At 46.7% G+C, this 57,671-nt stretch carries 36 protein-coding genes and 1 rRNA gene (2 of these 37 cut by a window edge); 27 read left to right on the top strand and 10 right to left on the bottom strand.

Annotation, left to right across the window (positions count from 1 at the left end; translation table 11 throughout):
* The 6 genes from EHV08_RS05365 to EHV08_RS05340 all read left to right on the top strand — a co-directional run.
* Window positions 1-574: the 3' portion of an IspD/TarI family cytidylyltransferase gene (locus EHV08_RS05365; RefSeq protein ID WP_126679427.1), read on the top strand. Its footprint begins 146 nt before the window's first position; 574 of the gene's 720 nt are visible here — the last part of the coding sequence; its start codon lies beyond the left edge, outside the window; the stop codon is at window positions 572-574.
* A 29-nt stretch (window positions 575-603) separates the two neighbouring features.
* Window positions 604-1,590 (top strand): NAD-dependent epimerase/dehydratase family protein, encoded by a 987-nt coding sequence (locus EHV08_RS05360; protein ID WP_238988015.1) that lies wholly within the window; start codon window positions 604-606, stop codon window positions 1,588-1,590.
* 27 nt (window positions 1,591-1,617) lie between these two features.
* Entirely contained in the window at window positions 1,618-2,544 is a 927-nt protein-coding gene (locus EHV08_RS05355) for a hypothetical protein (protein WP_126678399.1), read from the top strand.
* Window positions 2,545-2,883: 339 nt separating this feature from the next.
* Window positions 2,884-5,268: a TonB-dependent receptor gene (locus EHV08_RS05350; protein ID WP_126678398.1), complete on the top strand. Its 2,385-nt coding sequence runs from the start codon at window positions 2,884-2,886 to the stop codon at window positions 5,266-5,268.
* Window positions 5,269-5,314: 46 nt separating this feature from the next.
* On the top strand, window positions 5,315-6,547 hold the full coding sequence (locus tag EHV08_RS05345) for a hypothetical protein (RefSeq protein ID WP_126678397.1): 1,233 nt from the start codon (window positions 5,315-5,317) through the stop codon (window positions 6,545-6,547).
* Window positions 6,548-6,577: 30 nt separating this feature from the next.
* Window positions 6,578-7,192 carry a TetR/AcrR family transcriptional regulator gene (locus tag EHV08_RS05340; protein WP_126678396.1) on the top strand — a complete coding sequence of 205 codons (615 nt, stop codon included), beginning with the start codon at window positions 6,578-6,580 and terminating at the stop codon, window positions 7,190-7,192.
* A 123-nt stretch (window positions 7,193-7,315) separates the two neighbouring features.
* Here EHV08_RS05340 and EHV08_RS05335 read toward each other — a convergent pair whose 3' ends face one another.
* The 3 genes from EHV08_RS05335 to EHV08_RS05325 form a co-directional block, all read right to left on the bottom strand.
* On the bottom strand, window positions 7,316-8,284 hold the full coding sequence (locus EHV08_RS05335) for a M23 family metallopeptidase (RefSeq protein ID WP_126678395.1): 969 nt from the start codon (window positions 8,282-8,284) through the stop codon (window positions 7,316-7,318).
* A gap of 240 nt (window positions 8,285-8,524) precedes the next feature.
* Entirely contained in the window at window positions 8,525-10,624 is a 2,100-nt protein-coding gene (recG, locus tag EHV08_RS05330) for an ATP-dependent DNA helicase RecG (RefSeq protein WP_126678394.1), read from the bottom strand.
* Window positions 10,625-10,683: 59 nt separating this feature from the next.
* On the bottom strand, window positions 10,684-11,394 hold the full coding sequence (locus tag EHV08_RS05325) for a 2-C-methyl-D-erythritol 4-phosphate cytidylyltransferase (protein WP_203227055.1): 711 nt from the start codon (window positions 11,392-11,394) through the stop codon (window positions 10,684-10,686).
* A gap of 11 nt (window positions 11,395-11,405) precedes the next feature.
* Between EHV08_RS05325 and EHV08_RS05320 the strand changes: the two genes are divergently transcribed.
* Window positions 11,406-11,546: a hypothetical protein gene (locus EHV08_RS05320; protein ID WP_158676051.1), complete on the top strand. Its 141-nt coding sequence runs from the start codon at window positions 11,406-11,408 to the stop codon at window positions 11,544-11,546.
* Here the strand turns inward: EHV08_RS05320 and EHV08_RS05315 are convergent.
* Together EHV08_RS05315 and EHV08_RS05310 are read right to left on the bottom strand one after the other, a co-directional pair.
* Window positions 11,527-12,825, bottom strand: coding sequence for an MFS transporter (locus tag EHV08_RS05315; protein WP_394366038.1), 1,299 nt, complete (start codon window positions 12,823-12,825; stop codon window positions 11,527-11,529). The genes EHV08_RS05320 and EHV08_RS05315 overlap by 20 nt on opposite strands.
* A 31-nt stretch (window positions 12,826-12,856) precedes the next feature.
* Window positions 12,857-13,888: a LacI family DNA-binding transcriptional regulator gene (locus EHV08_RS05310; RefSeq protein ID WP_238988014.1), complete on the bottom strand. Its 1,032-nt coding sequence runs from the start codon at window positions 13,886-13,888 to the stop codon at window positions 12,857-12,859.
* Window positions 13,889-14,223: 335 nt separating this feature from the next.
* Here EHV08_RS05310 and EHV08_RS05305 point away from each other — a divergent pair, with 335 nt between their 5' ends.
* The 13 genes from EHV08_RS05305 to EHV08_RS05245 all read left to right on the top strand — a co-directional run bounded on the left by EHV08_RS05305 (window position 14,224) and on the right by EHV08_RS05245 (window position 41,219).
* Window positions 14,224-17,301, top strand: a complete 3,078-nt coding sequence (locus tag EHV08_RS05305; protein WP_126679424.1) for a SusC/RagA family TonB-linked outer membrane protein — start codon at window positions 14,224-14,226, stop codon at window positions 17,299-17,301.
* Between the two features lie 24 nt (window positions 17,302-17,325).
* Window positions 17,326-18,942: a RagB/SusD family nutrient uptake outer membrane protein gene (locus tag EHV08_RS05300; protein ID WP_126678391.1), complete on the top strand. Its 1,617-nt coding sequence runs from the start codon at window positions 17,326-17,328 to the stop codon at window positions 18,940-18,942.
* A gap of 69 nt (window positions 18,943-19,011) precedes the next feature.
* The gene (locus tag EHV08_RS05295; RefSeq protein WP_126678390.1) at window positions 19,012-20,160 is read left to right on the top strand and encodes a SusF/SusE family outer membrane protein; all 1,149 of its coding nucleotides are present in this window, start codon (window positions 19,012-19,014) and stop codon (window positions 20,158-20,160) included.
* A 26-nt stretch (window positions 20,161-20,186) separates the two neighbouring features.
* Window positions 20,187-21,278 carry a DUF5115 domain-containing protein gene (locus EHV08_RS05290; RefSeq protein ID WP_126678389.1) on the top strand — a complete coding sequence of 364 codons (1,092 nt, stop codon included), beginning with the start codon at window positions 20,187-20,189 and terminating at the stop codon, window positions 21,276-21,278.
* 400 nt (window positions 21,279-21,678) lie between these two features.
* The gene (locus EHV08_RS05285) at window positions 21,679-23,736 is read left to right on the top strand and encodes an alpha-amylase family glycosyl hydrolase (protein WP_126678388.1); all 2,058 of its coding nucleotides are present in this window, start codon (window positions 21,679-21,681) and stop codon (window positions 23,734-23,736) included.
* 525 nt (window positions 23,737-24,261) lie between these two features.
* Entirely contained in the window at window positions 24,262-25,479 is a 1,218-nt protein-coding gene (locus EHV08_RS05280; protein WP_126678387.1) for a T9SS type A sorting domain-containing protein, read from the top strand.
* 472 nt (window positions 25,480-25,951) lie between these two features.
* The gene (locus tag EHV08_RS05275) at window positions 25,952-27,367 is read left to right on the top strand and encodes a L7/L12-related protein (protein ID WP_126678386.1); all 1,416 of its coding nucleotides are present in this window, start codon (window positions 25,952-25,954) and stop codon (window positions 27,365-27,367) included.
* Between the two features lie 470 nt (window positions 27,368-27,837).
* The gene (locus EHV08_RS05270) at window positions 27,838-29,265 is read left to right on the top strand and encodes a L7/L12-related protein (protein ID WP_126678385.1); all 1,428 of its coding nucleotides are present in this window, start codon (window positions 27,838-27,840) and stop codon (window positions 29,263-29,265) included.
* Window positions 29,266-29,792: 527 nt separating this feature from the next.
* On the top strand, window positions 29,793-32,507 hold the full coding sequence (locus EHV08_RS05265) for a 4-alpha-glucanotransferase (protein WP_126678384.1): 2,715 nt from the start codon (window positions 29,793-29,795) through the stop codon (window positions 32,505-32,507).
* 24 nt (window positions 32,508-32,531) lie between these two features.
* Window positions 32,532-34,751 (top strand): glycoside hydrolase family 97 protein, encoded by a 2,220-nt coding sequence (locus tag EHV08_RS05260; RefSeq protein ID WP_203227053.1) that lies wholly within the window; start codon window positions 32,532-32,534, stop codon window positions 34,749-34,751.
* A 23-nt stretch (window positions 34,752-34,774) separates the two neighbouring features.
* Window positions 34,775-36,733 carry a type I pullulanase gene (gene pulA / locus EHV08_RS05255; RefSeq protein ID WP_126678383.1) on the top strand — a complete coding sequence of 653 codons (1,959 nt, stop codon included), beginning with the start codon at window positions 34,775-34,777 and terminating at the stop codon, window positions 36,731-36,733.
* A gap of 40 nt (window positions 36,734-36,773) precedes the next feature.
* Window positions 36,774-38,768, top strand: a complete 1,995-nt coding sequence (locus tag EHV08_RS05250) for a glycoside hydrolase family 13 protein (protein WP_126678382.1) — start codon at window positions 36,774-36,776, stop codon at window positions 38,766-38,768.
* A 303-nt stretch (window positions 38,769-39,071) separates the two neighbouring features.
* A complete protein-coding gene (locus tag EHV08_RS05245; protein WP_126678381.1) occupies window positions 39,072-41,219 on the top strand; it encodes a M3 family metallopeptidase in 2,148 nt (715 codons plus the stop codon).
* A 95-nt stretch (window positions 41,220-41,314) separates the two neighbouring features.
* Here EHV08_RS05245 and EHV08_RS05240 read toward each other — a convergent pair whose 3' ends face one another.
* Window positions 41,315-41,890 (bottom strand): chromate transporter, encoded by a 576-nt coding sequence (locus EHV08_RS05240; protein WP_126678380.1) that lies wholly within the window; start codon window positions 41,888-41,890, stop codon window positions 41,315-41,317.
* Window positions 41,891-41,924: 34 nt separating this feature from the next.
* Here EHV08_RS05240 and EHV08_RS05235 point away from each other — a divergent pair, with 34 nt between their 5' ends.
* A complete protein-coding gene (locus EHV08_RS05235; protein WP_126678379.1) occupies window positions 41,925-42,134 on the top strand; it encodes a hypothetical protein in 210 nt (69 codons plus the stop codon).
* Here EHV08_RS05235 and EHV08_RS05230 read toward each other — a convergent pair.
* Both EHV08_RS05230 and purL read right to left on the bottom strand, forming a co-directional pair.
* A complete protein-coding gene (locus EHV08_RS05230) occupies window positions 42,104-42,640 on the bottom strand; it encodes a chromate transporter (protein ID WP_126679422.1) in 537 nt (178 codons plus the stop codon). The two genes, EHV08_RS05235 and EHV08_RS05230, sit on opposite strands and share 31 nt — an antisense overlap.
* Before the next feature lie 45 nt (window positions 42,641-42,685).
* Window positions 42,686-46,675, bottom strand: a complete 3,990-nt coding sequence (gene purL / locus EHV08_RS05225; protein ID WP_126678378.1) for a phosphoribosylformylglycinamidine synthase — start codon at window positions 46,673-46,675, stop codon at window positions 42,686-42,688.
* 555 nt (window positions 46,676-47,230) lie between these two features.
* On the opposite strand from purL, the gene EHV08_RS05220 reads away from it, so the two are divergent.
* A complete protein-coding gene (locus EHV08_RS05220) occupies window positions 47,231-48,070 on the top strand; it encodes an OmpA family protein (protein WP_126678377.1) in 840 nt (279 codons plus the stop codon).
* A gap of 336 nt (window positions 48,071-48,406) precedes the next feature.
* Here the strand turns inward: EHV08_RS05220 and EHV08_RS05215 are convergent, their stop codons facing one another.
* Window positions 48,407-50,101, bottom strand: a complete 1,695-nt coding sequence (locus tag EHV08_RS05215) for a GH25 family lysozyme (RefSeq protein WP_126678376.1) — start codon at window positions 50,099-50,101, stop codon at window positions 48,407-48,409.
* Between the two features lie 6 nt (window positions 50,102-50,107).
* Window positions 50,108-51,415: an inositol-3-phosphate synthase gene (locus EHV08_RS05210; protein ID WP_126678375.1), complete on the bottom strand. Its 1,308-nt coding sequence runs from the start codon at window positions 51,413-51,415 to the stop codon at window positions 50,108-50,110.
* A 406-nt stretch (window positions 51,416-51,821) separates the two neighbouring features.
* Between EHV08_RS05210 and EHV08_RS05205 the strand changes: the two genes are divergently transcribed.
* The 5 genes from EHV08_RS05205 to EHV08_RS05185 all read left to right on the top strand — a co-directional run.
* Window positions 51,822-53,108 (top strand): AAA family ATPase, encoded by a 1,287-nt coding sequence (locus tag EHV08_RS05205; RefSeq protein ID WP_126678374.1) that lies wholly within the window; start codon window positions 51,822-51,824, stop codon window positions 53,106-53,108.
* 1 nt (window position 53,109) lies between these two features.
* Entirely contained in the window at window positions 53,110-53,721 is a 612-nt protein-coding gene (locus tag EHV08_RS05200; protein ID WP_126678373.1) for an RloB family protein, read from the top strand.
* A 138-nt stretch (window positions 53,722-53,859) separates the two neighbouring features.
* Entirely contained in the window at window positions 53,860-54,711 is an 852-nt protein-coding gene (locus tag EHV08_RS05195) for a DUF3737 family protein (RefSeq protein ID WP_126679421.1), read from the top strand.
* A gap of 56 nt (window positions 54,712-54,767) precedes the next feature.
* A complete protein-coding gene (locus tag EHV08_RS05190) occupies window positions 54,768-55,955 on the top strand; it encodes a MalY/PatB family protein (RefSeq protein ID WP_126678372.1) in 1,188 nt (395 codons plus the stop codon).
* A 586-nt stretch (window positions 55,956-56,541) separates the two neighbouring features.
* A 16S ribosomal RNA gene (locus EHV08_RS05185) occupies window positions 56,542-57,671 on the top strand (it continues 401 nt past the right edge of the window).

The following is a 57,671-nucleotide window of genomic DNA, read 5'->3' as shown; positions in this document are numbered from 1 at the left end:
CGTGGTGGCATGTATCGAGGCGTGGATTCCGTTCCTGAAGAAGATGATACGCAAGTTCGAGATAAACAAGGTGGTGGGCATAGTGCCCGGCGGCACTACCGGACAGGACTCTATTTTCAATGCTCTGGTAGAGGCGGAGCGCGTGGCCGGTGGCAAGGAAGCAACGGTGATGATACATGACGGGGTGAGGCCGCTTATAACCGAGCAGACCATATCGGACAATATAAAGACCGTGAAAGAGTTCGGCTCGTGCATAACATGCGTGCCGGCAACCGAAACTTTCGTGGTGGAGCAGGGCGACGGCTCTCTCGAAATTCCCGAACGAGCCAATTCGCTCATAGCCCGCGCACCGCAGAGTTTCGCACTCCGCGACATCATTTCTGCCCATAGGCGTGCTATAGACGAGGGAAGGCACGACTTTATCGATTCTTGTACGATGATGAGCCATTACGGTTACCAACTGAAGACGATAATCGGGCCGATGGAGAACATCAAGATAACCACTCCCACTGACTTCTTCGTGCTCCGCGCAATGGTTGAGGTGCATGAGAATCAGCAGATATTCGGACTGTGATAAATTACATGAAAACGGAACATTGCGTTATGGACAGAATTCTCATTGAACGATTGCGCGAAAGCAGATGGATTGTGACCGGGGCGACAGGGCTGATCGGTTCGTGTCTTGTGGATTTTCTTCAAGAACAGAACAAACTCCACTCGGCGGGTATCAGTGTGACGTGTGCTGTGAGGAATATCGCTAAGACTGAGGCAATGTTCGGCAAGGCCGGTGACGGTATCAGTTATTATGAATACGATTTCTCATCGGGCGAGCCGTTCTGTCCGCCATACGAGGCCGACTATCTGGTGCATCTCGCTTCACCAACGGCATCGAAAGACTTCGCCGAACATCCGGTTGAGACGTTGAGCACTGTTTTTCTCGGCACGCGACAGGTGCTGGAGTATGCCAAAAGAGCGGGTGCGGGAATGAAAGGAGTGCTCTATGTTTCTTCGCTCGAAGTGTATGGCACGGTGCTCGATGACACCGAACCGCTTACTGAAGACCGTCAAGGACATCTCGACCTAATGCAGGCACGCAGCAGTTACCCTATGGCTAAACAGTCGGCAGAATGTCTTTGCCATGCTTATAGCGCAGAATATGGAGTTCGGGTGATGACCGCCAGACTTGCACAGACATTCGGAATGAAAGTTGCCGAAGACGATAACCGCGTCTTTGCGCAGTTCGCACGCTGTGCTGCGGCCGACAATGACATAGTGCTTTTCACCGAAGGAAAACTGCGTCGCTGCTATTGTCACACCGCAGATGCCATAGAGGCCATGATGTATATTCTGCTGCGAGGGGAGACCGGAATGGCTTACAATGTGGCAAATGAGAATACATATATCTCGGTTCGCGACATGGCGGAGATGGTTTGCCGTGAGTTTGGTAAGAAGATGAGGGTGAGGATAGAGTTGAGAGAGAGCATGGGCTACTCGCCCACGACATACCTGCGACTTGACACGAGTCGAATCAAGGCATTGGGATGGCAACCTAAGTACGACTTGAAGCAGATGTTCGCATCTATTATATAATGTATATAGAGCCTTGTTGATGAGAAAATGAAAAAGGATCGTGAACAAACAAACAGCAGAAAGAGAACGGGAGGAATACATATATTCGACTCGCTGTTTCGTGTTTACGACCGTCGCGACATCAGCAAGTGGGAGCATGAGCCGCAATCTGCGAAACCAATATTCGGCATCTATCACGTATATTGTGTCGAGGGGTGGCAACGGCTCGTGAAGAGGCAGGTGGAAAACCTGAAGAATGACGGGTTGCTCGATGCCACACAGAGGCTGTTCGTTAGTTGTATATCAAAAAACGATAGTGACATAGACGAACTGCGGCGTATCATAGGCAGTGAGAAGATGGAGATGGTATCATTCACCAACGATGCCCGCAGGTATGAATATCCCGCCCTTGAGAAGGTTCTTGACTTGTGCAGAGAGAACGATTGCCTTGTGTATTATTTCCATACCAAAGGCATCAGTTATCAGTGTGTGAACACCTCCGACCGACTTTTTCACGGTTTTCAAGCCAAGATAGAGGCGTGGAGGGAAATGCTTGAGTATTTCGTGTTTGCTAAATGGCGCGTGGCGGTGAATACATTGAATGACGGCTATGACCTTTATGGCTGCTATCGCTGGCCTCCGCGCGACTATAAGATGTTTTCCGGAAACTTCTGGTGGATTAATTCAGACTATGGTAAGCGTTTGTCCGACTTCGATGAGGCTGTCATTGAGACCAACCGTTTCTATTCCGAGGTGTGGCCGATGAGCCATGACGGACGCGTTTTCTCACCTTTCGAGACCATTGCCGACCTATATTTCGTGCGTATGCGCCGTTCCATCTATGCCTCACAAACTCCTAAACTGTGCGATGCGATTGCTTTTATCGCCTCGTATAATTGGCGTAAGTTCCTGAAGCATGCGTTTGGTTATAGTTACAAGAAACGTTGTCAGGCCAGATTTCAGAAGTTGAAATGACAATTGTATCGCACAATGGGGTACACTAACAACTTTAACTACAAACGGTCATAAGCCCACAAAGTCGATAATTTCTTATTTAGTCGTTCATCAAAAAGAAAATCATCATTTTTTAGTATTGTGTAATATGTGATTTTTTAATACTTTTGCCGACAGATTAATAGAAGGATTTTTTATGATAGTAAACACGGGTTTTTACCTGAAAGATGATAACATGTATTCGTTTGAAGCGCACTCCAATGCAGAATTGGGGTGCGCTTTTTTAATGAATATCTTTGAATAATATTCGTTATTGTGTCTTTCTATTAATGATATGTATGAATAATAAACATATAAGAAATGTGGAATATAAATAAAAAAGTCAGAAAAAGAAGCATCGGAAGACTATTGCGTGTAGTGTTGTCATCGCTGGTATGCCTGTTGCCTGTTCAGGTTTTGCAGGCGCAGAGTGTGGTTTATGGAAAAATAACCGATGCCAATACCGGCGAACCTTTGTACGGAGCGTCTGTAGATTTGGAGAATACGAAAGTAGGAACTGTTTCCGGTACTGACGGCAAATATGTGCTAAGGGTGCCCGGTGGTATGAAAAAGAGACTTAGGATAAAATATGTCGGCTATCAGACAAAGTTCGTCGGCAAAAATATTGTTAACGGCAATGACAGTATTCTGTGTGATGTTGAATTGACATCCTCGGCACATCAACTATCTGATGTTGTGGTGATAGGTCATAACGAGGCACGAAAACTGAGGGAGTCAACCATGCCGGTATCTGTGATTTCTGCAAACCAACTGCAAGGTACGGCATCTTCAATCAATGATGTTCTTGCCCGAACCACCGGTGTGACGGTGCGAAACACAGGTGGTGTGGGGAGTGCATCGCGCGTGTCGGTGCGTGGTTTGGAAGGCAAGCGCATGGGAATGTTCATCGATGAGAGTCCTATAGGGCAGATGAACAACTATATCACACTGAACGATATTCCTACGGATATGATAGAACGCATAGAGGTTTATAAAGGCATTGTCCCTTATAAGTTCGGAGGTGCATCGCTTGGTGGTGCGGTGAATGTGGTTACAAAGGAATATCCTCCGGTGTATATGGATTTCGGATATGAGGTGTCGTCGTTCAATACTCATAAGTTTGATGCTGTTGTAAAGTGCACTGACAGTAGAAGCGGATTGCAATTCGGCATTGGAGGAGGTTACACCCACTCCGACAACAACTACAAAATGCGCCTTATGAATCTTGACGACCGCATAGTGAAACGAGACCATGACCGATATAATAAACTACTATTCGGTGGCTCTGTAAAGGCAACAAAATGGTGGTTTGACGAAATGAAACTGGAACTTGTCTATTCTAAGACGAAGCAGGAGATGCAAGGACTTGAGTTCGATATACGTGAAGCATACAATCATTCATCATCTTTATTGGCCGGACTGACGCTGAAGCGTGACAATTTCTTTCTGCCCGGGCTTGATTTTGATTTCAATTTATTCTACAATGCCGGACGTTTCGGGCTTATTGATAAGGCCATGCACCGCTATGACTGGAATGGGAATGAATATCCACCGGTGTCTTCTTATGGTGGAGAGCAGGGTAATTTTCCCTCTGATGGGGATAATCGTTCGCACGACTTTGCCTCGAAACTCAATTTGAATTATATATTTGATGAGCATCACTCGTTCAATATCAATCTGTTTGGGAGTCATACCAAGCAGTTGCCAAAGGACGACCTGATGGACAAGGCATTGGGATTCCGTGCCAATTTCCCAAGCAGAATGTCGAATCTTACGGTCGGTTTCTCATACGACTTGTCGCTCTTCGGCGGAAAGTTCCAAAGTGCAACCACGGTGAAAAATTTCTTCTTCACTTCCAAATCGAAGATGCTGGAGAATTATTTCATCAACAATCCGGTGGCGGTAATAACCACAAAGAACTATTGGGGCTGGAGTGAGGCAATGAGATATAAGTTCACGAGCAATCTGCTTGTTAAGGCCTCGTTCAGTTCGGAGGTGCGCATTCCCACAAGCGAGGAACTTATAGGCAACGGCTACTCGATACTTCCATCAACCACACTATTGCCGGAAAGATGCAACGGTGTGAACTTGGGTCTGCTGTATCATAAAAACAACGCGTATGGCTTCGTGGAAGCCGAGGTGAACACGTTCTTCAATGACTTGAAGGACATGATACGTTTCACGGCAGACATAATTCCTACTATGGCGAGATACAGGAATTTCGGCAATGTGAGAACGCGCGGTATCGAGGCCGAAGTGAAAGGAGATGTGCTGCCTTTCCTCTACTTCTACGTGAACGGAACTTTCCAAGACCTGCGCGACATACGTTCCACATTGCCCGGAACATCGGTGGAAAACCCAACAAAGGATAAGCGCATACCCAATATTCCATATCTTATGGCAAACGGAGGACTTGATATACACCGTGAAAATCTGTTCGGAGGAAAGGGGCAAAACACACGTTTCTTGCTCGATGTATCTTACATACATAAATATTTCTACGATTTCGAGATGAGCGATAGTCAAGACCGTAGGATTCCTACATCGCTCACTATGGATGCAAGCATTGAACATAGTTTCATGAACAACAGGTGGACGGTGACGCTGAAAGCGAGAAATCTGACCAATAGAGAGGTGTATTCGGAACTCAACCGCCCGCTACCCGGTCGCTCGATAGGTCTAAAGGTAAGGTATTTGCTGAAATAATGAATTACCATAAACATAAATGTATAACCATAAAAAATAAATTATTATGAAAATTAAGAATCTTTTGCCGGCCATGTTGCTGGCTGTGTCAGTAATCTCGTGTGACGACAATGATGCTCAGAAACCGATAACACCTCCCACAACGGAGCCGGGTTCTATCCTGTTTGCAACCTCTGTGACCAATGCTGAGGGAAATTCCGGTAGCGTATATTTGCAGGCCATATCCAATCTTGACCCTGCAACGTATGACAATAAGAACAGTGTGCCTACCGGTTTCGGTGCATTACCGATTGCTTTAGACAACGGACACATCTATTCTTTTCCCGACTATATGGGAAGTTCTAAGGCAGAATTGAAGTTATACAAGATGGGGCCGAATAACAAGTTGGTGTTGCAGGGAACGATGGGCATACCGGGAGGGGCCGCAGCATGCAATGTTGTGGAACTGAACAGTGAGAAAGCATATCTCAGTTGTCAGGGGATTGGTGTGGTAATCGTTTTCAATCCCTCTACAATGAAAGAGATAAAGAAAATCGACTTGTCTATGCTGGCGCATGAAGGAACAACCGTTTCGCCCGCTGCCATGATTATACGCGACAACTATCTGTATGTAGGTTTGTCACAATTTAACAGTCAATACATGCCTAAAGAGAGTTCTGTGGAACTGGCGCTCATCAATACAAACAACGACCAGTATGAGAAGACTATAAGAAACGAGTCTCATGGTGTTAGCGTGCCTACTCGTCCAATTGATTCTAATTCTATTTTCATGGACGAAAAGGGTGATATTTACATCAGTTGTATGGCTTCATTTGGTTTGATGCCGGGATTTAATGCAGGTATAATACGAATAAAGAAAGGTGAGACAGAGATAGACCCAGACTACTGTATTCGTTTTGACAAAACGGAAATAAAGGGTCTTTCGACAAAATATGCAGAATATTTGGGAATGTTGTGCTATGATAAGGGTGGAAAGTTGTATGCTTATGCCAATTCATACAAACTCGATTTGGAAGGTGCAAGCAATCCTTACACTGCAATTTGTCAATGCCCCGTGGTAATCGACATCTACAATAAGACCATTGAAAGAATAGAAGATTTGCCAATCTCAAATCCTCATGGCATTGCGATAGGCAAGCATAAGAACCTAATTGTATTCGGTAGTGCAAACCGCAAGTGCAACGGTTTCTACACATACAATCCTGAAACGAAAAAGTCTTCGGATGCTGTCGTTAAGGTGCAGGGCTTCCCATGCTTTTTCCATAGTTACGCCAAATAGGCAGACTTAATCCATTCATCCGATATTGATATGCAAATCAGGAAAGACGATATAAGAAAACGTATTCTTCTTGCCGCGCGTCAGGAGTTCTTTAGGAAAGGAGTGAAACGAACTTCGATAAAGGACATCGCCTCTGTTGCCGGTGTGGCGGTGGGCAATATATACAATTATTTCAGCAGTAAGAACGATATTTTCGTTGCTATATGCTCTCCTTTGCTGAAAGCATTGGACGATTTCCTTATGCTTGAGAACGGTAAAGGCAATCAGACAATCGAACTGTTCTTTGTTGAGAGTTATCAATATTCGATGATAAATCATTTCATCCAACTCGTCAAGGAGTACAGGCCGGAGTTCCGGCTGCTCCTTTTCGAGTCTTCCGGAACAACCTTGGAAGATTTCTTCCAACACTATGCAAAGAAACAAGCACTAATAGGAGAGCAGTATGTAGCATCAATGAAAGAGAAATACCCATACATAAACAGTGATATTTCTCCCTATTTAATAGAACTAAACTGCTTTACGTGGTTTGCTGCGATTCGTATATTGGTACAGAATGAAGACATGAGCCGTGAAGAAATGCAGAAATTCGTAACCGACTACATCCTGTATGGTACTGCCGGCTGGAAAAAGTTGCTCGGAGTTTAGTCGCTCATGGCCTGCTGTCTGGATGTTATGTCGCAGATATTAAACCCATTCTTATTGTTTCAAAAAAGTAAACCCCAAAAGTCAACATAGACTTTTGGGGTGTATTCTTGTATTTATTTGCGATTAAGAATATCTCAAAATCTGTCCCACTTTCACGCGCATGTTCTTGCCGATGTGGTTGAGGCGGCATAGACGTTCTATGCTTACGCCACGCTTGCGGGCGATGGAATAGAGCGTTTCGCCTGTGGCAACCTTATGATAGCGCACATCGCCGCTTAATGATGCCTGTTGGCGAGGTTGCTCTTCTTGACTGTCCTGCTGTACCGAGGTGTAAGAGTTTCTTTCGTACGACTGTTTGCTCTGGCCTGCTGACTTACCGCGTAGGCGGTTTGCCATATCGCTATCGCGGTCGTGCGAGGTTCTGCGATATACGTAGTAGTCGTTAGTCACGTCCTGATTGCGAAAATCGAACATCAGTGCGGGGTTCAATGCAACGCCACAAAGTCTTGTTTCAAAATGCAAGTGCGAGCCGGTGCTACGTCCGGTATTACCTCCGAGACCTATCGGGTCGCCTGCACGTACATTCTGATTCTCCTGTACGAGATGCTTTGACATGTGTCCGTAGATGGTTTCCAAACCATTGTGGTGACGTATCACAACGAAATTTCCATAACCGTTCGCTTCATACCTTACCACGCGTACCTTTCCATTGAATGCCGCACGTATGGTGTCTCCGATATATACTTTTACGTCAATACCTTTGTGCATGCGTCCCCAGCGGCGGCCGTAGTTACTTGTAATGAGGCGGCTGTCTGTCGGCATGCAGAAATTTCGCAGGTCGATGCGGAAAGAGTCGGGCAGCTCTGTCGCGCGGTGTGCATACTTGTTGCTCCACTCGCTGTAGAGTTTTCCGGAAGGATTAGAAGTCATTTCACGTTCTACAATACTGCGCAGTGCTACTGTGTCCACTGCTTTCATTTTACGGTCTATCGGTGCTTGGAACGCTACTATGTCCTGAGCCATCGTTGGGATAGCAGAAAGTGCGAGCACGGCCGTTAATGTTAAAGTTTTTATTGATCTTTTAAATTGCATATTCGAAGTTAGAGTTTATATATAAAATAAGAAAAATACTCCTAACTCGTAGAAGTGTTTGGCAGATAATAATGCCCACTTTTTTCAAAAGTCGCTGCAAAGGTATGAAAAATATTTTTATAACAATGTGTGTACTAACACTTTTATTGATTAATTAACAATTTGTAATCGGCATTTTGAACCCTCATCCCTCAACCCTCAACCCTCAACCCTCATCGCTCAACCCTCATCGCTCAACGTTCAACTAATAACCCCCCAATTCACGTTATTCTTCCTAAGCGCAGCAAGTCTCGACCACAGCATTTGGTTTTCCGTTTTATTGCATTCAGGGTCGTTGTCTATGATGCGCTGTGCTTCGTCGCGTGCAAGTTGTACGAGTTGTCCGTCGCGTGCTATGTCGGCAATTTTAAGGTCAAAGGCCATGCCACTTTGTTGTGTGCCCTCCAAGTCACCCGGCCCGCGTAGTTTTAGGTCGGCCTCTGCTATTTGAAAACCATCGTTCGTGTCGCACATTATGTCTATTCGACGCTTGGTGTCGGCACTGAGTTTTCGTTTAGTAACAAGTATGCAGAACGACTGTTCGGCACCTCGTCCGACACGTCCGCGCAACTGATGCAGTTGCGACAGTCCGAAACGCTCAGCATTGAGAATCACCATTACCGAGGCATTGGGAACATTCACCCCAACCTCTATAACCGTCGTGGCAACCAGTATCTGCGTTTCGCCACTGACAAAACGCTGCATCTCGGCCTCTTTCTCTGCCGGTTTCATGCGACCGTGAACCTTGCTAAGACTCATATCTGCAAACACCTCGCGCAACCTTTTATAACCCTCTTCAAGGTTTTGCAAATCCATTTTCTCACTCTCTTTTATCAGTGGGAACACGATATAAACCTGTCGTCCCTGCGCTATCTCCTGACGTATTCCCTTATAAAGGCTCGCCGTGTTGTTTTCAAATCTTTGAATTGTCTGGATTGGTTTGCGTGCGGGAGGCAGTTCGTCAATCACACTCACATCAAGGTCGCCGTAAAGTGTCATCGCCAGCGTGCGCGGTATAGGCGTTGCGGTCATCACCAACACGTGCGGAGGGTTCTTGCTCTTGCCCCAAAGTTTCGCTCTCTGCGCTACACCGAAGCGGTGTTGCTCATCCACGACAACGAAACCGAGATGCAAAAACTGCACCGTGTCTTCTATCACAGCATGCGTGCCTACGAGGATATGCACATCGCCGGTGACCAGTCCGTCAAGCACCTCCTTACGTTTCTTCCCTTTCACTATTCCCGTCAGCAGTTCCACGCGCACCGGCATATCGCCGAGAAACTCTTTTATTGTTGCAAGATGCTGTTCGGCAAGTATTTCCGTTGGTGCCATGATGCATGCCTGATAGTTGTTGTCGAGTGCGATGAGCATCGACATCAGTGCCACGAGAGTTTTTCCGGAGCCGACATCGCCCTGTAATAAACGGTTCATCTGTCTTCCCGATAACGTGTCTTGCCTGATCTCCCTTATCACCCTTTTCTGTGCCCCTGTCAGTGGGAAAGGCAGTCGTTGGTGGTAGAACGTATTGAAGAAAGTCCCTACATGTTGGAATACATACCCTCGGAACTTGCGTCGTTGGTCGGATGCGTAGCGCAGAATGTTCAATTGCACATAGAACAACTCCTCGAATTTGAGCCTCTGTCGGGCATGGCTCATTTCCTCCGCGCTTTTCGGATAGTGTATGTGCCGCAGTGCGGTGTCGCGCGACACCAGTCTTAGTCTGTTGACAATGAACGGTGGCAGCGTCTCGGGAATTTCCTGAGTAATGCGTTCGAGCATGCTCTTCGTAATTTTCTCCACAGCATGCGAGGTCATGCCCGCTTTCTTCATCTTCTCCGTTGTACCGTAGTATGGCTGCATTCCCATTGCAGACAATTCTATCTCGTTTGCCAAATCCACCTCAGGATGGGCAAATTGGTAACGCCCGCCGTATATCATAGGTTTCCCGAACACGATGTATTTTTTTCCTATTTTAAGGTCTTTCGTGATTTGCTGTGCTCTTGCGAACCACACGAGATCAACAAATCCCGTACCGTCAGTGAAATGGGCAACGATGCGTTTCTTGCGTGCTCCCATGCTGAATTCTTCGAAATCTGCGAACTCACCCATTATCTGCACGAACGGCATGTCATCGCTCAACTCGTTGATTCGATAGATTTTCGATCGGTCAACATATTTATAAGGATAATATTCCAGCAGGTCACCGAATGTCTCGATGCCCAATTCTTTTTTCAGCAGTTCCTTGCGATGAGGTCCAACGCCCGGAACATACATTATGTCTTGCCGGAATATGTCAGTCATGGAGTTGTTTTTAGTTTGAAGATTGCTCCCCTTGAATTATCGTGCTTGGCAGGTTATACTTACCCTCGCGTCTGTTGTTGCGCGGCTATTACTTCCGCGATGCACATATCGAAAGGTGTTGTAATCTTTATGTTTTCTCGGTTTCCTTCAACGAGTGTTATGTCATGTCCGAGCGACTCAACCACTGAAGCATCATCGGTAAAACCATCGTTGTAATCCTGCCGGTATGCACGTTTATGGAGTTGTATGTCGAAAGCCTGTGGTGTCTGCACCAATCGGTATTCGTTGCGTGGCACCGTAGCCGATGTTCCATTGTTACTTACGTGACGCAATGTCTCAATAACATCCGTTACCGGCACTGCCGAACCCTCTCTGCGTGCCGTCTCGAAGCAGCGGTCAATCACCTCAACGCTTGGGAAGGGGCGCACACCATCGTGGACGGCCACCACTCCTTCGGCATTGTCGGGCACGTGAGCCAGTCCGTTTCTTATGGAGTGGAAGCGCGTTTCGCCGCCATTGGCAATCTCGTAGTTTTCACAGAAGCCGTAATCCTCGCACAGTCGTGCCCAATGCTCATGTCGTCTTTCGGGCAGTACGAGTATTATCTTCAGCGTGCTGCTGTATTCCCGAAACCTGCGTATAGTGCGCATCAGTATCGGGATGTCACCCACGGGCAGAAACTGCTTCGGTACATCGTTGCCCATTCGCAGTCCCTTGCCGCCGCCGAGGATGATGGCATAGTCTGTAATGCGGTTATTATCGCTCTTCATTTTAATATCCTTTGGTTTGTCCAACGCTCATTGCTCAACGTTCATCACTCATCGCTCATCGCTCATCGCTCATCGCTCAACGCTCATCGCTCATCGCTCATCGCTCAACGCTCATCGCTCATCGCTCATCGCTCATCGCTTATCATTTATAACGCTCACGCATAACGCACCGATAACAAGGAAAGCAGCAGACACAATCATCATGTTGCTCTGATGAGAGCCAACGAGGTTCAGTATCTGTCCTCCGACGAGTGCCGCCACTATCTGCGGAACGCATATCGTACCGTTGAACAAACCGAGATATGCACCCATGTGGCCGTAGCCTTGCAGAGCATTGGTGACGAAAGTGAATGGCATTGCCAGCATTGCAGCCCAAGCACAGCCGATGAGGAGGAAGGGGCCAATCTGCAAGTACTGGTCGTGTACGAACGGAATCAGTGCGAAACCGAGACCACCCAACAGCAGACTAACGGCGTATGCCATCTTCATATTGCTGAAACGAGGTAGAATCATGGCCCATACCACCGAGCCCATTGCCTGTATGGCATAGAGAATACCTGTCCAGTTGCCTGCTATCTGATAAGATTCCGATGCAGGGTCGGTCGTGTACCAAACTGTTTCGGAGACGGCATCAACCACGTATGTCCACATATAAAGGAACGCACCCCAGCAGAAAAACTGAACCAGTCCTACGCGCCAAAAAGTGGTCGGGGCGTTCTTCAGTAGTGTTATCCAGTTGGCACTCTTTTCTTTTTCTTCGTTAGTGGGGTTGTATTGGCGATATTCCTGCGGATTCCATTCACGCACTTTTATTACGGTGTAGATAACACAGAGAATAAGTATCGCCGCACCGATGTAGAACGACCATATCACAGAGTCGGGCACTACTCCTTCAGGAGCCACGTTCTTCAGTCCTATCCATGTGAAGAAGAACGGAAACACGAAGCCCACCACCGAGCCGGCGTTGCAGAGGAACGACTGAATGGAGTATGCCTTAGCCTTCTGTTTTTCGTTCACCATGTCGCCCACTAACATTTTGAACGGTTGCATGGCCATGTTGATGCTGGTGTCAAGAAGCATCAGCGATATTAGTCCGAAGATGAGAGCCGTGCTCACCGCCATTCCGAACGAACCGGAATTGGGCAACAGGCACATCACTGCCACTGCCACTGCAGCACCTGCGAAGAGATAAGGTATGCGTCGTCCGAAGCGTGTCCACGTTCTGTCAGAGAGCGTTCCCACGATAGGTTGCACGAGGATTCCCATGAGTGGTGGTAGAATCCAAAAGAAACTCAAGTCGTGAGGGTCGGCTCCGAGGGTGCGGAATATTCGCGAGATGTTGCCGCTTTGCAGGGCGTATGCTATTTGCACGCCGAAGAATCCGAAACTAAGATTCCATAGTTGTGAGAATTTTAAATTTGGTTTTTCCATTATTGTTATTTTATTTTGTTGTTATATTCTGTTATTTTGTAGTTCCTCTCACCACGAGTCGGGTTCTCACCACTTTCTTTTCTACCTTTCCTTTGGGCAAGAGTCCCTCCACGTGGGCCAAGAGAACATCGACGGCCTCTTCTCCAACCATGTGCCCGCGTTGTTCAACGGTTGTCAGCATAGGGTCGCATGCTACGGCACGCTCGCCGTTGGTAAATCCGCATATGCTCACCTCTTCGGGCACTTTCAGTCCCATGCGCTTCGCCGTATATAGTATGGCTATTGCCGTGTCATCGTTTATGGCGAAGAAAGCATCGGGGCGGTCATGGCGTTTCAGTACCTTAGGTGTGATTTCTTCTGCATCTTCGCGGTTGTCACAGATGAACTCCAGCGAACTGTCGGCCTTCAATCCGTGGCGCAGCAGAGCATCGCGGTAGCCGTTATATCTGTTCTTTGATATTTCAAGGGTCATAGATGAACCGTAGAATGCGATGCGTCGGCAACCGGTCTCGATGAGGTGTGTAACGGCAGTGAATGCCCCCATGTAGTCATCTACCACCACTCTGTTGGCATTAATGCCGGTGCAGATGCGGTCGTAGAACACTACAGGGATGCCCATTTGGTTAAGTTTCTCGAAGTGGTCGTACTTCACAGTGTCCTTTGCTTGCGATACAATGATGCCGCAAACACGGTTCTCGATGAAGTGTTCGCATATAATTTTCTCAAGGTCGTATCGTTCTTCGCTTTGCGCCACGATTATGTTATAACCCCTGATCCTTGCCTGCTTCTCTATTCCAGACAGTATTGTAGAGAAATAATAGTGCGCTATCTGCGGAATTATCACGCCGATGATATTTGACGGTCGCACGCGATTGTGGCGCAGTTTTTCTGCTGTGAGGTTGGGGTAGAAGTTGTGTTCGCGAGCAAATGTTTTTATTCGCTCCTTCTGCTTGGTACTTATTCGTGGACTGTCTTTCAGCGCACGCGACACCGTGGCCACCGACACGCCCAATTCGCGTGCGATGTCCTTCATCGTTATCGATGTGCTTTCATTTGTTTCCATTGTAGTTTTCTAAATAAGGTAAGTGCGTAATTGTTGCACAATATCGTTTTGATAGGTGCAAATTTATCTAATTTTTTATAGAACGCGCGTACCTTATATGTCTTTATAGAGATAATAATGCGCAAACGTTTGCATACAAAAATAGTGAAATTTATTAGTAAAAGAGGTGTTGTGTAACATTTTTAAAGTTAATTTTGCAAAGTGAAACGCCTATGATGGGCATAATCAAACTATGGGCTCATGAAAAGCCTGTTGACCTAAGGATTGAATTGATAATCAGAATTATAAAAATAATTTTTGTAATAAATCACTAACTTAAAAAAACAATGTAAATGATGAAACAGGTAAAAGTTAGAATCCCTATGCGGGTTCTTACCCTCTTGTTAGGGCTGTTCCTATCTGTCGGGGCCTTTGCGCAGCAGAATACTGTGTCGGGTCAAGTCAAGGATGCTGCCGGCGAGCCAGTAATCGGTGCCACTGTTCGTGTTGATGGACATGCAGGTGGTGCCATTACCGATTTTGACGGTAACTTCACTATCGAGGCTCCTGTAGGAGCCACTCTCACGATTTCCTATATAGGATATCAAGACTCTAAAGTTTCTGCGTCGCCAAATATGGTAATTACTATGCAGGAAGATGCAGCACAGTCTCTTAATGAGGTCGTGGTAATCGGTTATGGTGCGGTAAAGAAGAGCGACCTTACAGGTAGCGTGACTGCGCTTAAGCCGGACGGCAAGAATAAGGGTGTGGTTGTCAGTGCACAGGACATGCTCGCGGGCAAGGTTGCCGGTGTGAATGTGACTGTGGGTGACGGAACTCCCGGTGGCGGTTCGCAAATCCGTGTGCGCGGTGGTTCTTCGCTCAGCGCGAGCAACGACCCGCTCGTAGTAATCGACGGACTTGCAATGGACAATCAGGGAGTTGGTGGTGTAAGCAACCTTCTCGCTTCTGTGAATCCTCAGGACATTGAGTCGTTCAACGTGCTTAAGGATGCTTCTGCCACTGCTATCTATGGTAGCCGTGGTTCTAACGGTGTAATCATCATTACTACCAAGAAAGGACGACGCGGCCAGCCGTTGTCGGTTTCTTACTCTGGAAGTGCTACCGTGAGCATGAAGCAGAAGACAATCAAAGTGATGGACGCAACACAGTATCGTAAGTTCATCGCCGATGTGTTCGGAACAGACAGCGAACCATACAGTTATCTCGGTACCGCAAACACCAACTGGCAGGATCTTATCTACCGCACTGCGGTTAGTCAAGACCACAATATTACGCTGTCAGGTTCTGTGGGAAGCAAACTGCCATACCGCATTTCGGCAGGCTTCACCAATCAGCAGGGTATCTTGAGAACTTCTGATTACAAGCGTGTAACGACATCGGTAAATCTTAACCCATCGCTGTTGGACGACCATTTGGTGCTCAACCTCAATGCAAAGGGTATGTATGCGAAGTCAAGTTATGCAAACACCGGTGCCATCGGTGCAGCACTATCTTTCGACCCTACACAGGATCCATACAAGTTCACTTCTAAATTCCACAGCGGAATAAGTGACCGCACTCTCTCAAACTTCGGCGGATATTTCCAGTGGGCTACCGGAGGTGCATCTCTTAATGACAGCAGTTGGCCTAACACCATTATCAATACTGCCACAAAGAACCCACTCGCACTGCTCGATAGAAAACTTTGGGACGACAGAGCATATAACCGTCAGTTCATCGGAAGCGCAGACATCGACTATAAAGTTCACGGTTTCGAAGACCTGAGACTTCACCTTACTCTCGGTATGGACATTCTGCAGTCGCGCGAAAACAAGAACGCTTCGCCTGCACATGCCGACAATATCTATTTTGGTAATCATGGCAGCGAATTTAATCTGCGCCGTAACTATCAGTTGAGTGCCTATGCACAGTATTTCAAGGATTTCAACGAAAACCATCACTTCGACATTATGGCGGGTTATGAGTATCAGAGATATTGGCGCAAGAAAAACGATGATTATATTTCTTACTATCCCAAGACGAACAACGATCCTGCACTCGCAGGTACTGCTCGTCCTCACACACCTTACAAATTCAAGTCGGAGCACTTCCTTGTTTCTTTCTTCGGACGTGCCAACTATACTCTCCTTGATCGCTATATGTTCACCGCGACAGTGCGTGACGACGGTTCTTCAAAGTTCAAGGAGCACTGGGCATGGTTCCCATCGTTCGCTTTCGCATGGAAGGCCAAGGATGAGAAGGCTTTCCGCGATATAAACTGGCTTTCTGATTTGAAACTCCGTTTAGGTTGGGGTATGACAGGACAGCAGGACGGTGACATCATCGATGACTACGGATGGATTCCTACTTACTCACGCAACACCGGTACCAACGGTTTCTATCCGATGATAGGTGATGGTACACTCTATCGTCCGGACAACTATAACGACAAACTGAAGTGGGAGACTACCACTACATATAACATCGGTCTCGACTGGGGAATTCTCGACCAGAGACTCTCCGGTAGCATTGACTGGTACTACCGCAAGACCACCGACTTGCTCAACCGTGCTCCTTTGGCAGCATTGTTCGGATTTACCAACGAGGGAGTTCAGAACATCGGTTCACTGAAGAACAGTGGTGTCGAGGCTTCATTGAGATGGAGGGCAATACAGTCTAAAGACTGGTTCTGGACTATCGACTATAACTTCACTTACAATCAGAACGAGATTACAAACCTCAGTGGCGTGTCTGCTACCGGCGATCCTGTTGCAAACACAGACCGCAAGGTAGGTCAGGGTATAACTATACAAGCTAATCAGACCGGATATGCAGCCAATTCGTTCTATGTATATCAGCAGGTATATGACAAAAACGGTAAACCTATAGAGGGTGCTGTTGTCGATCGTAACGGCGATGGTGAGATAAACGAGAAAGACAAGTATCTCTATAAGAGCCCTGCCGCTCCTGTTACAATGGGTCTGGCATCGCGTCTGGAGTACAAGAACTGGGACTTGGGTCTCTCTCTTCGTGCAAGCATAGGCAACTATGTGTATAATGATGTGTTTGCAGGTTCATTCAACATCAGCAAATCTGCAGTGTGGGCACAGAGCCTGTACATAGCAAATCGTCCGGTGTCAGTGCTCGACTATAAGTGGCAGAACGACGGATTGCAGAGCCGCCTTTCTGATATGCACGTTAAGAACGCTTCGTTCTTGAAGTTCGACAACATCACCGTTGGTTACAGTTTCTCTAACATCTTCAAGTCGGCAGGTTGGAATGGTTTGAACGGACGCATCTATGCCACTGTGGCAAATGTATGCACCATAACCGGTTACGACGGTCTCGACCCTGAAGTTGCTTCAGGTCTTGACAACAATGTATATCCGCGTCCACGTTCATTCATTCTCGGTTTGAACCTCAATTTCTAATAAACAATCAATAAGACAAAAGTCATGAAAAGAATATTAAAATATATATTGCCTGCTGCCGCAATGACTCTTACAATGGGGCTCTCGTCATGTATTGGCGATCTCGATGTTGATAAGAACGTGCTCGATCCGAACAAGGATACCAAGTTCGAGGTGGAAGGCTTGTTCAACAAGTGTTATGCCAACCTCGCGATGGAAGGAAACGCCGGTGGTGGCTCTACAGATATAATATATCCGGATGCAGGTTTCACTGGACTTGTACGCCAGATGTGGAACTCTAACGAACTTACCACAGACGAGGCAATCTGTGGTTGGGGCGACGATGGTATTGCAACGTTCATTGATAACGTTTATGATGCTGCTCACCCGATGCTTGCAATGTATTACCAGCGTCTGGCTTTGGGTATCAGTTATTGCAACCAGTATCTCAAGGTGGCTTCAGGCTACAATCCTACGATGACTGCCGAGGTGCGTTTCGTGCGTGCATTGCAGTATTATCTTTTGATGGACGGTTGGGGAAACATTCCTTTCGCCGAGAATATTGAGAAGCCGGTGCAGATAGACAGAAAGGCTGCTTATGAGTGGATTGAGAAAGAACTCACTGAAATTGAGCCTCTCCTCGCAGAGCCAAAGGCAAAAAAATCCACAGATGCAGGCTATGGCCGCGCCGATAAGGCTGCCGCATGGTTCCTTATGATGCGTCTTTACTTGAACGCTGAGGTATATACCGGAACGGCACAGTGGAACAAGGCTGCCGAATATGCACAGAAAGTAATTTCTTCAGATTATCGTCTCAACACCACAAACGTTGGCCGTTGGACATCTTATCAGATGCTCTTCATGGGCGACAATGGTGAGACAGATGCTGCTTACGAGGCTGTGCTGCCGCTCTTTGCCGATGGTATCACCACCACACAGTATGGTTGCTCCGAGTTCCTCATCGCCTCTACATTCGATGCTAACATGCATGCAAACCCCTATGACAATGCCGCAACTAACGGTGTCAGTATAGGTTGGTCAGGCAACCGTGCCCGCCCTAACCTCGTAAGGAAATTCTTCCCGATTGGTGACGTTCCTCAGAAGGAGTCTTACGAGACCGCAGAGATTGCTGGCGACGACCGTGCGCTGTTTTGCGGAGTGGGACGCGAACTCAACAATAACGAACGTGGCAAGTTCACCGATGGTTACGGTGTGGCTAAGTTCACAAACTTCAAGACAGATGGCAGTGCAGGAAAAGATCCTACTTTTGCCGATACCGACTTCTTCCTGTTCCGTGTAGCAGAGGCTTACCTCGCATACGCTGAGGCTACAGCACGCATGAATGGAAACAATACCACAGCAGAGGGTACAAAGTGTATCAACGACCTACGCAAACGTGCTCATGCACAGGAGCGCAACTCCGGTTCGTTCTCTCTCGATGATCTTCTCGATGAGTGGAGTCGCGAGTTCTATTTCGAGGGCATACGTCGCCCTACTCTTATCCGCTTCGGTAAGTTCGGTGGCAACAACGGCTACAACTGGCAGTGGAAGGGTGGCTCTTTCGAGGGCAGAAACTTCGCAGAATACCGCAACATCTTCGCCATCCCGGCAAAGGATCTTGTGGCAAACGGCAACATGAAGCAGAACCCGGGCTATAAATGATAACTAATAACAGGTAATCATTAACGGGCGGTAATCGGAAACGAACCGCCCACATAAAAGAAAATAACAATGAACAAAACAATAAAGTCAATATTAATGCTGGTGGTGGGTGCGTGTCTTTTCACGGCCTGCGATGATGACAATGACTCTAACCCGACATTGAAAAGTCCAACGACATTTGTACTCAACACACCGGCAATAGCCAACTCGCATATCGAATTGGCAAATTCAGGAAAGATTATCGTAACTTGCTCGCAGCCCGATTATGGTTTCCCTGCAAGCACCGACTATTCTCTTGAGGCTTCTCTGAATGCCGATATGAGTGATGCTTTTGAAGCAGTTCCGGCTCAGAAGAGCGCGGTTCTCGGCATCGATGCTGCTTCACTGGCTGCTTCTCTGACCGATAAACTCAAGAGCAAGGGCAAGGTAGAGGCAGATTTCCCGATAGACGTGAAAGTATATCTGCGTGCAAAGGCTGTGCAGACTACGGCTTATGGTAAAGCAATAGACGGCACCGAGATACTCTCTAACATCGTGGAACTGTCACGTGTGCTCGTTGAATATTCACTCCCACCTGCCACAACACCTGAGAACTTCTATGTAATAGGTGGCTTCAATGGCTGGATGTGGGACACTGCTCCTGCCATGATTCCTGTGAATGGTGCTCCAAATGTGTTCTGGCGCATGGTATGGGTTGATGAGCAAGGTGTGAAGTTCAACGCAGAAAGAGCATGGGACAATAAAGAGGTTGGCTTTGGTCAGGTTAATATCGGTGGAGAATTGGCCGGCAATATTTCTGACAATGGAGGCAACTTGGCAAGTGCTACACCGGCTTGGTATCTGATTGTTGTAACAACATCTGTCTCCGGAGGCAAAATAATATATAATGTCGATTTCCTTAAGCCTGAAGTTTGGCTCATGGGTCCTGTCACTCCGGGAGCCGGTTGGGCAGAGAAAGAGGACGGTTGTTCGTTCGAAGTACCTGCTACAAAGGACGGCGAATTCGTTTCTCCGGCGTTTGCACATGCTTCAGATGCTGATGCAGGTCTGCGTGTATATGTAAAAGTGCCTGAATTCGACTGGTGGAAATCAGAGTTCATGGTGTTCAACAAGAAGATTGTTTACCGTGGAACAGGTGGCGACCAGGAGCGTGTAGTGGTTCCTGCAGGTCAGAAACTCTATCTGAACTTTAGCAATGACACCGGTGATATTAAGTAAGAAACAATAAAATAAATGATTAGGATATGAAAAAAATATCATTTTTAATACTCTCGCTCGCAGGCTTGTTGTTCACAGCCTGCAGCGAAGACTTCACCGACTGGGCAAATCCGCAGTCGAATGCACAGGAAAATGCCGTTGTGCTTCCCGGTATCAAGGCATCTGCTGTGGGTGACATAGACCTCAATACTGCCGAAGATCAAGTGCCGGTGTTCACATTGAGCACAGAGGAACTGCCTGAAGGCTACACTCTCGCCAATGCACGAATTGATTTTATCACAACCGAAATCAACTGTGATCCTGTCAGAATGAACGCCTCTCTTGACGGAAAGGTGAGCAAGGAAGATCTGCAGAACTACGCAGTGAAAATATTCGGACAAGGGATTGCACAGCACAAATATTCAGCCCATGTATTCCTGAATGCCGTGAAAGACGGTCAGGCACTGCTCATCGATGCCGGTATGGTTGAATTCAACATGATTTCGGCTCCCACAAGGACGGTTCTTTATCTCTTCGGAGATTTCTCCGGATGGAGTGCGGATAAGGCTAAAGAGGGCGCAATGTTCCAGATTGACACTAACGTGTTTGCATATTACGGCAAGTTTGACGGCAATGTTAAGGCATGGGATGAGAATGGTCTCGGCAATTGGGACTTGTGCTACAACACTACTCAGGATAATAACGGTTCTACCGAAATGTCGGGTCCGATTGAAATATCCAACGGTGGCGCCATCCACTCACCTGAAGCAGGATTTTGGAAGATGGAAATGAACCTCAACACCATGCAATATACTTGGACAAAGTTGGATAACCAAACTCCGACAGAGTATGGTTCTATCGGTATTATAGGCGATTTCAACACATGGGCAGGCGACTTGGTGATGACTCAGGTCACCCCTCACAACTGGTTTGTAAAAACAACCATTTCTGTTACCGGCGGTTTGAAATTCCGTGCCGATGGACAATGGGATATTAACTGGGGTGCCGATTTCACCATTTCTGATGCTAACTATTCAGGACAGGGTCTTGCCGGTGGTGGAAATATCAATGTGCCCGCAGGAAATTACTGCATCTATTTCAACGACATTACGGGCATGTTTGCCATTGTGTCTGAGTAATAGTCACGATAGATATACACAAAAGGGGAGAGAATGTTTCCATGCATTCTCTCCTCTTTTTTCTTCTGCTTCGGCGTATTATCCAAAATAGGTCATTAGAGCGCATTTGCTTAGATTTCCTATTGCTGGTATGCTTCTCTACTGATATAGTCCGCTTGCCGACATCTGCGCAGCCATTCATCTGGTTGTAGCCCGCTACGCCTTCGATGAAACGTCAGCACTTCTGCTCAACAATCGAACAAAATAAGTTGAGGGTTCTAATGAACGATTTGAGATTATTGGCTTTGGGCGCAAACGTTTGCATTGTATAAATGTGTGAAAAGCAATGGCTTAGATGTGTCATGTCTGTCTTTTAAGTTATCTTTGTCATCGAAAGTTTAATTATAAAAACTACATAATTATGAAACATTTTACGAAAATCCTTATTGCAGTTGCGCTCATCACGCTCTGTTCGCAGAGTGTCGGTGCCCAGGGGTGGCCCGAAAATTATGGCGGAGTGATGCTGCAAGGGTTCTATTGGGACTCGTTCTCACAGTCCAAATGGACAAAACTCGAAAGTCAGGCAGACGACCTTGCCGCCACGTTCAGTCTGATATGGATTCCGCAGAGCGGCAAATGCTTGGAGTCTAACAAAGTGATGGGATACACACCATACTACTATTTCAACCAGAATAGTAGTTTCGGAACAGAACAGGAACTGCGTTCGATGATACGGACATTCAAGGCAAAGGGTCTTGGAACGGTAGCAGACGTGGTTATAAATCACCATAACACGATGGGGTGGTGGACTTTTCCGGCAGAGGAGTACAATGGAGTGACTTACCAGTTCCAAACCACCGACATCGTGAATAACGATGATTATGATCCAAGCACTAATAGATACTTGACCCGCGAGCAGGCACAAAAAGATGGAGTGACGCTAAGCAGCAACATCGACGAGGGCGAAGGCTGGGGCGGTATGCGCGACCTTGATCACAAAAGTGAAAACGTGCAGAAGATTGTGAAGGCATACGTAAAGTATCTCAAAGACGATCTCGGATACACAGGCTTCAGGTATGACATGGTGAAGGGCTTCGGCGGTTCGCATGTGGCTGATTACAACGATGCTGCCGGAATAGAATATTCGGTGGGAGAGTGCTGGGATGGCAACGGCGTGATAAAGAATTGGATAGATGCTACGGGAAAGAAGAGCGCGGCATTCGATTTCCAATTCAGATATAACGTTCGTGATGCTATCAATAATAAAGATTGGAGACGACTCAACAGCACCAACAACCTGATGCACGACCCGACCTACAACCGTTATGCCGTAACATTCGTTGAGAACCACGACACCGAAAAACGTGCCGGTTCTGAACAAGACCCGATAAGGCGTGACACGCTGGCGGCAAACGCATACTTGATTGCAATGCCCGGAACACCATGCGTTTTCTACACCCACTGGCTCGCATATAAGAACGAGATAAAGGCAATGGTTGACGCACGAAAGACCGCAGGCATCACAAACACGAGTTCGTTCCTGAACCTGAAGAGCGAGGCGGGCTGCTATGCCAATGCCGTGAAAGTGGGAGGAGAGAGCAAAATGGTGGTCGCTGTGGGCAATAACGTTGCTTCATTCACTCCTTCAAGCGCATATACGCTTGTTCTTTCAGGCTATCATTATCGCTATTTCCTTGCAAAAAGTCTGGAAACGGTATGGGCTGACAGAAGTTCGGGCGTTTATAACGATGCTTTCAAAGTGAAACTGACGGCTGTAAGTAACACCTCTGATGCACAACTTGTTTATACAACAGACGGTACCACACCGACGGCAAGCAGCCGAAAAGTGGCAAGTGGTACGGATATTGACATTGAAGAGAGTTGCACTTTGAAAGTTGGATTACTTATATCCGGAAGCGTCAGCGGCATAATAGAGCGCAACTACACAATAAAGAAAAACAATTTCGAGCCAAAGACGATAACGGTTTATTGCCGCGTGGGCGACGGAGTGACCGGTTGGACATCAATGAACTACTGGACATGGAGCGACTTCGGTCATACCCCGACAAACACCTCTTGGCCTGGCGACCGCATCACGGATACAAAGCAGGTTGATGGCAAGACTTGGTATTACAAGGATTTCACTCTGACAAGCGAAGACGACTACGTGAATTTTGTGTTCAGCAATGGCAACGGTTCACCACAGTCGGTGGATGTGGAGAATGTCAACGCCACAAAGTTCTTTGTGATACGCAACGAGAAAAACGCGCAAGGGCATTATCTCATAGATGATGTTTCGTCGGCATCGTCTGTTGAATGTATCAACACCGTTACCGATAATCAGTCTTCACCGCTCAATGTTTACACCACAGACGGACGCTTGCTTCGCTGCTTGCCGGCAGGGACATCCGAAAGCGATGCCCTTAACTCGCTACCGCGAGGCATGTATATCGTTAACGGAAAGAAACTGGTAAAGTAAAAAAAGGATATTCTGCCGGAATTTTCGGTGCAAACAACACCGGCCGGTATTAAAGAATGCTGTCCGAGAAGTCTTTTTCATTGAACTGAAGAAGTTTCTCGGACAGCATTCTTTTTATTCCAAATGTGGTCTGATGAACCGATTTGGTTTATATTGGTGTCAGGTAAACTTCTTACTGCCTCGGATTGTTCTTCATGTTTGCTCTCAGCCGATGCACACGATGCAGCCCTTGGTCGAATAACCTATCGAACTCGCGTATAATTAATCACAAGTAGGTATAGTTTATGTCATAATTCTGTTTTTCACAGATATCCTTGTGGTTAGTTATTCGTTTTTACCTTTAAAAGTCAAATGAATAAAATATAAGTCTGTATCAATACCTATTATAAGGCTGGGAAAATACTAATTATGAGGTATTGTAAGACAAATTACTATTGTATAATTTTGCACCCGATACATCTAATATGAATATTTAAAACGCTATTAATAACAATAATTAAAAAACAACAATTTTAAAAAACAAAAATGAAAAAACTATTACGTTTCACAGTGGCAGTCGTGATGCTTGCCACAGCGCAAGTAGCCATGGCGCAAGTAAAGATGGCTCCTAACTATTTCCGCGCAGACCCCAACGTTTACAAGTACAGAATGTCAAAGGTGATTGACTGGAAGGATTCGGAGGACGAACAACTTACGCAGTATATCTACGACGACAATGGCTGCCTTATCAGAGAAGAGTACGGTTTGAGCACCCAGCCCGGAACCTTTGTCTATAACTACTCATACAATCCGCAAGGCTACATGATAAAGAAAGAAGAGGTAGCGTTCAAGGCTGATCATAGTTCTTCTACCATCTCTTCTAAACACGAATATACGCGTAACGAATATGGATATGTAACCGAATATGTTCGTTCTACACGTCACGGTGTCGATCCTGATGATGAAACGCTTACCGAGGACGTGAAGATGAACTTCGTATATGACGACCAAATGCGCCTACTTCGTGTCGATATTCGTCAGTTCGATTATATTTATGATAAACTTGAAGATAATGTGGGACGCATCTGCAAGGTAGATTACGATGAAGCGGGGCGTGTCAGTTGTGTCAGTCAGTTATTACCCGATAATAATGAACTTGTATGGAAAGAGGAGTTCGGTTATGATGAAAAAGGTCGTCGGATATCAATAAGGAAAGTTCCCGGTCCCAACTACACGGTTCAGAATATAATTACTTGGACATGGCACTACAACAGCGATGGCGATATATACAAGCAGACTACAAGCAATGAGTTCGGCAAAGAGTACGAGTACGACAAGAGCAAACTCGCTTCTGAAACATTCATGGCACTCGAAGCCACCGAAGCCGAGTGGGCACTACAAGGGCCGCTTAACTGCACGCTCTTCAAGGAATTGCCAATGGAGAAATGCTTCACTCACGCTCCGATATCTGAAACAACCGATGAGTCTGAAATAACATACGAGCCTACTGGTACTACCACTAATATTGACGATGCTCCAAATGTGGGCAAGTCTCTCCAAACACATATCAACGGCAATAAACTTACAGTAGAACTTTCCGCAGGTCTTATCGGAAAGACATTGCAGGTATTCAATGCCACAGGTGCATGTATTATCAACTTTGTTGTAAACGGTTCGCAAACTACATTCAACATTGATAACTTTGCTCCGGGTATATATGTTGTAGTTGTCGGCAATCAAACCGTGAAATTTATCAAACGATAAGGCTACTTTCATACTTTGGTTTGGGTTTAACCTCTCCCACAAAACGAGTATGTTGTCAAAAATGATATGAACCCCGAAAGTTAGACAAAAAACTTTCGGGGTTTTTGTTATGACAAAAAATAAAAGAAGAAAACATGACTCATCATCTTTACAGAAAGACATGTATTTACGCGAGTTCGTGATAAGCCCTCCCCTAAGAAGAATTCCAACTTTATCGTTTTTTACATGTAACGGTAATGCTTCCGAAATTCGCCGTATTCATAAAATATATTAAAAAGAACAAAATAAAAACGTTTGTAAAGAAATTATTATTATCTTTACATCGAATATTTAAAACAATCACAGTTAAGAAAAAGCACACGAACAGCAAATATTGTTTAACTAATAGTTGACTAATCTTTAATATTAACACAAATGCCCACGCCTCTGTAAGCATTCTCCGGAAGGGGTAAAGGAGAGAGGCACTAACAACATGAAAAATAAGAATTTACTTTTAGCAGTTCTTACCGCAATGGCGGCATTATGGACTACCGGTGCGAACGCACAGACGGAGTACAAGTACAGTTTCGAAGGAGATGTAATTGCTGACGGATGGAGAGTGGAGACAACAAACTACTCGGATACTTGGAGGCAGCATGGTACAACATCTTTTACATCCCCTCACGATGGAAAGAAGCAGATGTGGATCCCGTTGTCTTACAGCAAGCAAAACGAAAGGCTTGTTTCGCCCGCAATCAAACTCGGAAACAACGCCACTCTTACGTTTTGGTATTGCATTAGCGGTTACGATGTGGCTAATGCTTCGTTTTACAAAGTGGAAATATCCACAGACAACGGTGTAACATGGAACGAGTTATGGAGTGTTACCAAAGGAAACAAATATGAGAGTGCAATAACGTTAGATCTCGGTGCATACTCGGGAAAAACCGTGAATATCTCATGGCATGCATACGACAATACCGGAGATGGGCTTTACTATACTTGGTACATCGATGACGTAACGGTTAGCAACGTTGAGTCTTTATGCGACGTGGTGTTAGAGAGTTATAAGGACAAAAAATTAGCGGTTATCAAGGTGGTGAAAGAAAAATTGGGCATAGGATTGAAGGATGCAAAAGATCTTGTGAATAGTGCCCCTTGCATATTGAAGAAGTTAACCACGATGGATGATGCCAAGGATTTCGTTAATGCAATCAATGCTGCGGGAGGACAGGCCAAAATGGCACCGTCGGGAATGTACGACCCTGAGTTCGTTTCTCTGTTCGAAAGTTTCGAGGAAGACGGGATACCAGAAGGATGGACAACGGTGGATGCGGACAATGACGGACGGACATGGAAAGTATTTAATAAAAGTAGTTTAGAACATATAGGGGCACCTTTTTTCGGCGACCAAATGATTACCAGTTGGTCATGGGACGCGGAAGCATTTGACCCTGACAACTATTTAATATCTCCGTTGCTTTCAGATGCCGCAGAGTTAAATTATTGGTTTGCCATGAATACAGCATATCCGGAGCACTATCAGGTAGTTGCCTCAACAACAGGTAATGATATTGCCGATTTTACGGAAGTGGTGATAGACGAGACACCGGAAGGAATTGAAACCCGCAGTATGTCTAAATGGTATGAGCGGACTCTGCCTCTGCCTGCCGGAACAAAGTATGTTGCATTCAGACACTGCGACAGTAGCGATGGTAATTACTTTTTTATTGACAACGTCAGAATAATAAAAGGTACCGCCACGGGAATAGAGACTGTGACATCCGATAACAAGACCGTTGCACGGAAAGGCATCTACAACATAAACGGAATTAAGATGGACGGAGAATGGGAGAGTATGCCTAAGGGAGTGTATGTAGTTGACGGTAAGAAGAAGGTGAAGAACTGATATTAAAGTGACGCGCAGTGGGGTAAGAGATGCCCCACTGCGGTTCACAATCAACGATAATGAGGGGTGCAGTTTCAATACAGCCCCCTCATTACTTGTTTATTTTTTGCAGCATGGTTGCTTGTTTGTCTTCAATCAGATACAATTTAGAAAACATCTTCTTGACGCGAGTTCGGGATAAGCACCCCAAAGAGTTCTAACTGTCTCGTTTTTCCCACATGTAACGGCTATGCTTTCGGAATCTGCCCTACCGTTTTGTATTCATAAAATATATTAAAAAGAAGAAATGCAAAACTGTTTATAAAGCGATTTCTATTATTTTTGCAAAGTTTAAAGCAAATGTGATTAAAAATAAGCACACAAACAGCAAATGTTGTTTGACTGATAATTGAATATTCTTTAATATTAACACAAATGCCCACGCCTCTGTAAGCATTCCCTGTAAGTGGTAAAGGAGAGGTTCCGAAAACATGAAGAAAAAGAAAAAAATACTTTTATCAATTCTGATCGCAATGGCGGCATTATGGACAACCGGTGCGAATGCACAGACGGAGTACAAGTACAGTTTCGAAGGAGACTTTATTGCTGACGGATGGAGAGTGGAAACAACAAATAACTCGGATACATGGGGACAGTCCGGTGTAGCGTTCGTATCCCCTCACGATGGAGATAAGCAGATGTGGCTGCATTGGTCTCGTACCAAGCAAGACGAAAGGCTTGTTTCGCCCGCAATTAAACTCGGAAACAACGCTACCCTTACTTTTTGGAATTATATTGAAAAATTCGATGTGGATAAAGGTTCGTTTTACAATGTGGAAATATCCACAGACAACGGCGCAACATGGAAAAAGTTATGGAGTGTTACCGAAAAAAACGAATATGAGAGTGCAATAACGATAGATCTTGGTGCATACTCCGGAAAAACCATAAATATCTCATGGCGCGCATACGACGAAAACGGAACCGGTATTGAATACTATTGGCTCGTTGACGATGTAACGGTTAGCAACGTTGAATCTTCATGCGACGTGGTGTTGGAGAGTTACAAGGACAAAAAAACACAGGTCGTCAAGGTTGTGAAAGAAAAGTTGGGCATAGAAATGAAAGCAGCAAAAGAACTTGTTGAGAGTGCCCCCTGCATATTGAAAAAGTTAACCACTATGGATGATGCCAAGAATTTCGCCAATGCAATCAATGCTGTGGGAGGAAAGGCCAAAATGGCACCGTCGGGAATGTACGACCCTAAGTTCGTTTCTCTGTTCGAAAGTTTCGAGGAAGACGGGATGCCCGAAGGATGGACAACGGTGGATGCGGACAAAGACGGACGGACATGGGAAATAATAAATAAAGAAGAATCTTGGATGATTCCTTTTTTCGGTGACCATGTAAACAGTAGTTGGTCATGGAAATCCGGCAAGCCACTTGCCCCTGACAACTATTTAATATCTCCGTTGCTTTCAGATGCCGCTGAGTTAAATTATTGGTTATCCACGAGTGTAAAATATCCGGATCACTATAAGATAGTTGCCTCAACAACAAGTAATGATATTGCCGATTTCACGGAAGTGTTGATAGATGAGAAACCGGAAGGATTAGTAGGAATAGATGACGATAACGTTGATCAATCTAAATGGTATGAGCGTACTCTGCCTCTGCCTGCCGGAACAAAGTATGTTGCATTCAGACACTGCGACAGCAGCAGTGGTAATTACTTTTTTATTGACAACGTCAGAATAATAAAAGGTACCGCCACGGGAATAGAGACTGTGACAGCCGATAACAAGACCGTTGCACGGAAAGGCATATACAACATCAACGGAATGAAGATGGACGGAGAATGGGAGAGTATGCCTAAGGGAGTGTATGTAGTTGACGGTAAGAAGAAAGTGAAGAACTGATATTAAAGTGATGCGCAGTGGGGTAAGAGATGCCCCGCGTGCGCATCACAATTAATGATAATGAGGGGTGTGTTTGTTTTGAACAGACCCCTTTTGTCGAACAACGTATTGAACAGTCCTTGCTTTTTTAGGAACTACTATTTATAGGGACAGAGTAGTCGGTATTTGTTGTTTATTTAGTTTTATCGGACATCAATAATATTTTTACTTCTCGTTCACCTCTTCATTACCGATGTTCCATGACATACTGTTCTGTGAATTCGGCTGTTTTGCAAACCAAAATGGGCGAAATTGGTCAGCAATTTCGCCCATTTTACTTTCCAATTTCGCCTATTTTGCTTTCTTAGTCACGACAGATGGTGTTGTTTCAGTTTGACTTTCTTCTGTTTTTTTAGCATGAACAGGTATGCGGATGTGATGCCAATGCAAACGTTTGCGCAATATATTTATGTTTAAATGTTGCTAAATTAGTTTTGTATGATGTTGATTTTTAGTAATTTTACACCAAAATACTAACCATCATGGATATGAATTTGCAATTTAATATCAATTATCAGACGAGTTATGGCGAAGACCTTACTCTGAACATCATTGACAATGAGACAAAGGAAGTTGTAGCAAAATACAGAATGAATACCGCCGACGGTATTCGCTGGACTTGTGACTTGCGTCGCGAAGCGGAAGTGGGCACTGCGCTCTGCTATTACTACAGTGTTGAGCGCAACGGCTCGGAAACGCATCACGAATGGCTTGTGGAACCGCATCGGCTTGAGATTTCCGCTGTCAAGGGAGTGAGGTATATAGCATACGACCACTGGATTGCGATGCCGGAAGACAGTTATCTGTATAGTTCGGCATTCACCGAGTGCTTTGCTCGGCGACGTAGTCGCGATGTTGTGCTGAACGATAATGCCGTGACGGTTACTCTGAAGGTGCGCGCCCCGCAGTTACGCTCGAACCACAGGCTTGCCGTTGTGGGTGCTCAGAGGGTGCTTGGCTCATGGCATTTGGATGATGCAAAGCCAATGGTTGAGCATCAGTTCAACGAGTGGACCATAGACATTGACGCAACAGGAATGGCCGGCGACACGCTTGAGTTCAAGTTTGTGGCAATAGATGAGAACCAAGACATAATGCCTTTGTGGGAGACACAGGGCAACCGCACAGTCAAATTGCCGCCGATGGGAGCAGGCGAGGTGTTGGCTTATGAACTCGAACAGGCGTTCTTCCCAATCTACAATATGAAATGTGCGGGCACGCTGGTGCCGGTGTTCTCGCTGAGGTCGGAAGGAAGTTTCGGTGTCGGAGACTTCGGCGACCTATGTGGCATGATAGACTGGGTGCACAGCACAGGGCAGCGCGTTCTGCAAATACTGCCAATAAACGACAGTACAACGACAAAGACATGGACCGACTCATATCCATATTCGTGTATAAGTATCTTCGCTCTACACCCTCAATATGCCGACCTCAGGCAGTTGCCGCAACTCGCCGATGCCGGCGCGCGTGAGCGTTTCGAGGCATTGAGGAAGGAACTCAATGCCCTCTCGCAGATTGATTATGAACGTGTGAACAAGGCGAAAGAGGAATATCTCCACCTGCTTTACGAACAGGAGGGTAAGACTGTGCTCGCTTCTGATGAGTTCAAAGAGTTCTTCAAGGACTCGGAGCAGTGGCTCGTGCCCTACGCACAATACAGCATGCTGCGCGACAAGAACGGCACTGCCGACTTCACACAGTGGAAAGGCAACACCGTATGGAACGAAGACGACCGCAAGGCTCTCACCAATCCGCGTAACAAGGCATACCGCGAAGTGGCCTATTTCTACTATGTGCAGTTCGTGCTTGACCGCCAGATGAGACGTGCCCATGAGCATGCACGTGAGAAAGGCGTGGTACTGAAAGGAGACATCCCAATCGGTGTTAACCGTTTCGGCAGCGATGTGTGGCAAGAGCCGCGCTACTTCAATCTCAACGGACAGGCCGGTGCGCCACCTGACGATTTCTCTATGAACGGTCAGAACTGGGGATTCCCGACATACAACTGGGACGAAATGATTGCCGACGGTTGCCGATGGTGGGTGTGCCGCTTCCGTAACATGTCGAAATATTTCGATGCCTATCGCATAGACCATGTGCTGGGTTTCTTCAGGATATGGGAAATACCGGCCGATTCGGTTCACGGACTGCTCGGACATTTCGCTCCGTCGCTCGGTATGACGCGCGAGGAAATAGAGGCATACGGACTGGGATGGCAGGAACAACTGTTCACCGAGCCGTTCATAACCGACTGGGTGCTCGACCGCGTGTTCCACGAAGATGCCGAAAAGGTGCGCAATGAGTTCATGGAGTCGATAGGCTACGACCGCTACCGCATGAAAGATGAATATTCCACACAGCGCAAAGTGGAGGCATGGTACGAGGCGGAGAAAAAGAAAAACGACACCGAGCGTTACTCGATGCCGCTTGAATCGCTGCGCGACGGACTGTATGCAATAATAAGTGATGTGCTGTTCGTGCGCGACCATAAAGACCCCAACCGCTTCCATCCGCGCATCTCGGTACAGTTCGACTTCATCTACGAGTCGCTTTACGACAGTGACAAATATGTTTTCAACAAACTGTATAACGACTATTATTATCGCCGCAACAATCAGTTCTGGTATCGCGAGGCAATGAAGAAACTGCCGTTGCTGGTACAGGCCACACGTATGCTGGTGTGTGCCGAAGATCTCGGAATGGTGCCCGACTGCGTTCCTTGGGTGATGAACGAACTGCGCATACTGTCACTTGAACTTCAGTCTATGCCGAAAGACCCGCATGTGAGGTTTGGTAGGTTGGAAAACAATCCCTATCGCTCGGTGTCAACCATTTCGAGTCACGACATGCCGACGTTGCGACAGTGGTGGGACGAGGACGAAGGTCGTGCGCAAGACTATTTCAACTCAATGTTGCAACGTGACGGATTTGCTCCGCACCCGATGCCGGGGTGGCTTGCCTACGACATCATAACACGTCACCTCGCATCTCCGTCGATGCTCTGCATACTCTCTATTCAAGACTGGCTCGCCATTTACGAGAACCTGCGCCTTGCCGATCAGAATGCCGAGCGCATAAATATCCCTTCCAATCCGAAGCACTACTGGCGTTATCGCATGCACCTCAGCATAGAAGATTTGATAAAGAACGACTCTTTCAGAGGCTCTATGATTGAGATGATGAGAAATAGTGGCAGGAAATAAAAAAAGAAGTGTAATTATAATATAATGATGAAGAGAACATTATTCTTATTGCTCTGTGGTATGCTGTCGATGCTGGCAGTGGCACAAGAGGTGGCATCGCCCGACGGAAACGTGCGACTGAAGTTCTATCTCGATGGCACACGGCCGACATACGAACTTGCATATAAAGGCAGGGAGGTGATAAGGCCGAGTCATCTCGGACTGGAACTTGCGAAGGACAAGCATGCTTCGAAAGGAATTCAGGAAACCGACCTTATGGACGGATTCAGTATAAGCGATACAAAGACATCGGCTTTCGACGAGACATGGAAGCCGGTGTGGGGAGAAACGGCAAAGATACGCAACCGATATAATGAACTCGCAGTGACTCTCGGCCAGCAATCCACGGGTCGCAGCATCATAATCCGTTTCCGTGTCTATGACGACGGAATGGGATTCCGCTACGAGTTCCCTCAGCAGAGCGATCTCAACTATTTTCTCATAAAGGAAGAGAGGAGCGAGTTTGCGATGGCAGGCGACCACACAGCATGGTGGCTTCCGGGCGACTATGACACTCAGGAACAGGAAACGCAACAGTCACGGTTGTCGGAAATACGCGGTCGCTTCGAAAAAGCAGTGAACTGGGGCAACTCATCGGTGGCCGTGTTCTCACCTACCGGTGTGCAGACATCGTTGCAGATGAAGAGCGACGACGGTCTATACATTAACATACATGAGGCGGCATGCGCCGATTATGCTACCATGCACCTCGAACTTGTTGATGGTCAGACAACACAACTGACAACGAAACTCAAGGGCAACAGCAATACATATACGCCCGACCCGACACCATCGACATATCCGTTGCCCGCTCCGATGACATTCGTGAGTCATCTCACACCCGATGCCACCGGTCTGAAGGGCTGCATGCAGACACCATGCAACACACCGTGGCGCACGGTGATAGTGAGCGACGACGCACGCGACATGCTCTCGTCAAACCTCATTCTGAATCTTAACGAACCATGTGCGCTCGACGATACATCATGGATACACCCCACGAAGTATTGCGGAGTGTGGTGGGAGATGATAGTAGGAAAGAGCAACTGGCACTATACTGACGATTATCCCTCTGTGCAACTCGACAATATCGACTACACCAAGACCAAACCACACGGCCGTCATGCCGCCAATACGGAAAAGGTGAAGCGATATATAGACTTCGCTGCCGACAACGGACTCGACCAAGTGCTCGTTGAAGGTTGGAACATCGGATGGGAAGACTGGGCGAATATGTGGAAACGCGACGTGTTCGACTTCGTTACTCCATATCCCGATTTCGACATCAAGGGACTGAACGAGTATGCACATTCAAAGGGTGTGAAACTCATGATGCACCATGAAACATCATCATCCACGCAGAATTACGAGCGACATATTGAGAATGCCTTTGACCTGATGAACCGTTATGGCTATGATGCAGTGAAGACGGGTTATGTGGGCGACATCATACCGCGTGGCGATCATCACTATTCGCAGTCAATGAACAATCATTATCTGTATGTTGTAAAGGAAGCCGCAAAGCATCATATCATGGTAAATGCCCATGAGGCAACACGTCCTACCGGACTTTGTCGCACCTATCCGAATCTCGTTGGTAACGAGAGTGCACGCGGAACAGAGTATGAGGCTTTCGGAGGTTCGCGCCCCGACCATACCTGTATTCTGCCGTTCACGCGTTTGCAGGGCGGTCCGATGGATTACACTCCGGGCGTTCTGGAGACACAGTTGAAGAACTGGAGCGAAAATCCCAACTTCGTTCATACTACCCTCGCAGGGCAGTTGGCACTGTATGTCACGATGTACAGCCCGCTTCAGATGGCCGCAGACCTGCCGGAAAACTATGCCAAATACATGGATGCGTTCCGCTTCATACGTGACGTGGCATGCGACTGGGACGATACAAAATATCTTGAGGCAGAGCCGGCCGACTATATCACCGTGGCGCGTAAGGCCAAAGGTACGGACAACTGGTTCATAGGTGGCAAGTGCGACGAGAACGGTCATAAGAGCATAGTGCATCTTGATTTCCTCGATGAAGGACGTAAATATGAATGTACAATCTATGCCGATGCCAAGAATGCACATTATGAGCATAACCCAAAGGCATACGTGATAACGAAAAAGACTGTGAAGAAAGGTGATGTCTTGAAACTTACAGAGGCTCCGGGCGGAGGTTTCGCCGTGAGTCTGATGGCTAAATAAAACAAATAATCAATATTGACCCGATGAGAAAAATCATATTGGCAGGCATATTTTATATGCTTCTATCAACGGCAGTGACAGCACAGGATTTCGATTTCAAAGAGGCTGTGTACACGCCAAGGCAGACAACGTTCCGACTGTTCGCACCGAAAGATGCAAAGGAGGTGGCTGTGGTTTACGATTTATCGTCTGACAAGACTGCCGGAGTGAAAGAGAAACGTGTTGCGATGAAACTTGACAAGGACGGAATATGGACGGCAACGGTAAAGAAAGACCTTGCCGGAAGCCATTACCGGTTCGTCGTTGACGGCCGTTGTTCGCCCGGAGTGTTCGCCAAGGCGGTGGGCGTGAACGGCAAGGACGCGGTGGTTATCGATATGAATACTACCAATCCGGAGGGTTGGGAAATGGACAGACGACCAGAAATAAAGTCGCCTGCCGACCTCGTTATCTACGAGATGCACCACCGTGATTTCTCAATTTCTCCCACATCGGGCATCATGAACAAAGGAAAGTTTCTCGCATTGACCGAGCCGAGGGCAATAACTCATCTGAAATCATTGGGAGTGAACGCTGTGCATATCCTGCCTTCGTACGACTATGGATCGGTGGATGAGACGCAACTCGAACGCCCACAGTATAATTGGGGGTACGATCCGGTGAACTATAATGTGCCCGATGGTTCGTATAGCACCAACCCTTATGCTCCCGATGTGCGCATCAGGGAGTTCAAGCAGATGGTGCAGGCATTGCACAGAGCCGGAATACGCGTAATCCTCGACGTGGTATATAATCATACTTACGACATCGAGAACAGCAATTTCCAGAAAACATATCCCGACTATTACTATCGCAAGAATATGGATGGTTCGTATAGCAATGGTTCGGGGTGTGGCAACGAGACCGCTTCTGACATGCCGATGATGAGGCGTTTCATGATAGAATCGGTGAAACACTGGATTAACGAATATCACATTGACGGCTTCCGCTTCGACCTTATGGGTATTCATGACATCGAAACGATGAACGAAATACGCAAGGCCGTTGATGAGATTGACCCTACTATATTTATATATGGTGAGGGCTGGAGTGCCGGAGCATGTGCTTTCCCAAATGAAAAACTCGCCATGAAGTCTAATATCTCGAAGATGCCGCGTATCGCTGCTTTCTCTGATGAGATGCGCGACGGTCTGCGCGGGCCGTTCTCCGACGATTCGAAGGGTGCTTTCCTCATCGGTATTGAAGGTGAGGAAGAGAGCATCAAGTTCGGCATTGCCGGCTGTATAGTTCATCCGCAAGTTGATATGTCGCGCGTCAACTACTCTAAGGAGGCATGGGCGGCAGAGCCTACGCAGATGATTTCGTATGTCAGTTGTCATGACGATATGTGTCTTATCGACCGTTTGAGAAAGACGATGGCTGCTCATTACCCGACATCAGATGACAGCAATCCGTTTGATATGGAGAATAATGCTTTACTGTCAGACCTCTCATGTCTTGCCCAGACTGCTGTGCTGACATCGCAGGGCGTGCCTTTCATCTTCTGTGGAGAGGAAATGCTGCGCGACAAGAAAGGCGTACACAACTCTTTCCAGTCGCCCGACAGCATCAATGCGCTCGACTGGCAAAATCTGCGACGCTATCCGGAGGCGTTCTCTTACTACAAGAACATGATACAGTTGCGCAAGAATCACCCCGCTTTCCGTCTCGGCAGTGCCGAACTTGTGCGCCGACACCTACAGTTCCTGCCCACTAAACCGTGCCTCGTGGCATACCGATTAGTTGATAATGCCGGTGGAGACGCATGGAAAAACATCTATGTGGTGCTCAACGGAAACATTCACGAATGCGAGGTTGAGGTTCCGGAGAGCACTTATACCATAGTTTGTGCAGAAGGAGTGGTAAAAGAGAAGGGCATAAGAACGGTGACAGGGAAAACCGTTACTGTGGCTCCGCAGTCGGCATTGATATTCCATGACTGATAAAAACAGAAAGAACATAAACCTATTAAATGATTAAAACATGCTTCGCATATTCTTATCACTATTGTTTGTTGCCGCCATATCGACGATGAATGCGGCATCGGTGAAAGTAAGCAGGATAGATCCTACCGACTGGTATGTCGGCATGAAAGATCCTTCACTGCAACTAATGGTATATGGAGAGAATATTCGTGAGACCGATGTCACGACCGACTATGCCGGAGTGAGCATAGATAGTGTGGTACGTCTTGACAGTCCGAACTATCTGTTAGTTTATCTGAACCTGAAAGACGCACAACCCGGAACTATGAAACTGAAGTTCACGGCGCGCAAGGGAGGCAAGACAAAAGGTTCGTTCACTGCTTCCTATCAACTCAAAGCACGCGATAAAGCGGGCGAACAGCGCACAGGTTTCTCTAACTCGGATGTGTTGTATATGCTGATGCCCGACCGTTTTGCATCGAGTGGCAAATACACCACACCGCAAGCCACGGCGCAATTACGCAAAACTCTTAATGATTATGTTGTTGACCGCAGTGCTCCCTCATTACGTCATGGTGGCGACCTTGAGGGCATACGCAGACATCTTGACTATTTCAACGAACTCGGTGTTACGGCTCTTTGGCTCACACCGGTGCTTGAAAACAATTCTCCCGACAACTCTCTTGGTTACAGTACATATCACGGATATGCCACAACCGACTATTATCGGGTTGATCCGCGCTTCGGAACAAACGAGGAATATCGCACTCTCACTGATGAGGCTCATCGTAAAGGACTGAAAGTGGTGATGGATATGATTTTCAATCACTGCGGCTTCGAACATCCTTGGGTGGCCGACATGCCGAGCAACGATTGGTTCAACCTGCACGAATGGCTGAAAGAGTCTAAAGGTACGTCAAACCCTCAAGGCACAAGTTTCAAGCAGACAAGTTACAAACTAACGCCGGTGCTCGACCCCTATGCTTCGGAGATTGACAAGAGTGAGACCACGCAAGGATGGTTCGTGCCGACAATGCCCGACCTTAATCAGGACAATCCTCACGTGATGAAGTATCTGATACAGAACAGTATATGGTGGATAGAAACCGTTGGCATAGACGGAATACGCATGGATACTTATCCGTATGCTTATGCCGAGGGCATGGCGCAGTGGATGAAGAGCATTGATAACGAATATCCTAACTTCAATGTGGTTGGCGAAACATGGGTTACCGAGCCGGCATATACTGCTGCATGGCAGAAAGACAGTCGCCTCGTAGATACCACTTACAACGCTAAGTCCGCATCGCTCTCTGCCGAACGCCCCAACTCTTACCTTAAAACAGTGATGGATTTCTCTTTCTTCGACCGTCTTTCAAAAGCGAAGAATGAGGAAACCGATGGCTGGTGGGAGGGTCTCAATCGCATATACAATTCGTTCTTGTACGACTATCTGTACGAAGATCCGGATAACGTGATGGCTTTCATAGAAAATCATGACACCGACCGCTTTCTCGGCAATGGCTGTGATACCCTTTCTTTGAAGCAGGCTCTGGCCTTGTTGCTCACCGTTAGGCGAATACCGCAACTCTATTATGGTACGGAGATTCTTATGAACGGAACGAAAGAAGTTACCGATGGCGATGTGAGATGCGACTTCCCGGGTGGTTTTCCCGGTGACACGCGCAATGCTTTCACCGCTGAAGGACGCTCGGCAGAGGAGAATGCAATGTTCAATTGGTTGTCACGACTGCTGCATTGGAGACGTGGGAACGACATCGTGACGCGCGGAAAGATGAAGCATTTCATACCACATAACGGTATATATGTCGTGTCGCGTGAGTACAACGGTCGCGGAGTGATAGTAATACTCAACGGTACAAGCAAGCAACAGACACTTGATGCCGCGCGTTACAGAGAATTGTTCGCCGGCCTTGCACCCACAGACAATAATATTTCAGTTCCGACAAAGGACGTGATAACCGGCAAACAAGTAATGTTCGGCAACAACATATCACTCTCTCCGCGACAGACACTCATACTGGAATACTGATTTGTCCGTTTAATGTGTAATCCTTAGAATAAAACAACAGCCCCGATGTTCATAAGCATTGGGGTTGTTTTGTTTTTTTGTAGTTCTTTATCCGTATTCATAAATGATTCTCATTTAGCCCGGTAGGTTATGAATAATCTGCCCGGATATGCTGTCGCATTTTATGTCAGATATGGTTAAAAAACACAAAATGGAGTTGTTTTGTCGCTTTTTATTCCTATTTTTGCAAAGCCATGTACGTTGATATATAGAGAAATGGCAAAACACTTGAATAGGAAATTATCAATTATTTAAATTTAAACTATGAATAACAAATTTGGAAAGTATTTGTTGGCGGCGGGGCTTGCATCGACAATGATGGGTGCAACGGCAGCAATAACAGATGACAACACTAAATTGAATGTTAAGGATGGAAATCCGTTGATGAACAGAAGCACGTTGCCTTATGGCGCACCGAACTTCGGTATCGTTAAGGCGAGCGACTATCTTCCTGCTCTGAAAGCAGGGATAGAGCAGAAACGTGCGGAAATCAGACGTATTGTTGACAATCCGGAGAAACCCACTTTCAAGAACACTATCCTCGCATACGAGAATAGTGGGCAGTTGCTTGGCAGTGTGTCTAACGTGTTCTTCGCACTGACAAACGCACATAAGACACCGGAACTGGCAACGGCAGAGGATGAAGCAATTCCTTTGCTCACCGCATTGGAGAACGAAATATCATTAAACCAGAAGTTCTTCGAGCGTGTGAAATATGTATATGACAACGAGCGCAACACTCTCAAGGGCGAAGATAAGAAACTTCTTGAGGAGGTGTATAAGGGGTTCGTGCGTTCGGGAGCACTCCTGCCGGCAGATAAGAAAGCGAGAATGGAGGAGATAAACAACCGCATCGCTGCATTGCAGCAGGAGTTCGGCAATGTGTTGCCTGCGGCTACGAATGATGCTGCGGTATGGGTGAACACCCGTGAGGAACTTGCCGGACTGAGTGATGCTGACATAGCACAGTGTAAGAAAGACGCGGAAAGCCGTGGCGGAAAGGCACCTTATTGCATAGTTATCGTGAATACCACACAGCAGCCGATATTGGCAAGCCTTGATAACCGCGACCTGCGCAAGCGTGTATATGAGGCTTCGACTCATCGTGCAGACGGTACAGGACAATATAACAACTTCCCATTTATCGTGGAAATTGCCAAATTGCGTGCCGAGAAAGCCGAACTGATGGGCTATAAGAACTATGCTTCTTACTCATTAGACGACACTATGGCTAAAAACACCGACAATGTGTATGCTTTCTTAAAGCAACTGATTGCCGTTTATACTCCGAAAGCAGAGGCTGAGACAAACGAAATAGAAGCATACGCACGAAAGACAATGGGGGCTGACTTCAAACTTCAGCCTTACGACCGCTTCTATTATTCTGCCAAAATGAAGAAAGAGAAATTCAATTTCTCTGATGATGATGTGAAACCTTATTTCGACATCGACTCTGTTCTCTTCAACGGAGTGTTCTATGCTGCGAACAAGGCTTACGGTCTTTCATTCAAAGAGCGCAAAGACCTACCGACATATCACCCCGATATGAAGGTGTTTGATGTTATAGACAAGGACGGAAAGCAGTTGGCTCTTTTCTATTGCGACTATTTCCGTCGTCCCACAAAGCGCGGTGGAGCATGGATGGATGCTTTTGCAAATCAGAGTCGTCAGCGTGAACAAATACCTATTATATATAATGTGTGCAACAGTGCAAAGGCACCGGAGGGTCAACCAACTCTTCTTACATGGAGTGAGGTGACGACAATGTTCCACGAATTTGGACACGCGTTGCACGGAATGCTTTCCGATTGTTACTACAATACATTGAGCGGAACATCTGTTTCACGTGACTTTGTGGAAATGCCATCACAGTTCAACGAGTCGTTCGCCGTTGTTCCTGAAGTCTTTGCCAACTATGCAAAGCACTATAAGACTGGTAAGTCAATGCCGGAGGAACTGAAGAAAAAGATGCTTGAGTCTCTAAACTTCCACTCTGCTTATGCGTTGGGCGAGAATCTTGCTGCCACTTGTGCCGACCTTGCATGGCATTGCCTTGCTTCTTCAGAGATTCCAACGGCCGATAAAGCCAATGACTTCGAGAAAAAAGTGCTGAAAGAAATCGGACTTCTCAACTATCAGATACCTCCACGTTACCGCACTTCATACTTCAATCATGTGTGGGGTGGTGGTTATGCTGCCGGATATTACAGTTATCTGTGGAGCGAAGTGCTTGCCGAGAACTGCGCCAACTACTTTGAAAAGAACGGTGCTCTGAATCCGTCGGTAGGCCAGGCTTTCCGTGATAAGGTGCTGAGCCGTGGCAATACGGAAGACCTGATGCAGACATTCACCAACTTCACCGGCATGAAGTCGCCCGATGCGGCTGCTCTGCTTAAGGCAAGAGGAATGTAAAAATGCCGAGTAATAAGAACCGACCCCAAAAGTGTTTGAATCGCTTTTGGGGTCGGTTTCTTTTTTCTCCGGTATTATATTGTTGATTGTTAACGTCAGTATAGCAGAAGCAAACCGGCAAAGCCGCTGTATAATATCATTCTTATAGGGTTTACTTTCAGGAACTTTGTTCCTATGAAGCAGGCCGCAAATAGTGCCACGCTTATCCAGAACTGCCACGGAGTTTCGGTAGGAGTGCCGAAATTTTCCGGTGTCATAAGCATCATTGTCGCCGCACCCAGCAGTCCCACTACGGCGGGTCGCAGACCGAGGAACACGCTTTTCACCATTGGTGTGTCCATGTATTTTATGAACATCTTGCTTATCAATATCATCATTATCAACGATGGGAGCACCAGTGCGAATGTTGCGGTGGCACTACCGAGCACTGCCATCACTCCGTCATACCCGGCATGCTTCACTGCAGCGTATCCGCAATATGTCGCAGAGTTGATGCCTATAGGTCCCGGTGTCATCTGACTGATGGCCACGATGTCCGTAAACTCACTCATCGTGAGCCAGTGATGGGTGCGCACCACCTCGTTCTGTATCAGCGACAGCATGCCATATCCGCCGCCAAAACCGAAGAGACCAATCTCAAAGAAAGTTATAAAGAGATATAGGTATATCATTGTTACTTTATTTTATATAGAGAAACACATACTTATGACTTATTGTGAACATCTGAAATATTTTAATAGATTCGCTCAACCCTCATCACTCATCGCTCAACGCTCAACCCTCAACGCTCCGCTCGGCTCCGTCAGGAGACGCTTTCGAAGCAAAGCGAAGAAAGAACGCTCCACCCTCAACGCTCAACGCTCAACGCTCAACCTTCCCTCCCCTCACTCCGTCGGTTTAATATATTTCCCATAAATATATCCGCACACTCCAGCAGCGATAATTATCAATATCGGAGACACTCCGATGGGGTATATCGCCAATGCGCAGGCAATGGGAATCCAGCAGTTGGAAAGTGTTATGCGCGCGCTTGTCGCGAGGTTGAATGTCGGGACGGCAATGAGCGCCACCACCGCAGGACGTATGCCGTTGAATATTGATGCGATAACCTTATTGTCTTGGAATTGATGGAAGAATATCGCGATGAGAAGTATTATGAGAAACGAGGGTAGGGCGGCACCCATTGTGGCGCATATCGCCCCTTTCGTTCCGCGCAGTTTATAACCGATGAATGTGCTGATGTTTACAGCAAACACCCCCGGAGTGCTCTGTGCAATGGCAATAAAGTCGAGTAGTTCCTCTTTATTTACCCATTGATGTTTATCCACCACCTCTGTTTCGATGATGGGTATCATGGCATATCCGCCGCCGAATGTCACCGCGCCGATTTTAAAGAAAGTCCTGAACGACTCTAAATATATATTGTTCAAAGCCACTTGTATTTCTGATGTATTACTTATTCAACATTACTGTCTCGCCTCAATCCACTTGCGTGCGTTGACGAAAGCCTCAATCCACGGTGTCACCTCATCTTTTCGGCGGTCTTGCGGATACCATGCGTTCTGCCAAGGGAATATTGCACGCTCAAAGTGTGGCATCATTGCGAGGTGGCGACCGTCCTTAGAGCAGATACCCGCAGTGTCGTAGTCGCTGCCATTGGGATTGCCCGGGTAGTTATGATAATTATATTTCGCAATGATGTTATATTTCTCCTCCGGTTCCGGAAGCGAGAACTTACCCTCTCCGTGTGCAACCCAGATGCCGAGTTTTGTGCCACTCAGCGAACTTAGCATCACACTGTTGTTCTCCGGTATGGCGAGTGAGACGAAGCAACTCTCAAACTTGTGACTGTCATTATGCAGCATGCGTGTACGTTTTTTGCTGTCTCTGTTCGCTCCCCGCATTTCTTTTTCTTCCAGCAGTCCGAGTTCCACCATGAGTTGGCAACCGTTACAAATACCGAGCGACAGTGTGTCCTCGCGTTCATAAAATCTTTCGAGAGCCTCTTTTGCTTTCGGGTTGAAAAGGAACGCACCGGCCCAACCCTTCGCGCTGCCAAGAACGTCAGAGTTTGAGAAACCACCGCAGAACACTATCATATTCACCTCGTCGAGTGTTTCGCGACCGCTGATGAGGTCTGTCATCATCACGTCTTTCACATCAAAGCCTGCAAGCCATAATGAGTAAGCCATTTCTCGCTCGCCGTTTGTTCCCTTCTCGCGTATTATAGCGGCCTTGGGTAGGTTGAGGGTTGAGCGATGAGGGTTCTTTCTTCGCTTTGCTTCGAAAGCGTCTCCTGACGGAGCCGAGTGGAGCGATGAGGTTTTATCAGAGTCGTTTTCGCTCAACGCTAAACGCTCAACGCTCAACATCCTTTCCTCTCTCAGCGTCCCCAGTCCGTATTGTTCCAATTTACCTGTGAAGTCTTCTTTGAACTTCATCTCCAGCGGTTGGTTCTTATAGTTCTTCGCGCGTTCGTCTGCACAGCCGTTGAAACTCTGCTTGCGGTCAAGCAGATGAGATGTTTCATACCACGCATTGCGCATATCGTCAATGTCGAAGCAATGACAGAAACTGTCTTTCTGCACCACGATATAGCGTAGCGGGTCAGGTTTTCCTATCTGTGCATAACTTATTTCGGCCTTGTCGAGCACTGCTTCTACTGTCGCTATGTCACTGTCGGCAATCTGAATCACCGCTCCGGGATTTTCGGCGAACAATATTTTCACCATGTCGTTGCCTTCAAATGCACTCAAGTCAATATTCATTCCGCCCTCACGGTTGGCAAATGTCATTTCGAGCAGAGTTGTTATTAGTCCTCCGGCACTGATGTCATGACCGGCCATAACGAGCCCTTGATTTATCAAATCTTGCACGGCGTTGAACGCATTGCGGAAATATTCCGGGTCTTTCACCGTCGGCACGTCGTCGCCCACCTTGCCGTGGGTCTGTGCGAAGGCACTTCCGCCGAGCCGTTGTTCGTCGTATGAGAAGTCTATGTGATATAACGTGGTGGCTTTGTCGTTCACCATTACAGGCGAAACCACTTTCCTCACGTCTGCCACTTCGCCGCCCGAACTTACTATCACTGTTCCCGGAGCGATGATTTTCTCGCCGTTGGGATATTGTTGACTCATAGAAAGTGAGTCTTTTCCAGTCGGAACGTTGATGTGCAGTTCGCAACAGAAGTCGGATAGTGCTTCCACTGCCGCGTAGAGTCGTGCATCCTCACCTTTCTGCGAGCGGCAAGGCCACATCCAGTTTGCCGAGAGCGAAACACTGTCGAGCCCCTCTTCGAGTGGTGCCCACACGATGTTTGTCAGCGATTCGGCAACAGAGAGTACGCTGCCGGCTGCCGGATTGGCAAGCGCTGCTTGTGGAGCATGACCCAAAGCCGTGGCAATTCCTTTCACGCCGCGGTAGTCGAGTGCCACCACACCGCAGTCGCTCAACGGCAACTGTATCTCGCCTTGGCACTGCTGACGTGCCACCTTGCCCGTCACCGAACGGTCCACCTTGTTTGTGAGCCAGTCTTTGCAAGCCACAGCCTCAAGCGATAGCACACGCTTCAAGAGTGTGTCGAGGTTTGCGTTGGCATTATCGTAACTTACATTTTCATAGTGACGCTCCACCGTTTCGTCCTGCATCACCGTGACAGGTGAATGTCCGAACATCTGTGCCACGTCGAGATCGAACGGTTTTTTACCGTCACCCTGACGGAATGAGAAGTGAGCATCGCCCGTGGTCTCGCCCACCACATACAGCGGTGCACGCTCGCGCTCGGCAATACGGCGCACGTGGTCGATGTGCTTCTCGTCTATCAGCAGTCCCATTCGCTCCTGACTCTCGTTGGCAATTATCTCTTTTGCCGACAGCGTTTTGTCGCCAATCGGCAGTTTTGTCATGTCTATCTCGCCGCCACATTCCTCAACGAGTTCTGAAAGGCAGTTCACATGACCTGCACTTCCGTGGTCGTGTATGCTGACAACGGGATTTATCTCTTCCTCACACAGTGCCCTGACGAGATTATAAGCACGCTTCTGCATCTCCGGGTTGGCGCGCTGTATGGCGTTCAACTCGATGCCGTTGCTGTATCTGCCGGTATCAACAGACGATACCGAACCTCCGCCAAGACCGATACGGTAGTTGTCGCCACCCACCACAACAATCTTATTTCCTGTCTGCGGTTCTTTCTTCAGGCAGTCGCGTTTCGTTCCGTAACCTACTCCTCCGGCAAGCATTATCACCTTGTCGTAAGCGTATTTCTCATTACCTTCCTGATGTTCGAAAGTGAGAACCGAACCGGTAATCAGCGGTTGGCCGAACTTGTTTCCGAAGTCGCTCGCTCCGTTAGATGCCTTTATCAATATCTGTTCCGGTGTCTGGTATAGCCATTCGCGCACAGGCAGTATTTGCTCCCATGGCTTTGTGGAGGGTTGAGGGTTGAGGGTTGAGCGATGAGGGTTGAGGGTTGAGGGTTGAGCGATGCTTGTATCGTTACCACAACTTTTTTCGCTCAACGCTAAACGCTCAACGCTCAACATTCCCCCTTCGTCCAACCGTGAATACGCTGTCATATATACGGCAGTTCCGGCTATTGGCCATGAGCCTACACCACCACCCATGCGGTCGCGAATTTCGCCACCGGTGCCTGTCGCCGCTCCGTTGAACGGTTCCACGGTGGTAGGGAAATTGTGCGTCTCTGCCTTCAGTGAGATGACGCTTTCTATTTCTTTCACGCGGAACCAGTCGCTTGTTGATTGGTCGCTTGGTGCAAACTGTTCCACAACAGGCCCTTGCGAGAAAGCCACGTTATCCTTGTATGCCGATAGAATCTTGTGAGGATTTTCTTTCGTGGTCTTCTTTATCATGCTGAACAGGCTCGATTCTTTCTCCTCGCCGTCAATGATAAACTTGCCTCCGAAAATCTTGTGACGGCAGTGCTCGGAGTTTATCTGTGCAAAACCGAACACCTCACTGTCGGTGAGAGGTCGGCCAAGTTGCTTCTCCACGCTGTGCAGATATTCTATTTCGGCAGGCGACAGAGCGAGCCCCTCACGTTCGTTATATTCTTCAAGATTCTCAACATGCTTTATTGGCTCCGGCTCATGATTCACGGTGAATACCGTCTGGTCGAGCCTTTCATACATGCGTTGCAGCATAGGGTCGTGCTCGGCATTCTTGTCTGCCACGGGGAAAAATTCCTCTATACGCACAATGCCGTGGAGATTCATATTCTGTGTAATCTCAACGGCATTGGTGCTCCACGGTGTAATCATCTCGCGTCGCGGACCGACGAAGAACCCTTCCACCGCTGTCTGGAAATCACCATTGGTCGTGAGCAGTTCGGCATCGCCATAGAGCCAGCACAGTTCGTTTATCTCTTGAGCATTCAACTGATGGTCTGCGTCAGTTGCGATGATGCTCGCTGTCGGAGTCTTGAAGAAAAATATCATATTCGTAAGGTATATACTTTATTAGGATAACGCTGCAAAGGTAAGCATTTTTTTCGTTTTCCGTGCATCTGTAAAGCAAAAAAAATCCACACTCGTGATGTGAAAATATACCTTTCATCGACTCTCTACTTTTCTTTTTACAATTACCTGATTTGCAACCAATATCCCACCGCAATTAATATTGTATTTGATGCCTTGCCAAAACAGCCCGTTTTGCTCTGCAATTTCGCCCAATTTGCTGACCAATTTCGCCGATTTTACTCACCAAAATCGCCCAAATTGTTATATACACAAATACAAATGGTTTGCCCATTTACGTTTATTCACGTAGAATTTACGGCCGTTTGCGTTGGGCTTTCCTTGTCCCATGATTGCGAGTAAATGAATTAATGGATAATACTCGTTCTATAATAAAAACTTTTTTCGTGCTGTTTCGGTTAAAAAAACATAATGTAATGCAACATTATTTGCTTTTGTTCGTCATATTAACGACTTTTGCCGCATAAAGACCGCATGGTATAAGCGGAATAGTATTAACCATAAATAAAGTAAGTGATGAAAAAAAGTATCTTAGCGATGGCACTCTTTGCAGGCGTACTCTTCATGAGCGGTTGTGCCAGCAAGAAGGATCTGGAGAATTGTAAACTCGAGAACAAAGACCTGACAAGCAACTTGCAGAATACCAAGGAGCAACTTGCTGCGGCAAATTCGCGTGTCAGTTCGCTCGAAGACCAGTTGCGTCAGGCGCAGAGTGCTTACCAATTATTGCAGCAGTCGCTCGATAAGAGTCTGTCTAATGCAAGTCAGAACAATGTCAGCATAGAGAAATTGGTGGATCAGATTAACGAGTCTAACCAGTATATACGTCATTTGGTGGAGGTGAAGTCGAAGAGCGACTCGCTTAACATGGTGCTCACGAACAATCTTACACGCTCGCTCACCAAAGAGGAGTTGAGAGAGGTGGATGTACAAGTGCTTAAAGGAGTGGTTTATATCTCGCTTGCCGACAACATGCTCTATAAGAGCGGTTCTTACGAAATCAACGACCGCGCAGCAGAAACTCTGTCGAAGATAGCAAAGATCATAACAGACTACAGAGATTATGACGTGCTGGTGGAGGGTAATACCGACAATGTGCCAATTTCTCGCGAGAACATACGCAACAACTGGGACCTCTCTTGTCTGCGTGCATCAAGCGTTGTGCAGTATCTGCAGAAGCACTACGGCGTAGATCCTAAGCGTCTCACTGCCGGCGGACGTGGCGAATATAACCCGATTGCAACAAACAATAACGAGGTGGGTAAGCAGCGCAACCGTCGCACGCAAATCATAATCACCCCGAAACTCGATCAGTTCATGGATCTTATCGACAAGGCTCCGGAGGCTGAAAACTAATTTCGCGAAACAGAAACGGAAATAAATCATAAACAACGGCGATGACTTGCGTCCCGCATTTGAGAGTCAAATGGATTGGGGCAGGTCATCGCTGTTGTTCTGTATGTTTTATAAATACTTTTACTTCGTTCGAGTATTGTCTTGCGTATTACGCGTGTTTTCCGAGTTATACGCATTTTTTCAAATGTTCAGTCTATCCCAAAACAGGTTCAGGTACTAATTGTTGGTTGGAGTTTATACTCGTTGATTGATTGCGCGGTGTGCATACTTGTTGTCAAAGGAGGAGTGATGTCAAAGAGTCTTGGTTTTTTGAAAATCACACTTGTTCCCGCTTCACTATCGAATTGTTCTTCTCTCAAGATACTCTTCCCACTCATCACGATAGCCGTTGAAGACATTTATATCCACGTCGCCGCGTATTCCGGAAAGTTTTCCGTCGTAGCCGAGTTGCCAGAAAGCGAGGTGCATGTCGGGCTTGAACTCGTTGTAGCGTGCAATCCACACCTCATAGTCGGCGACAATGTCGGGTGCCAACGGCATATATTGGTTGACGAACATCTGATTGATGTATAATATCGGGCGCGTACCGGTGGCACTCTCCACGATGTTCATCCATGTTCTTATGTAAGAGAACATCACTTCCGCGCCACCCATTGCCGCTATCTGTGCATCGCCGGGCTCTACATCGAGCACGGGAGGCAAGTCGCCCTTGCCGAATTTGCTATTGCGCAGGAAATGCTTTGCCTGTTTTATAGGGTCGCTCTTGGTTGAAAAGAAATGGTATGTGCCCACACGTATGCCGTTCTTGCGTGCCGCTACATAGTCGGAACCATAGTATTTGTTGAGGACACTGGTGCCTTCGGTGGATTTTATGAATACGAACGACACGGGATAGTTCACTTTTCCGGTTATTGTCTTCGGAGTTTTCACGCCGAGACTTGTGATGTGCAGGTTTTTCCAATTTATCGGATAGATGCCTTTGTCCACCTCATGCTGATAGCGTGCTATGTCGATGCCATATATGCGCTCGGGCGTATAGTTGAGTCGTTCGCCACGGAAGCGGTCGGCCTTCCACAGTCCCACACGCACGTTTCCTGCCGAGTCAACCGAGCAACCGAATCCGTCACGCATCCCGTCATTCCAAAAACCATCGTAGTAGTTACCTGCACGGTCGATGTACATGCCGTGACCGTTACGTTTTCCGTCCTTCGTTTCGCCGTAGTAAGCATATTTCGGTTGAGGCTTTCCGGTGTATTCGCTCGGTTCGCTGTTATAGTTGGCGTAGGCATATATTGGTTTCAGTCGGTTTCTTGTCTGTATAATGCACCGTAAGGTAGGGGCATCGCTCTTGAGCAGGTGGCATCTGCGTCGGCGCATCTTTCCTCTCTCGTTTTTATATACTGCCGTGAATCGTTGCACAATAGACATTCGCAGCGGTTTGTTTTCAATGCCATGCAACGATTTCAGAGCCGCATCTACGCGCTCCTTGTCGGCCGCCACCTCTGCATAATGCGCCGCCACGATATGATAACCGTCATCGGCAACGCTATGAACGCGCATATAATAGAGCAGTTCGCGCAATGTCCGTTCGAGAGTCTTGCTTTTTCCGGTAAGCATGATTTGCTGTTGTCTGACGAGTTTCGGCAGTGTGTCGTTCACTATTTTCAGCAGACTGTCGGCCTTGTAGTCCGGATTGTACGTAACGATGCGACCGTGACACGACGGGAAGAACAAGAATTTGTTGTGCCATGCGCCGCCGAATGTTTCTTCTCTTGACGCGAGAATTTCGTTGTCCACGGATATGTTTGCGCGTGTCCAATCATTCGATAGTTCGTCAATATATAATAATGTGTCGCTGCCTGATGTCAGAGCGTAACACGACCGGTATTCAACGCTGACCTTGTTTCGCTCTTTTTGACTTTCAGACATTGGTATTGCGAACCACAGCATCCACGCCATGGCCATTACAGGAAGAAGCACCCACCACCATTTCGGTATGCGTCGTGAGGCTGCTCTGTTCTTGTTCGCCATCAGGTCTTAGTCTATTTCCTCGTCGGCTTCGTAGCCACCCATTTCGCGTATGGCGTTTTTCAGCATTGTGTATTGCTGGTATAGGTTGTTCACCGCTTCTTCATTGCGGGTATAGTCGTGCATTGGTGATTTCATGAAGAAACTCAAGAAATGCTGTGTGCCATATCGGCCGGCACGTGCTGCGAGGTCGCTTAGCAGACAGAGGTCGAGCAACAGCGGTGCAGCAAGTATCGAGTCGCGGCAGAGGAAGTTTATTTTTATCTGCATGGGGTAGCCCATCCATCCGAAGATGTCTATGTTGTCCCAGCCCTCTTTGTTGTCGTTGCGCGGCGGATAGTAATTGATGCGCACCTTGTGATAGTAGTCTTTGTAGAGTTCCGGTTGTACGTCGGCCTTCAATATCGTTTCGAGCGTAGAGAGTTTCGACACCTCCTTTGTTCGGAAATTTGCAGGTTCGTCGAGCACAAGACCGTCGCGATTGCCGAGGATATTTGTCGAGAACCAACCATTCAGACCGAGGCAGCGCGTGCTGATGATAGGTGCAAAACCACTCTTCACGAGTGTCTGTCCTGTCTTGAAGTCTTTTCCCGATATTGGCATCTTTGTCTTTTCTGCCAATTCCCACATCGCCGGAATATCGACTGTTGTGTTCGGAGCACCCATTATGAACGGTGCACCCTCCGAAAGTGCCGCATAAGCGTAGCACATCGATGGTGCAATATGTTCGCGGTCGTCCTCGTCCATTGCCTTTTCGAGTGCTGCCAAGGTGAAATGTACGTTCTCGTCCACCGGTACGTAAATCTCTGTCGATGCCGCCCATATCACAACTATGCGCGCGCAATTCTTCTCTTTCTTGAACCGGCGAATATCTTCGCGCAGTGCTTCTGCCATCTCGCGGCGTGTCTTGCAGTCCTTAACATTGTCGCCATCGATGCGCTTGGCGTAGTTCTTGTCGAATGCTGCCTTCATCGGTACTATTTTTTCCAACTCGTCGCGTACCGGATTTATGTCTTTCTCGTTGAGCACTTCAGCATACATCGCAGCCTGATATGCGTTCTGCGGGTAAACATCCCATACTGCAAACTCGATGTCTTCGAGCCTTGCAAGAGGTACTATGTCGTTATAATTCAAGTATTTTTTGTTGTCACCTCGACCCACTCGGATTTTGTCATACTGCGTCATTGAACCTACAGGTTTTGCCAATCCCTTGCGTGCCATAAGTACTCCGGTGATGAACGTTGTGGAAACTGCACCGCAACCTACGACCATGATTCCCAGTTTGCCATCAGCCGGCATAACATCTTGTTGTTTCATTCCTAATATGTAATTCTTGTTTGTTATGTTCTTTCAAAGAATATCAGATTTCTTTTTTTATTACGACAAAATTAATAAAAACTTTTAATACAGTCGCTGTTTTATACTTTTTTAGCACATACTTGTGTGCTTTTCTGCCTTTTACAGCCATTTCCTATTGATAAAGTATGGCATAATGGCAACAATTAGAACGAAACTGTTTTGCAAATTGGGCGAGATTGCTCACCAAATTCGCCTAATTTGCTTTTCAAATTCGCCCCAATCGTAACGCATTTGATTATCTCTTTTGTGGCAATAAAATGTCTAAATATTGTAACTGTTCTACGATTTTGGCTCAAATATTTGGTTTAATGCTGTATTTGATATAAATTTGTGGCAGAAATCAAACATTTAATATGTCATTAATATGATTCGAGATTTTTGGGTTAAGAATTATCTTTCGATTAGCGACAAGCAAGAATTGAGTTTCGTTGCCAAAGAGCCTGCTTCAGAACTTGTGGTAGAGGTGTCTGAAAATGTTTTTCTTTATAAGTTAGGAATATTGTATGGCTCAAATGCTTCCGGTAAATCAAATATGCTGCTTGCCATGAATGAGATATTCAGAATGATGATACAGCCAAAATCCGATGCGGGTAAAAAGATTTCCGGTTATATGCCATTTGTTTTGTCAACAGACAAGCCTACCGAAATGCATGTGTCGTTCTATGTTGCCGGAATAAGATATGATTATGACGTGTCCTTCAACGGCAGATGCATATTAAAAGAAGTGTTGAACTATTATCCTAATAAGGCAAAGTCGCTGTTTTATGAGCGTAACTTTGTGAGTGATAATGTGCAGGCTAACATCAAATTCGGCACAGGGCTTAAGTTGCTTGCCAAGACACAAGAAAGCATCCGTGAGAATACTCTCAATAATCATAGTGTGCTGTCTGTTTGCAGAAAAGCGGCTTTGAAAGAAGACATAGAGCCATTCAACAAACTAAGCAACTGGATTATGGCTAATTGTCATGATGTGGATGGGGATGACGAGCAAGAGAAAAGCGTTGTCGAGATATTGAATGAGGCATATACCGATGACAAAAAACGAAAGTTCTTCAATCAGATGCTTCAAAATGCCGATTTGAACATCTTGGAATACAAGCCTACACTGCAAGATAGGTCAATCCCACAGGAGTATCGTGAGCGAATAAAACAAGAAAATATTCCTGATGAGATGAAGGAGGCGTTGCTAAGAACTACGGTCGAGTCGGTAACATTCGTGAACAAGTCGTATAAAGGACAGTTTGACGTTCCTCTATTCCGGCAGTCAAAGGGCACGTTGAAATATATACGCATACTTAATGCACTGTACGAGATGGTTACGAGTTCTCATGTTTACTACTTAGATGAACTCGGTGAAGACCTGCATTATGATTTGCTTTTCTATTATCTGAACGTTTTCATATTCAATTCTGACAAGTCGCAACTTATTATCACCAGTCAGGAAACAGCCTTGCTTTCTCAGGATATGATTAATGAAAATCGAGGCGTGGTATGGTTTGTTGAGAAGAATAAGGAAACGGCATCATCCGAATATGCGCGTGGAGACTCTTATGGTTTGCATAAGAATCTTTCTTTGTATAATTCTTATCGTATTGGGCGGTTAGGTGCAAAGCCCGAACTTGGTAGTATTTTCATTGATATGGAGGATTGATATGGGGAAACTGCATAAGACAACGTTGATATTGGGTGAGGGACCGACGGAATTCTATTACTTCAAGTCGTTGAGCAATGTGTTAAAGGGACTTACGATAAAGCCCGATTATCCAAAACATACCAGTATAAAGGAGTTGGAACAGAAGATAACAGAAGGTATTGCGATGGGGTATGATAGCATCTTTTGTGTTATAGACATGGACACGAAGGACAAAGATCCGGAACGCTCGCAGTATGTCCGATTGAAAGAAAAGTATGCGAAGCAGATTGATAAGCCCCAAAAAGGAATCCATTGCGAAGTTAAATTCTTCGAGACGCACAGGTGTATAGAACTGTTTTTCCTATATTATTTCAAGTACACTTCACGTATGTATGCCAATCAAGAACTTCTTCTGAATGACTTGAGACATCACTGCGAATATCGTAAGACAATTGATTTCTTTGTTAAGAGCAAAGGCCTGCATTCTTATTTTGAAAGAAATGGGGGAAGTCTGGCCACAGCCATTAAAAATGCTGAACATTCCATGCAAGACAAAAAGGTCGGAAATCGTGACTATACATACTCGGAACTTGGAAAAATGATGCGTGAGTTGGGAGAAAAACAGAAATAAAAGAAAGTACTTCCTCTATTCTTATATTAGGACTCGACAGATAACCATAAGGTAAAAAAGAGATAAAGTTATGTCAGATTAATTTTGAGCACCTACTTATTTATTGTAACTTTGCAGCCAAATAACATATAAAATATGATGGAGGTAATAAAAAACAAAGAGTTTGGAGGGGAAAGACCTCTCTTCGACATACATAACACACGATTTGAGAATGTTACTATAACAGAAGGAGAATCGGGAATAAAATGTTGTAGCAACATAGAGGCAGACAACTGTCGTTTTATAGGAAAGTATCCTTGGTGGCACGTTGACGGCTCACTGATTACCAACTGCTATTTCGAGGTTGGCTCGCGTTCGGGTATATGGTATTCCAACGATATGGTTGTGAGAGACACCGTGATAGATGCCCCGAAACTGTTCCGCGAGATGAATAATGTGACAATAGAAAACGTGACATTCAATGATGCAGACGAGACCTTTTGGAAGGTAAAGAACCTGAAGATAAAGAACGTTACGCTGCATGAGGGTACATATCCTTTCATGTTCTGCGAGAATGTGCATGTGGACGGATTGGTAAGCGATTCGAAATATGTGTTCCAATACTGTAAGAACGTGGAGGTGCACAACGCGAAGATAACCACAAAAGACTCGTTTTGGGAAGTGGAGAACGTTACGATATACGACAGCGAACTCAATGGCGAATATCTTGCGTGGCACTCCAAGAACGTGCGAGTCGTGAGATGTCATATAACGGGAGAACAGCCGCTATGCTATGCCGAGAACTTAGTGCTCGAAGATTGCACGTTCGGCGAAGACTGCGACCGTGTGTTCGAAGATTCGGACGTGCAGGCTGATATAATAGGAAGCATAACGGAGGTGAAGAACCCGAGAACCGGCAGAATAGTGGCTGACAGCATAGGACGAATAACGATAGACGCGAGCGTCAGAAAACCGGCCGACTGCAAGATAATACAGAGAAACGAACAATAATAAAAACGTGCAGGCGCAATGTCGCAGCACAAACATAAATCTTAAATCAAAAATCTATGAACTACAATTTTGACGAAATCATCAAGAGACGCGGCTCAAACTGCGTCAAATGGGATGAAGCAGAAGAAGACATCATGCCGTTGTGGATTGCCGACATGGACTTCAAAGTGTATCCGGGAATAACAGAGGCTATGCGCAAGCGACTTGATCATGAGGTGTTCGGATACACTCTCGTGCCACAGAGTTACTACGACTCGGTTATCAACTGGTTCGGCAATCGCCACGGAGCAAAGGGGTGGAAACGCGAACACATTATAATCACCATTGGTGTGGTGCCCGCAATCTCGGCCATCGTGCATGCTCTGACGCTTCCGGGCGACAAAGTGCTGATGACCACTCCTATCTATAACTGTTTCTATTCAAGCATTCGCAACCAAGGTGCCCTCGTGGAGGAACTGCCGTTGCTGCTCGACGAGAAGAAGAACGGCAAGGACGAACATGCCTTCACAATAGACTGGGATGGTTTCGAGAAGGCATGTGCCGACCCGAATGTGCGCATTTTCTTGCTCTGCAACCCTCATAACCCGTCAGGAAGAGTGTGGACAAAAGAGGAACTGATGCGCATCGGAGAGATATGTTTCAAGAACAATGTATTGGTGGTTTCCGACGAAATTCACTGCGAGTTCGTTTCAGACGGATATAAATATATTCCGTTCTCTTCGCTCGGTGAGGAGTTCTTGCAGAATAGCGTGACATGTGTGGCTGCGTCTAAGGCATTCAACGTAGCCGGACTACAGACTGCCAACATAATTGTTGCCGATCCGGATAAGCGTTATCGCATAAACCGTGCTGTGAATATCTTTGAAACGTGCGATGTCAACCCATTCGGAATCGTTGCCGTAGAGGCTGCATATACCGACGGTGGTGCAGAGTGGTTGAAGCAGTTCAATGACTATGTGCAGGGCAACTACGACTACCTTGTGTCTCAATTCGCAGAGAAATTGCCGCAACTGTGGGTGTCGCCGCATGAGTCAACATACCTTGCTTGGGTTGATTGCTCGGCATTTGGCAAGTCATCTACCGAGATTAAAGACTATTTGTACAATAACTATAAGGTATGGCTCTGCGACGGCTTGTGCTATGGCGAACAGCAACGTGCTTTCCTTCGCATCAACCTTGCATGCCCACGCTCTATCCTTGCTGAAGGATTGCAGCGCATGATTACCGGCTTGCAGTCATTATAAAAAGCCCCGTTACGTATAAATTACGTATAATTCACGTTCCATCACGTCCCATTCACGTATAATTCACGTTAGCTTTCTTAAACGTAATTTGTGGTGAATGGGACGTGAATTGTTCGTAAATGTTATTTATATAGACTCGCAGTTCTATTTTTATTTATTTTCCCCATCGCTCTCTATATATATAATAATGTATTGTTTTCTTTCTTCTTCGTTTATTTTCTTTATTCTTTTCTTCTTTTTCTTTTTTTTCTAAATTTTTCTTTGAAAAAGTTTTGTGGTTTGCGAATTTAGCATTACCTTTGCACTCGCTTTTGAAAAATCCGGCCTTTTTGGTTGTGTTTTCATGAGCACATAAAGAAAGAGTTCTTTGATAGATTTCAATAAGACAGAGAAGTAGTACAAGAAGCGAGGTTGTGTTTATTCATGACCTTTGGTAATTAGGAATGCCGTCGGATGCTTTTGTCATTTCGACGGTGCCCATGAACCGTCAATTAAATTGTACCGGATATTGTGCATTCTTGAGACAGACATTATTATTATGGCACATTGTTTTTTTGTGTCATTAATTATTATAATCAGACATTTTACAATGGAGAGTTTGATCCTGGCTCAGGATGAACGCTAGCTACAGGCTTAACACATGCAAGTCGAGGGGCATCATGCGGATTGCTTGCGATCCGTGATGGCGACCGGCGCACGGGTGAGTAACGCGTATCCAACCTTCCCGCTGCAGGGGGATAACCCGGTGAAAGCCGGACTAATACCCCATAATCCCCGTTGACGGCATCCGATTCGGGGCAAAGTTTTTTTCGGCAGCGGATGGGGATGCGTCCGATTAGTTTGTTGGTGAGGTAACGGCTCACCAAGGCTTTGATCGGTAGGGGTTCTGAGAGGAAGGCCCCCCACATTGGGACTGAGACACGGCCCAAACTCCTACGGGAGGCAGCAGTGAGGAATATTGGTCAATGGGCGCAAGCCTGAACCAGCCAAGTAGCGTGGAGGATGACTGCCCTATGGGTTGTAAACTCCTTTTATGCGGGGATAAAATGTTTCACGTGTGAGATATTGCAGGTACCGCATGAATAAGGACCGGCTAATTCCGTGCCAGCAGCCGCGGTAATACGGAAGGTCCTGGCGTTATCCGGATTTATTGGGTTTAAAGGGAGCGCAGACTGCTTGTCAAGCGTGCAGTGAAACGCCGTGGCCCAACCACGGTCCTGCTGCGCGAACTGGCTTGCTTGAGTGGGCCGTAGGTACGCGGAATTCGTGGTGTAGCGGTGAAATGCTTAGATATCACGAGGAACTCCGATTGCGAAGGCAGCGTACCATATCCCAACTGACGTTTATGCTCGAAGGTGCGGGTATCGAACAGGATTAGATACCCTGGTAGTCCGCACAGTAAACCATGGATGCTCGCTGTCGGCGATAAATTGCCGGTGGCCTAGCGAAAGCGTTAAGCATCCCACCTGGGGAGTACGCCGGCAACGGTGAAACTCAAAGGAATTGACGGGGGCCCGCACAAGCGGAGGAACATGTGGTTTAATTCGATGATACGCGAGGAACCTTACCCGGGCTTGAATTGCAGAGGAAAGATCCAGAGATGGTGATGCCCTTCGGGGTCTCTGTGAAGGTGCTGCATGGTTGTCGTCAGCTCGTGCCGTGAGGTGTCGGCTTAAGTGCCATAACGAGCGCAACCCCTCTGCGTAGTTGCCATCG

The organism is Prevotella koreensis, from assembly GCF_003977605.1.
GTDB classification, from domain to species: Bacteria; Bacteroidota; Bacteroidia; order Bacteroidales; family Bacteroidaceae; genus Prevotella; species Prevotella koreensis.
This window is presented reverse-complemented; position numbering and strand designations above follow the sequence as displayed.

Coding starts and splice junctions, on each gene's coding strand:
- EHV08_RS05285 (WP_126678388.1), top strand. CDS start 21,679: ATGAAACATTTTACGAAAATCCTTATTGCAGTTGCGCTCATCACGCTC.
- EHV08_RS05300 (WP_126678391.1), top strand. CDS start 17,326: ATGAAAAGAATATTAAAATATATATTGCCTGCTGCCGCAATGACTCTT.
- pulA (WP_126678383.1), top strand. CDS start 34,775: ATGAGAAAAATCATATTGGCAGGCATATTTTATATGCTTCTATCAACG.
- EHV08_RS05310 (WP_238988014.1), bottom strand. CDS start 13,888: ATGGAAACAAATGAAAGCACATCGATAACGATGAAGGACATCGCACGC.
- purL (WP_126678378.1), bottom strand. CDS start 46,675: ATGATATTTTTCTTCAAGACTCCGACAGCGAGCATCATCGCAACTGAC.
- EHV08_RS05265 (WP_126678384.1), top strand. CDS start 29,793: ATGAATTTGCAATTTAATATCAATTATCAGACGAGTTATGGCGAAGAC.
- EHV08_RS05360 (WP_238988015.1), top strand. CDS start 604: ATGGACAGAATTCTCATTGAACGATTGCGCGAAAGCAGATGGATTGTG.
- recG (WP_126678394.1), bottom strand. CDS start 10,624: ATGACTGACATATTCCGGCAAGACATAATGTATGTTCCGGGCGTTGGA.
- EHV08_RS05305 (WP_126679424.1), top strand. CDS start 14,224: ATGAAACAGGTAAAAGTTAGAATCCCTATGCGGGTTCTTACCCTCTTG.
- EHV08_RS05200 (WP_126678373.1), top strand. CDS start 53,110: ATGGGGAAACTGCATAAGACAACGTTGATATTGGGTGAGGGACCGACG.
- EHV08_RS05220 (WP_126678377.1), top strand. CDS start 47,231: ATGAAAAAAAGTATCTTAGCGATGGCACTCTTTGCAGGCGTACTCTTC.
- EHV08_RS05280 (WP_126678387.1), top strand. CDS start 24,262: ATGAAAAAACTATTACGTTTCACAGTGGCAGTCGTGATGCTTGCCACA.
- EHV08_RS05345 (WP_126678397.1), top strand. CDS start 5,315: ATGAAAATTAAGAATCTTTTGCCGGCCATGTTGCTGGCTGTGTCAGTA.
- EHV08_RS05205 (WP_126678374.1), top strand. CDS start 51,822: ATGATTCGAGATTTTTGGGTTAAGAATTATCTTTCGATTAGCGACAAG.
- EHV08_RS05355 (WP_126678399.1), top strand. CDS start 1,618: ATGAAAAAGGATCGTGAACAAACAAACAGCAGAAAGAGAACGGGAGGA.
- EHV08_RS05350 (WP_126678398.1), top strand. CDS start 2,884: ATGTGGAATATAAATAAAAAAGTCAGAAAAAGAAGCATCGGAAGACTA.
- EHV08_RS05295 (WP_126678390.1), top strand. CDS start 19,012: ATGAACAAAACAATAAAGTCAATATTAATGCTGGTGGTGGGTGCGTGT.
- EHV08_RS05210 (WP_126678375.1), bottom strand. CDS start 51,415: ATGAAACAACAAGATGTTATGCCGGCTGATGGCAAACTGGGAATCATG.
- EHV08_RS05235 (WP_126678379.1), top strand. CDS start 41,925: ATGACTTATTGTGAACATCTGAAATATTTTAATAGATTCGCTCAACCC.
- EHV08_RS05195 (WP_126679421.1), top strand. CDS start 53,860: ATGGAGGTAATAAAAAACAAAGAGTTTGGAGGGGAAAGACCTCTCTTC.
- EHV08_RS05340 (WP_126678396.1), top strand. CDS start 6,578: ATGCAAATCAGGAAAGACGATATAAGAAAACGTATTCTTCTTGCCGCG.
- EHV08_RS05275 (WP_126678386.1), top strand. CDS start 25,952: ATGAAAAATAAGAATTTACTTTTAGCAGTTCTTACCGCAATGGCGGCA.
- EHV08_RS05245 (WP_126678381.1), top strand. CDS start 39,072: ATGAATAACAAATTTGGAAAGTATTTGTTGGCGGCGGGGCTTGCATCG.
- EHV08_RS05270 (WP_126678385.1), top strand. CDS start 27,838: ATGAAGAAAAAGAAAAAAATACTTTTATCAATTCTGATCGCAATGGCG.
- EHV08_RS05325 (WP_203227055.1), bottom strand. CDS start 11,394: ATGAAGAGCGATAATAACCGCATTACAGACTATGCCATCATCCTCGGC.
- EHV08_RS05315 (WP_394366038.1), bottom strand. CDS start 12,825: ATGGAAAAACCAAATTTAAAATTCTCACAACTATGGAATCTTAGTTTC.
- EHV08_RS05260 (WP_203227053.1), top strand. CDS start 32,532: ATGATGAAGAGAACATTATTCTTATTGCTCTGTGGTATGCTGTCGATG.
- EHV08_RS05290 (WP_126678389.1), top strand. CDS start 20,187: ATGAAAAAAATATCATTTTTAATACTCTCGCTCGCAGGCTTGTTGTTC.
- EHV08_RS05335 (WP_126678395.1), bottom strand. CDS start 8,284: ATGCAATTTAAAAGATCAATAAAAACTTTAACATTAACGGCCGTGCTC.
- EHV08_RS05190 (WP_126678372.1), top strand. CDS start 54,768: ATGAACTACAATTTTGACGAAATCATCAAGAGACGCGGCTCAAACTGC.
- EHV08_RS05250 (WP_126678382.1), top strand. CDS start 36,774: ATGCTTCGCATATTCTTATCACTATTGTTTGTTGCCGCCATATCGACG.
- EHV08_RS05215 (WP_126678376.1), bottom strand. CDS start 50,101: ATGGCGAACAAGAACAGAGCAGCCTCACGACGCATACCGAAATGGTGG.
- EHV08_RS05240 (WP_126678380.1), bottom strand. CDS start 41,890: ATGATATACCTATATCTCTTTATAACTTTCTTTGAGATTGGTCTCTTC.